The 57,290-nt window shown below is 69.6% G+C and carries 49 protein-coding genes (2 of these 49 only partly in view); 19 read left to right on the top strand and 30 right to left on the bottom strand.

The genetic code is table 11. The features are described from left to right. From ACWGE0_RS23290 to ACWGE0_RS23255, 8 genes are all read right to left on the bottom strand, one after another. Positions 1-297: the 5' portion of a sigma-70 family RNA polymerase sigma factor gene (locus ACWGE0_RS23290; RefSeq protein WP_452263004.1), read on the bottom strand. Its footprint begins 288 nt before the window's first position; only the first 297 of its 585 coding nucleotides appear in the window; its start codon is at positions 295-297; the stop codon falls past the left edge of the window. After that, the gene (locus ACWGE0_RS23285; RefSeq protein WP_452263003.1) at positions 236-1,009 is read right to left on the bottom strand and encodes an enoyl-CoA hydratase/isomerase family protein; all 774 of its coding nucleotides are present in this window, start codon (positions 1,007-1,009) and stop codon (positions 236-238) included. The genes ACWGE0_RS23290 and ACWGE0_RS23285 overlap by 62 nt, the downstream gene beginning before the upstream one ends. Positions 1,010-1,019: 10 nt before the next feature. Beyond that, positions 1,020-2,273 carry a hypothetical protein gene (locus ACWGE0_RS23280; RefSeq protein WP_452263002.1) on the bottom strand — a complete coding sequence of 418 codons (1,254 nt, stop codon included), beginning with the start codon at positions 2,271-2,273 and terminating at the stop codon, positions 1,020-1,022. Next, positions 2,270-3,814 carry an amino acid adenylation domain-containing protein gene (locus ACWGE0_RS23275; RefSeq protein ID WP_452263001.1) on the bottom strand — a complete coding sequence of 515 codons (1,545 nt, stop codon included), beginning with the start codon at positions 3,812-3,814 and terminating at the stop codon, positions 2,270-2,272. Before ACWGE0_RS23275 ends, ACWGE0_RS23280 begins: the two co-directional genes overlap by 4 nt. Before the next feature lie 226 nt (positions 3,815-4,040). Then, positions 4,041-6,620 (bottom strand): glycoside hydrolase family 9 protein, encoded by a 2,580-nt coding sequence (locus ACWGE0_RS23270; protein WP_452263000.1) that lies wholly within the window; start codon positions 6,618-6,620, stop codon positions 4,041-4,043. A gap of 155 nt (positions 6,621-6,775) precedes the next feature. After that, positions 6,776-8,248: an arabinofuranosidase catalytic domain-containing protein gene (locus tag ACWGE0_RS23265; RefSeq protein ID WP_452262999.1), complete on the bottom strand. Its 1,473-nt coding sequence runs from the start codon at positions 8,246-8,248 to the stop codon at positions 6,776-6,778. Further along, entirely contained in the window at positions 8,245-10,053 is a 1,809-nt protein-coding gene (locus tag ACWGE0_RS23260; protein ID WP_452262998.1) for an RICIN domain-containing protein, read from the bottom strand. The genes ACWGE0_RS23265 and ACWGE0_RS23260 overlap by 4 nt, the downstream gene beginning before the upstream one ends. Positions 10,054-10,366: 313 nt before the next feature. Continuing rightward, positions 10,367-11,380: a LacI family DNA-binding transcriptional regulator gene (locus ACWGE0_RS23255; RefSeq protein ID WP_452262997.1), complete on the bottom strand. Its 1,014-nt coding sequence runs from the start codon at positions 11,378-11,380 to the stop codon at positions 10,367-10,369. 160 nt (positions 11,381-11,540) lie between these two features. On the opposite strand from ACWGE0_RS23255, the gene ACWGE0_RS23250 reads away from it, so the two are divergent. The 5 genes from ACWGE0_RS23250 to ACWGE0_RS23230 are packed head-to-tail and all read left to right on the top strand — an operon-like array spanning position 11,541 to position 16,715. Continuing rightward, entirely contained in the window at positions 11,541-12,767 is a 1,227-nt protein-coding gene (locus ACWGE0_RS23250) for a sugar ABC transporter substrate-binding protein (RefSeq protein WP_452262996.1), read from the top strand. A gap of 6 nt (positions 12,768-12,773) precedes the next feature. Beyond that, positions 12,774-13,643: a carbohydrate ABC transporter permease gene (locus ACWGE0_RS23245; protein WP_452262995.1), complete on the top strand. Its 870-nt coding sequence runs from the start codon at positions 12,774-12,776 to the stop codon at positions 13,641-13,643. Next, positions 13,640-14,452, top strand: a complete 813-nt coding sequence (locus ACWGE0_RS23240) for a carbohydrate ABC transporter permease (RefSeq protein ID WP_452262994.1) — start codon at positions 13,640-13,642, stop codon at positions 14,450-14,452. The genes ACWGE0_RS23245 and ACWGE0_RS23240 overlap by 4 nt, the downstream gene beginning before the upstream one ends. A gap of 3 nt (positions 14,453-14,455) precedes the next feature. Further along, complete coding sequence (locus ACWGE0_RS23235; RefSeq protein ID WP_452262993.1) at positions 14,456-16,168, top strand: amylo-alpha-1,6-glucosidase; 1,713 nt, start codon at positions 14,456-14,458, stop codon at positions 16,166-16,168. Between the two features lie 13 nt (positions 16,169-16,181). After that, positions 16,182-16,715, top strand: a complete 534-nt coding sequence (locus ACWGE0_RS23230) for a hypothetical protein (protein WP_452262992.1) — start codon at positions 16,182-16,184, stop codon at positions 16,713-16,715. A 3-nt stretch (positions 16,716-16,718) separates the two neighbouring features. On the opposite strand, the gene ACWGE0_RS23225 is transcribed toward ACWGE0_RS23230, so the two are convergent. From ACWGE0_RS23225 to ACWGE0_RS23205, 5 genes are read right to left on the bottom strand one after another with little or no spacing between them, the layout of a single operon-like run. Next, positions 16,719-19,580: a glycosyl hydrolase family 95 catalytic domain-containing protein gene (locus ACWGE0_RS23225; protein WP_452262991.1), complete on the bottom strand. Its 2,862-nt coding sequence runs from the start codon at positions 19,578-19,580 to the stop codon at positions 16,719-16,721. Positions 19,581-19,588: 8 nt separating this feature from the next. Next, positions 19,589-20,593 (bottom strand): ABC transporter permease, encoded by a 1,005-nt coding sequence (locus tag ACWGE0_RS23220; protein ID WP_452262990.1) that lies wholly within the window; start codon positions 20,591-20,593, stop codon positions 19,589-19,591. Next, positions 20,586-22,091: a sugar ABC transporter ATP-binding protein gene (locus tag ACWGE0_RS23215; protein ID WP_452262989.1), complete on the bottom strand. Its 1,506-nt coding sequence runs from the start codon at positions 22,089-22,091 to the stop codon at positions 20,586-20,588. The genes ACWGE0_RS23220 and ACWGE0_RS23215 overlap by 8 nt, the downstream gene beginning before the upstream one ends. A 13-nt stretch (positions 22,092-22,104) precedes the next feature. Continuing rightward, positions 22,105-23,157, bottom strand: a complete 1,053-nt coding sequence (locus tag ACWGE0_RS23210; protein WP_452262988.1) for a sugar ABC transporter substrate-binding protein — start codon at positions 23,155-23,157, stop codon at positions 22,105-22,107. Between the two features lie 39 nt (positions 23,158-23,196). Further along, positions 23,197-24,504 (bottom strand): enolase C-terminal domain-like protein, encoded by a 1,308-nt coding sequence (locus ACWGE0_RS23205; protein WP_452262987.1) that lies wholly within the window; start codon positions 24,502-24,504, stop codon positions 23,197-23,199. Between the two features lie 167 nt (positions 24,505-24,671). Here ACWGE0_RS23205 and ACWGE0_RS23200 point away from each other — a divergent pair, with 167 nt between their 5' ends. After that, positions 24,672-25,361 (top strand): FadR/GntR family transcriptional regulator, encoded by a 690-nt coding sequence (locus tag ACWGE0_RS23200; RefSeq protein ID WP_452262986.1) that lies wholly within the window; start codon positions 24,672-24,674, stop codon positions 25,359-25,361. Between the two features lie 51 nt (positions 25,362-25,412). Here the strand turns inward: ACWGE0_RS23200 and ACWGE0_RS23195 are convergent, their stop codons facing one another. The 5 genes from ACWGE0_RS23195 to ACWGE0_RS23175 form a co-directional block, all read right to left on the bottom strand. Beyond that, a complete protein-coding gene (locus ACWGE0_RS23195) occupies positions 25,413-25,760 on the bottom strand; it encodes an L-rhamnose mutarotase (RefSeq protein WP_452262985.1) in 348 nt (115 codons plus the stop codon). A 206-nt stretch (positions 25,761-25,966) separates the two neighbouring features. Beyond that, entirely contained in the window at positions 25,967-27,142 is a 1,176-nt protein-coding gene (locus ACWGE0_RS23190) for a mandelate racemase/muconate lactonizing enzyme family protein (RefSeq protein WP_452262984.1), read from the bottom strand. A 1-nt stretch (position 27,143) separates the two neighbouring features. Beyond that, entirely contained in the window at positions 27,144-27,971 is an 828-nt protein-coding gene (locus tag ACWGE0_RS23185; protein ID WP_452262983.1) for a carbohydrate ABC transporter permease, read from the bottom strand. Next, positions 27,971-28,927 carry a carbohydrate ABC transporter permease gene (locus ACWGE0_RS23180; protein ID WP_452262982.1) on the bottom strand — a complete coding sequence of 319 codons (957 nt, stop codon included), beginning with the start codon at positions 28,925-28,927 and terminating at the stop codon, positions 27,971-27,973. The genes ACWGE0_RS23185 and ACWGE0_RS23180 overlap by 1 nt, the downstream gene beginning before the upstream one ends. A gap of 4 nt (positions 28,928-28,931) precedes the next feature. Beyond that, positions 28,932-30,203, bottom strand: coding sequence for an ABC transporter substrate-binding protein (locus ACWGE0_RS23175; protein WP_452262981.1), 1,272 nt, complete (start codon positions 30,201-30,203; stop codon positions 28,932-28,934). Between the two features lie 154 nt (positions 30,204-30,357). On the opposite strand from ACWGE0_RS23175, the gene ACWGE0_RS23170 reads away from it, so the two are divergent. The 10 genes from ACWGE0_RS23170 to larE all read left to right on the top strand — a co-directional run bounded on the left by ACWGE0_RS23170 (position 30,358) and on the right by larE (position 39,817). Next, positions 30,358-31,131, top strand: a complete 774-nt coding sequence (locus tag ACWGE0_RS23170; protein ID WP_452262980.1) for a FadR/GntR family transcriptional regulator — start codon at positions 30,358-30,360, stop codon at positions 31,129-31,131. An 86-nt stretch (positions 31,132-31,217) separates the two neighbouring features. Continuing rightward, positions 31,218-31,970, top strand: coding sequence for an SDR family NAD(P)-dependent oxidoreductase (locus ACWGE0_RS23165; RefSeq protein WP_452262979.1), 753 nt, complete (start codon positions 31,218-31,220; stop codon positions 31,968-31,970). Continuing rightward, entirely contained in the window at positions 31,963-32,925 is a 963-nt protein-coding gene (locus ACWGE0_RS23160) for an aldo/keto reductase (protein WP_452262978.1), read from the top strand. Before ACWGE0_RS23165 ends, ACWGE0_RS23160 begins: the two co-directional genes overlap by 8 nt. A 57-nt stretch (positions 32,926-32,982) precedes the next feature. Beyond that, positions 32,983-33,828 carry a fumarylacetoacetate hydrolase family protein gene (locus ACWGE0_RS23155; RefSeq protein ID WP_452262977.1) on the top strand — a complete coding sequence of 282 codons (846 nt, stop codon included), beginning with the start codon at positions 32,983-32,985 and terminating at the stop codon, positions 33,826-33,828. Further along, complete coding sequence (locus ACWGE0_RS23150) at positions 33,825-34,682, top strand: amidohydrolase family protein (protein ID WP_452262976.1); 858 nt, start codon at positions 33,825-33,827, stop codon at positions 34,680-34,682. The genes ACWGE0_RS23155 and ACWGE0_RS23150 overlap by 4 nt, the downstream gene beginning before the upstream one ends. Further along, positions 34,682-35,965 carry a nickel-dependent lactate racemase gene (gene larA, locus ACWGE0_RS23145; RefSeq protein ID WP_452262975.1) on the top strand — a complete coding sequence of 428 codons (1,284 nt, stop codon included), beginning with the start codon at positions 34,682-34,684 and terminating at the stop codon, positions 35,963-35,965. Before ACWGE0_RS23150 ends, larA begins: the two co-directional genes overlap by 1 nt. Continuing rightward, positions 35,962-37,077 (top strand): glycerate kinase, encoded by a 1,116-nt coding sequence (locus ACWGE0_RS23140; protein WP_452262974.1) that lies wholly within the window; start codon positions 35,962-35,964, stop codon positions 37,075-37,077. Before larA ends, ACWGE0_RS23140 begins: the two co-directional genes overlap by 4 nt. Further along, positions 37,074-37,829, top strand: coding sequence for a nickel pincer cofactor biosynthesis protein LarB (gene larB / locus ACWGE0_RS23135; RefSeq protein WP_452262973.1), 756 nt, complete (start codon positions 37,074-37,076; stop codon positions 37,827-37,829). Before ACWGE0_RS23140 ends, larB begins: the two co-directional genes overlap by 4 nt. A gap of 36 nt (positions 37,830-37,865) precedes the next feature. Further along, positions 37,866-39,014 carry a nickel pincer cofactor biosynthesis protein LarC gene (gene larC, locus ACWGE0_RS23130; RefSeq protein ID WP_452262972.1) on the top strand — a complete coding sequence of 383 codons (1,149 nt, stop codon included), beginning with the start codon at positions 37,866-37,868 and terminating at the stop codon, positions 39,012-39,014. After that, positions 39,011-39,817 (top strand): ATP-dependent sacrificial sulfur transferase LarE, encoded by an 807-nt coding sequence (larE, locus tag ACWGE0_RS23125; protein ID WP_452262971.1) that lies wholly within the window; start codon positions 39,011-39,013, stop codon positions 39,815-39,817. The genes larC and larE overlap by 4 nt, the downstream gene beginning before the upstream one ends. Here larE and ACWGE0_RS23120 read toward each other — a convergent pair. Then, positions 39,794-40,420, bottom strand: a complete 627-nt coding sequence (locus tag ACWGE0_RS23120; RefSeq protein ID WP_452262970.1) for a TetR/AcrR family transcriptional regulator — start codon at positions 40,418-40,420, stop codon at positions 39,794-39,796. The genes larE and ACWGE0_RS23120 overlap by 24 nt on opposite strands. A gap of 86 nt (positions 40,421-40,506) precedes the next feature. Here ACWGE0_RS23120 and ACWGE0_RS23115 point away from each other — a divergent pair, with 86 nt between their 5' ends. Then, positions 40,507-41,064, top strand: a complete 558-nt coding sequence (locus ACWGE0_RS23115; protein ID WP_452262969.1) for an NAD(P)H-dependent oxidoreductase — start codon at positions 40,507-40,509, stop codon at positions 41,062-41,064. A gap of 54 nt (positions 41,065-41,118) precedes the next feature. Here the strand turns inward: ACWGE0_RS23115 and ACWGE0_RS23110 are convergent, their stop codons facing one another. Both ACWGE0_RS23110 and ACWGE0_RS23105 read right to left on the bottom strand, forming a co-directional pair. Beyond that, complete coding sequence (locus ACWGE0_RS23110; protein ID WP_452262968.1) at positions 41,119-42,717, bottom strand: cellulase family glycosylhydrolase; 1,599 nt, start codon at positions 42,715-42,717, stop codon at positions 41,119-41,121. A gap of 23 nt (positions 42,718-42,740) precedes the next feature. Next, a complete protein-coding gene (locus tag ACWGE0_RS23105; RefSeq protein ID WP_452262967.1) occupies positions 42,741-44,762 on the bottom strand; it encodes a cellulose binding domain-containing protein in 2,022 nt (673 codons plus the stop codon). A 241-nt stretch (positions 44,763-45,003) separates the two neighbouring features. Between ACWGE0_RS23105 and ACWGE0_RS23100 the strand changes: the two genes are divergently transcribed. After that, a complete protein-coding gene (locus ACWGE0_RS23100; protein ID WP_452262966.1) occupies positions 45,004-47,103 on the top strand; it encodes a beta-galactosidase in 2,100 nt (699 codons plus the stop codon). On the opposite strand, the gene ACWGE0_RS23095 is transcribed toward ACWGE0_RS23100, so the two are convergent. After that, positions 47,104-47,415 (bottom strand): hypothetical protein, encoded by a 312-nt coding sequence (locus ACWGE0_RS23095; protein WP_452262965.1) that lies wholly within the window; start codon positions 47,413-47,415, stop codon positions 47,104-47,106. Between the two features lie 144 nt (positions 47,416-47,559). After that, complete coding sequence (locus ACWGE0_RS23090; RefSeq protein ID WP_452262964.1) at positions 47,560-47,928, bottom strand: VOC family protein; 369 nt, start codon at positions 47,926-47,928, stop codon at positions 47,560-47,562. A 63-nt stretch (positions 47,929-47,991) separates the two neighbouring features. Here ACWGE0_RS23090 and ACWGE0_RS23085 point away from each other — a divergent pair, with 63 nt between their 5' ends. Beyond that, positions 47,992-48,435 (top strand): MarR family winged helix-turn-helix transcriptional regulator, encoded by a 444-nt coding sequence (locus ACWGE0_RS23085; protein WP_452262963.1) that lies wholly within the window; start codon positions 47,992-47,994, stop codon positions 48,433-48,435. A 21-nt stretch (positions 48,436-48,456) separates the two neighbouring features. Here the strand turns inward: ACWGE0_RS23085 and ACWGE0_RS23080 are convergent, their stop codons facing one another. The 7 genes from ACWGE0_RS23080 to ACWGE0_RS23050 all read right to left on the bottom strand — a co-directional run. Continuing rightward, positions 48,457-49,476 carry a LacI family DNA-binding transcriptional regulator gene (locus tag ACWGE0_RS23080; protein WP_452262962.1) on the bottom strand — a complete coding sequence of 340 codons (1,020 nt, stop codon included), beginning with the start codon at positions 49,474-49,476 and terminating at the stop codon, positions 48,457-48,459. Beyond that, the gene (locus tag ACWGE0_RS23075; RefSeq protein ID WP_452262961.1) at positions 49,473-50,852 is read right to left on the bottom strand and encodes a GH1 family beta-glucosidase; all 1,380 of its coding nucleotides are present in this window, start codon (positions 50,850-50,852) and stop codon (positions 49,473-49,475) included. Before ACWGE0_RS23075 ends, ACWGE0_RS23080 begins: the two co-directional genes overlap by 4 nt. 2 nt (positions 50,853-50,854) lie before the next feature. Continuing rightward, the gene (locus ACWGE0_RS23070) at positions 50,855-51,673 is read right to left on the bottom strand and encodes a carbohydrate ABC transporter permease (RefSeq protein WP_452262960.1); all 819 of its coding nucleotides are present in this window, start codon (positions 51,671-51,673) and stop codon (positions 50,855-50,857) included. Then, complete coding sequence (locus ACWGE0_RS23065) at positions 51,670-52,629, bottom strand: carbohydrate ABC transporter permease (protein ID WP_452262959.1); 960 nt, start codon at positions 52,627-52,629, stop codon at positions 51,670-51,672. The genes ACWGE0_RS23070 and ACWGE0_RS23065 overlap by 4 nt, the downstream gene beginning before the upstream one ends. After that, entirely contained in the window at positions 52,626-53,906 is a 1,281-nt protein-coding gene (locus ACWGE0_RS23060; RefSeq protein ID WP_452262958.1) for an ABC transporter substrate-binding protein, read from the bottom strand. Before ACWGE0_RS23060 ends, ACWGE0_RS23065 begins: the two co-directional genes overlap by 4 nt. 235 nt (positions 53,907-54,141) lie before the next feature. Next, the gene (locus ACWGE0_RS23055; protein ID WP_452262957.1) at positions 54,142-55,164 is read right to left on the bottom strand and encodes a LacI family DNA-binding transcriptional regulator; all 1,023 of its coding nucleotides are present in this window, start codon (positions 55,162-55,164) and stop codon (positions 54,142-54,144) included. A gap of 182 nt (positions 55,165-55,346) precedes the next feature. Next, a protein-coding gene (locus tag ACWGE0_RS23050; RefSeq protein ID WP_452262956.1) for a glycoside hydrolase family 9 protein crosses the window boundary here: on the bottom strand, positions 55,347-57,290 show its 3' portion. The gene runs 699 nt beyond the window's last position; the window shows 1,944 of its 2,643 coding nt (coding positions 700-2,643); its start codon lies off the right edge, out of view; it ends in the stop codon at positions 55,347-55,349.

Below are 57,290 nucleotides of genomic sequence, written 5' to 3'. Positions count from 1 at the left end.
TTCGTCGATGGCGAAGTTGCGTGCCACGGCGTAGAGCCACGACTTCGACGCCGAGAAGCCCTGTTCCAGGATGTCCGGGTGCCGCCACGCGCGCAGAAGTGCTTCCTGGACAACGTCCTCGGCCAGCTGTTCGTCGCCGGTGAGACGGAGGGCGTAGCGCCAGAGCGCGGCGGCGTGGCCGTCGTGCAGGGCGCGTAACAGGGTGGTGTGGTGGTCGTTGATGGCGCACCTCGTTTCACGGGTGGAACACCGGCGTGCGCTTGGCCAGGAAGGCCGAGGTGCCCTCGCGCATGTCATCGGTGGTGAAGGTGTGCCGGAACGCGTCGAGCTCGACGCGCAGCCCCGCGCCGACAGCGAGCCCGTCGACGGCGTTGATCGTCGCCTTGCACGTCGCGACGGCGGTGGGCGAGTTGGCGGCGATGTCGGCGAGCACGAGCCGTGCGGCGGCGAACATCTCCTCTCGTGTGTCGAACACCTGGTTCACCAGACCGATGCGATGTGCCTCCGCCGCGTCGGCCCGGCGGCCTGAGTAGATCATCTCGCGGGCCCGCGCCACGCCGACGCGCCGGTACAGCCGGACGCACCCGCCGAAGCCGGGGATGAGGCCCAGCAGCACCTCGGGCTGACCGAAGACGGCTTTGCCGGTGGCGTAGACGAAATCGCACGCCAGCGCCATCTCGCAGCCTCCGCCGAGCGCGTACCCGTCGACACAGGCCACGACGGGGACGGGGAGCTCCTCGAGCAGCCGGGTCACCTGCTGTCCCAGAGCGCCGAACGCCTCACCCTCCTGCGGCGACATGGCCGCCATCTCCCGGATGTCGGCCCCGGCGATGAACGCGGGCCCTTCCGACCCGGTGAGCAGGACCGCGCGCGGACCGTCCAGGGTCGAGAGGAGGTGGCGCAGTTCGGTGAGCGTCGCGTGGGACAGGGCGTTGCGGGCCTGCGGCCGGTTGACGGTCACCGTCAGCACGCCGCCCTGCTCGTCCAGCAAGAGGTTCTGATAGTCCACAGTGGTCTCCTCACGAGTCCCAGATCGCGCCGTAGGCGGGAATTCCCCTGGCTTCCATCTCTTCGACGACGTGCCACGTGGTCGGCTTGTTGGAGATGCAGATGACGGCCTCCGCGTCGAACCGCAGGCAGGCGTCGTGCGCGAGCGCGACCAGGTCCGGCTTGCCCGCGGTGGCGGTGTCCCAGACGACCGCTTCCGGTTGCACGCGCAGGATCTCGTCGACCAGCTCGTCCCCGTAGGTGCGGCGCGGGTCGCGGGTCGACCACACCAGCCGCGCGGGGGCCGTGCCCGCGAGCAGATGCGGCAGGCACGGCCCGATCCCGCTGCCGGTGGCGACCCACACCACCCTGGTGAAGAGCTGGTCGATGTTGCCGACGCCCGCGGTCGGGATTCCCTTGACCCACACGTGACTCGGCTGGTCGGCGATGAACTTCGCCGTCCAGTCTCCCGCGCGGGAGATGGTGAGCCGGAAGCCGCTGCGTCCCGGTGCGGGCACGTTGGCGAAGGAATGCCACTCCAGCAACGGGTTGCGGCTCACCGCGGTCGAGGAGCCGGCGAACGGGGTGACGCCGTGGTCGAACGACACCAGGGCGACGTGCGGCGACGGGCTGACGATGTGCACAGGAACCCGCCGCAGCCGCAGCCACGGCAGCGCCACGCTGGCCACCACGAGGGCGAGCGGCCAGAGGAACACCGGGTTCGAGACCGCCGACTGCACGCCGAACAGCACCAGCACCGTCCAGCCGCCGAACCGGTGCGACCGCTCGAACAGGTCGTGGTGGCGGGCGCGCAACCGCGGCAGTGCCAGCACGATGATCGCGGCGAGCACAGCGAAGATCATCCACGTCAACGTCAACAAGAACGCCGGCGCGCCGTGCACGGTCGTGGTGACGGCGAGCACCAGGAACCACACGGTGGCGCAACTCGCCGCACCGACGTGCAACCCGCCGAAGTGGTAGACCTTGCCCAGCGTCCAGCGGACCCGCAACGGCCAGTGCACCGGCACGCTGGTGGCCAGCCGGAACAGCAGGTTGATCACGAGCTGCTGGCGGACGAGCACGGCCAGGGTGACGTTGGCGACCACCAGCGCGGTCACCACGTTCTCCTCGCCCCACCAGCCGCCGGACAAGGCGAAGCAGAGGTTCGCGAGCACGACGACCGCGGCGAGCCGGTTGTGGTGGGTGAACGGGCGGCGGCGCAGGACCGTCCGCAGCGAACGGTCGGCGGGCGGCAGCGGGCGAACGTGGACCGGGGTGCCCGTCATGCCACGGTTTCCTTCTGCGCCGGCTCCGGCTGGAGCCGGTCCAAACGCGACAGGAGCGCACGCCGGTCGACCTTGCCGCGGTCGGTGGTCGGCAGCGTGTCGACGGGAACGATCAACGCGGGTACGCAGTAGTACGGCAGCAGCTGCGCCACCGCGTGCCTGGCCTGTTCCGGCGCCGCGGTGGCAGGGCTGATGAAGCCGACGAGCTTTCCGTTGTGCACCACGGTCGTGGCGCGGCGGCAGTCCGGCGCCTGTTCCAGCGCCGAGGTCACGGAGTCCAGCTCCACCCGGAACCCGCGCACCTTGACCTGGTCGTCGGTGCGGCCGTGGTGGCGCAGCTGGCCGTCGGCCGTCCAGCTGCCGAGGTCGCGGGTGCGGAACATCAGGTGGTCGCCGCCGAGGAACGGATCGGGGAGATATCGCTGCTCTGTCAAGGCGTCGTCACCCAGGTAGCCCTCCGTGACGCACGCTCCGCCCGCCCACATCTCACCCACGTCGCCGATGCGGCACGGTCGCAGGTCGTCGTCGAGCACGTAGACGGTCGTGTTCGGCACGGGCGTTCCGATGGTGAGCTGCCGGGTGCCCGGCTCGTAGCGCTGCACGGTGTTGACGATGGTGACCTCGGTCGGACCGCACGCGTTGTGGAAGACGGCGTGGCGTGACCACAGGTCGGCCAGCACCTGCGGGCAACGCTCACCGGCGACCGCGACCGTGCGCACCCGGTGGCACGCTTGGGGATCCAGGGACGCGAGCACGCTGGGGGTGGCGATGACGACGTCCACCGTGCTCGCAGCCCGCTCGATGTCGTCGCCGCGGATCACCAGCGTGCCGCCGTGCGCGAGCGTGCCGAGAATCTCCCACACGGCCATGTCGAAGGCGATGTTGAGCAGCTGCGACACCCTGGTTCCCGTGGTGATGCCGAGGGATCCGGGTTCGGTGAGCAGGACGTTGCACAGGTTGGCGTGCGAGACCTGCACACCGTTGGGACGTCCGGTGGTGCCGGAGGTGAAGATGACGGCGGCGATGTCCGAGTCCGTGGTGATGCTGCGGCAGAACGTGGTGACGTCCGGCGCCGTGTCGATCGTGATGATCGTCGCCAGGTGGCCGGGCAACGCCGCCGCGTCCGCCGTCGTCGTGAGCACCACGTCGATGCGCGCGGTGCGGACGATGTGCCGCAGGTGCGCCTCCGGGGTGATGCGCACGTCCTGCGGCACGTAGGCCGCTCCTGCCTTGAGCACGGCGAGGATGCCGACGACCATAGAGATCGACCGGGTCAGGAACAGTCCTACCCGGTCGCCGGGGCGCACACCGGCGCGGGTGAGCAGTTCGGCCATCAGCTCGGCCTTCGCGTCGAGCTGCGCGTAGGTCAGCGACTCGCCGAGGTGTTCGACGGCCGTCACGTGCGGGCGCCGTGCCGCCTGTGTCTCGAAGGCGTGGTGGATGTGGTGGAACGGGGGAGTCCTGATCGGCCCGGCGCCGAACGCCTCGAACAGGTCGCGGTCGGCAGGGGGCAGATCGCGCAGGGCGGCTTCCTGGAACACGGCAGGTGCCCTTTCGTGAGCGATGCTCGGTCCACGTTGAAACGAGACAGCCCGCCGGGAAGTTCACATGGTGTCGAATAGCGTCGAATCGACGAAGCCCTTGCACTGCAAAGAATTTCCGTGCCCGCCGCTTGATCAGTCGCTGATGGACAGCTACACAGTTGACAGTGCACCGCCGCACCGGCCGGCGAACTCGCCAGGCCTGTGCGGCGGTGCCCTGTGTCGATCAGCCGGTCTTGCAGGTCTTGCCGTTGATGGTGAACGCGGTCGGATCAGCTCCGGTGCCGGACCCGTTGAATCCGATGTGGACGGACTTGCCCGGGTCGACCTGGCCGTTCCAGGACATGTTGGTCGCCGTCACGTCGCGGCCGGTCTGGCTCCAGGTCGCCGACCACCCGGAAGTGACCTTCTGGGTGCCGGGGAGTGCGAACGCGAGTTTCCACGCGGTCCACGGGGTCGTGCCGGTGTTCGTCAGCTTCACCTGCGCCGACAGGCCGTCGTACCACTTGCCGGCGCTGTAGGTGACCTCGCAGTCCGACACCGGGACGGGTGGCTTGCCCGCCTTCTCCGCCGCCCAGCCGGTCACCCAGGCGAGCGCGGAGTTCCAGTTGACCGCCACCTCGTTCACCGAGTAGGCGCCGATGTCGTCCACCCAGCACTTCTGCTGCGGGCAGCCGGGGAGCAGCCGCTGGACCACCGGGTCCTGCAGCCCGCTGTTCGGGCCGCCGGACAGCGAACCGGGTGGCGCGATCGGCAGTGTCGGGTCGTTCTGCCGCGCCCAGAACCGGTGGTGCACGTTCTGCACGGCCTGGTCGCCGTAGCCCGCCACGTACGAGGTGCTCAGCGGGTTGCGGCCGAGGAGGTAGTGCAGCGCCTCGAACACGCCGTCGCGGTACTTGGCGGCACCGGTGAAGTCGTGTGCCAGTGCCAGTACCTGGGCGTTGTTCAGCACGCCGGAGTTCGATCCCCACACGTACCCGTCGACGCTGTTGTCGTACGGCGTGGCGTAACCCATCCCCGCCATGGCGGACAGGTGCTGGTCCGCCACCGTCGCGAACGCCGACTTGATCGCGGTGACGTCCGCCGCGGGCAGACCGTTGGGTGCGAGGGCGAGCGTGATGTCACCCATCGGCGCCGTGCCGCCCCAGTAGAAGCCGGCCCTGGTCAGGCTGGCCGCCTTGTAGTGCGGTGAGGAGGTGACGTCGGTCCGGTAGGCGTTGTCGCCGGTGGTCGCGTACAGCTCCGCGGCGGCCCAGTAGAACTCGTCGCTCACGGTCTTGTCGTCGTACGCGCCGCCGCCGACGTTGTCGTTCGGGTCGGCGAGCTTGGCGGGGTTGGCCTTGGCCGCCGTGTACGCCTTGCGTGCTGCCGTGAGCAGCTTGGCGGAGTAGGTGGCGTCGATGCCGCGCCACAACCGGGATGCCTGTGCGGCGACCGCGGCCAGGTTCAGCGTCGCCGCGGTGCTGGTCGCGGAGAGCCTGCGCGCCTGGTCGTCCAGTTCGGGACGGGTGGGCAGCGCCGTCCAGGCCGCGTCGTGCATCTTGTGGTGCGCCATGCCGTCCGGTGCCTGCATCTTCAGCAGGAAGTCGACCTCCCAGCGCGCCTCGTCGAGCAGGTCCGGCACGCCGTTGGTCTTCTCCGGGATGGCCAGCGTGCCGTCGCGGAACGCCGAGGCGTCACCGATCCTGCTCGCCCGCTCGTAGGAGTTGAGCAGCTGCCAGGCCGCGATGCCGCCGTTGACCACGTACTTGCCGTGGTCACCCGCGTCGTACCAGCCACCGCGCACGTCGAGCGTGTAGCCACAGGCGAGATCCGCACGGCACGGAACGTTGTTGTCGCCCTGGTTGGGTGCGACGTTGACGTGCCCCGCCGGGCGCGCGTACTGGTTGCCGACGTACTGCGCGTCGATGGGAGTGCCGCTGCGCTGGTGGTAGAAGAACGCGAGCGAGTCGTAGCGCAGCCGCTTGATGCCGTCGGCGGAGATGTCGAACGGGAAACTGCTGTCCGCACCGACGACCAGCGTGTAGCCGGTGCCCGCCGTGTCGAACGACGAGAAGTCGATCAGGTGCACCGAGTCGCCGGACGTCGCGTCCGCACCCTTCGGCGTCGTCTGGCCAGTGGCCACCGCCGCACCCGCGGAGTTCTTGAGCGTCCACGGCAGAGGCGTGGTCGCGGTGGAGACGAGGGTGGCGCGCTTGGGCAGGCCCGGCACGTAACCGACCTGGTCGACGTTGATCTTCTTCGTCGGCGTGGGAGGGACGCCGCCGGGCGGCTTCACCCCGCCGATCAGCGAGACGTTGTCGACGCAGATCGTGTTGTCGGCCGCCTGACCGCCCAGCTGGAAGGCGACCTGGCCGTTGCCGGCATCCGGGAAGTCCAAAGTGGACGTGAAGGTGAAGGTGTAGTGCTGCTTGGCGGTGGTGAGCGCGAACTCCTGCCTCGCGATCCCGCGGTACGGGCTCACGCTCTCGCCCGCTGCGGCGGCGACGGTCTGCGCCGTGGTCGCGTGGGCGTCGAACGACAGGGTGTAGGACTGGTCGCTCTCGAACGGGACACCGTTCTGGCCGACCAGCGCGTCCCAGGGGTTGGTCGTTCCTCCGGTGACAGCCGCGCACAGTTCGCCGCCGGTCACCCTGTTCGTCACGCCCGCGCTGCTCCACCAGGGATCGGCGGAACCGCTGTTGAACGTTCCGTTGAGCACACGTTCGTACTCCGCCGCCTCGGCTGTGCTCGCCGCTGTGGACATGGCCGCGGTGAGTGCCGCCAGCAGGGCGGCGGCGAGCAGGCGTGGTGGTCGAGTTCTCATGTGGTGAGGTACTCCGTCCTCGTCGACGGGAAGTCTGGGAGCGCTCCCAGGTGACCGTAGGGCGCGCTGAACGACGCGGACAAGCGCCGTTCAGCCGCTACCCGACAGCACCGCTCGGACCTGACCTCACTGGTCCGTCTGCGGTAGCCACCACCTCATCCGAACGTCCACTGCTGGTTGTTCCCGCCGTGGCACGTCCACAGGATGACCTTGGCACCGTTGGCGGTGGCGGCGCCGTTGACGTCCAGGCAGATCCCGGACTGCGCGCCCGTGACGGTGCCGTTGGCGTTGAACTGCCACCGTTGCCCAGCTCCGCCGTCGCAGGGTTGGATCACCACCGCGGTGCCGGGCGCCGTCTGGTTGTTCTGGGCCGCCGCACACCTGACGGTGTCTCCACTATAGACAGTCAGCTGGCCGGACGCGGTGCGCGTCCAGGTCTGGTTCGTCCCGCTGTGACAGTCCCAGATCTGCAACGGGGTGCCCGCCGCGGTGCTGCCCGCGTTGACGTCCAGGCACCTGCCCGCACCCAGCCCGCGGACCGCTCCGGTCGAGCCGCCGCCACCGCCGGTGCCGTAGCCGGCCGCGATGATGTTGGCCTGCACGGCGTTCTCGGTCGCGTCGGACGGGTAGCCCGCCACCATGGCGCCCTCGTAGAAGGTGCCGGCGCTGAGATTCGCGCCACCGTCGGGCTTGCAGCAGTCACCGCCGCTGCCCAGGATGATCGCTCCCTGCTTCTTCATCGGGCTGTACCCGTTGGGCAGCGAGCCGTCGTACAACGTGGTCAGGTCGCCCGCCTGGGCGTTGCCGCCCTTGAGCGCGAACCGAGTGGTCCCGTTGTTCTTCAGGATCGCCGTGACGAACTTGTTCGTGAAGGCCCGCTGGTTGGGGTTCCACTGCTGGCTCCCGCCGGGGAACAGGCCCCACTCGAGATCCGCCTGGACCCACGGACCGGTGCCGGAACACCCGCCGAACCAGCACTGCTTGCTGAAGTTGATCGCGTCCATCGCTCCGGCCGCGTCGGCCTTGCGGGTCGTTTCGCTGTTGCCGTAGTCGAAGCAGCAACCGCCGTTGACGTGTGTACCGCTGGTCACCATGTACATGCCTTCCGGCGCGCTTCCGGTGGGAACGCCCGTCAGGTGACCGTCACGCCAATAGCTGTTGCCGGGGTTGATGTAGAGCGAGTAGGCCTTGCTTGCGCCGATCGTGAGCGACTCGGAGGTGGCGGTCGCAGGCCGGCTCTGCGGCGATCCGGGAACCTGGGTGGATCCCTGGTACCAAAGGTCGTTTCCGCGGCCGGACTGGTCGTAGACCACCGTGATCACGCAGGAAGTCCCGGCGCAGAACGAGTCCTGCGCCGCCGCGTCGGCCGTGCCACCGGCCGCCAGCACGGGGACGTTCCTGGTGGTGTTGTCCGACGAACGCCTTACCTGGTAGAGGTTTCCGCCGTACGTGCCGTAGAGCGCCCGTACCGTGCTGTGTGCGGCGATGCACGGCGTGCCACCGGATGCGTAGATGTCGCAGGGTCCGGTGCCGGCCGCTGCCGCGGGCGTGGTCGCCGTGGTCACCGCGGTCGTCATCGTGGTCGCCAGCAGCACGGCCAGCGCCATGCCCTGAAGTTTCAGTTTCATGATGCGCTCGACCCCCACAGTCGCCAGGTCTGGTTGAGCTGACTGTTCTGGTTCGCGGCCTTGCAGGTCCACTGGATGATCCGGGCACCGGCGGCGGTGGAGACCCCGTTGACGTCGACGCACTTGCCGCTGTGCCGTGCGACGAGCTGGTAGTCGTGCGGATCGTTGCCGCTGTAGGTGACCTTGCGCAGCGTGTACTGCTGGCTCGTCGAACCAGGGGAACAGGTCTGCTGCGCGACGGTGGCACCGTCCGCCGTCGAGGAACCACTGACGTCGAGGCACTTGCCCGACTGCTGGTTCACGACGGTGTAGGTGCCCGCGACGCCCTGCACCGGGGTGAAGTTCCACAGCTGCTGGTCGCCGCCCTCGCAGGGGAACTGCTGCTGCAGGTTGCCGTCGGCCGTGCTCAGGTTCGTGTTGTCCAGGCACTGCTGGGAGTGCTGAGCGGCGGCGACGCTCTGGAAGCCGGTGTCGGAGGGCGGCAGGAGCGTGATCGTGAACGTCTCGTCGACGTTGTTGTGCGGGACGTTCACCGTCGTTGCGTTGCCGGACAAGGAAACAACGGTGTTCTGCACGGTGACGGGACCCTGCACGGCACCGCCGTTGTTGTGCGGGATGCGCTGGACGAGCACCCGCACCTGGTTGTTCTGCACGATGCCGGTCGTGGTGTCGAGCCGTTGCAGGCCGACCGCGACGTTGCCGGTCGTGCTGCCGCCGCCGACGAGGATCTTCGCCACGCCGTTCGCCTTGGTGGCGAACGAGTCGTACGACTGACTTGGTGTGGTGGTGGCGATCTGGCCGGTCTGCGAGCCGTAGAAGCGGTAGACCCACCACTCGCCCTTCGGCTGGTGCTGCCCGGCCGAGTTGCGGACGAGCAGGTTGCCGAGATCGTTGTGCAGGTTCCCGGCACTCGCCCAGTTGGCACGCAGCCCGTCGGCGCCGGCCCGTTCCAGCCGCGCGATGTACCACGAGCCGTCGCCGGGGTTCTGCTCGTTGCCGGCGCCGTACTCGTTGATCTGGTACGGCCGCGGGTGCGGGATGCCGCGTGCGTCGAGCGTCGAGTTCGCCACCGCGACGTTGGACACCGGGTCGCCCGGCAGGGAGTGCCAGCTGATGATGTCGGGCACGACGTTGTTGGCGCGCACGAAGTCCAGGTACTGGGTCCACCACCCGCCGTTCGTCGGCACACCCGCGAAGCTCGGCCCGACGATGAGGTGGGTCGGGAACGCCGCGCGGACGCGTTGGTAGCTGCGCCGCCACAGCTCGAAGTACTGGGACTGCGGACGGTTCCAGAACAGCGTGATGTTGGGTTCGTTCCAGAGATCCCACTGCACGGGGGCACCCGTCGCCCGCACGTCGTCGATCAGGCGGGTGAGGAAGTTGTCGTAGTCGGTCCAGTTGCCGTTGTCGCCGGGGAAGCGGGAGATCGGATATCCGTCCGCACCCCACAGGTCGTGGGGCAGCAGGACGAACTCGCCGCCCAGTGAACGGGTCCGCAGCAACTGGGCTCTGGTCGAGTTCCAGCGGCGGTCGTACTTGCCGGACACCCAGCCGCCGGGACTGTCGAGCTGGGCGCCGCCGGCCCGCATGTACCGGAACTTGACGTCGCGGAAGAAGTGGTCGGCGGGACCCGTGCCGTTCTCCGTCATGCCGTAGATCCAGCCGGAGGCGCGGTAGGTGGGTGTGCCCTTGGTGACGGAGAAGTCGACGCCGATGGACTCGTTGGCGGCCTGTGCGGGTGCGGTGAAGGCGAGAGTGGACGCCATGATCGCCAGGAGGATGGTGCTGGTTCGTCGCTGAACCATGTGGGCTCCGTAAGGTCAGGGGTGACGGAGACTCGAACCGGTTCGATCGGAGAGTGAAAGTACGCGCGACAAACAGCCCTCAGCAAGGGGCTGGAGGGTCGAACCGGTTCGTCCCGCGCCCATCGCCTGACATCGACGGCGTCTGCAAGTACCACCAACTCAACATCAAGAGGCACTTCCCTACTACCAACAGCTCCCCGCGCCTGCGGTGCGGGTTCGCCACGCGGCGAACAGGTTGGGTGTGGTTGAGAGCGGTTCGATCAAGGGTTGGTGGTACTTGCAGACGCCCATGGCGCCAACGGGACAGCGGGGGTCAGCCCCGACGGCGGGAGCCGGTGCTGGAGCGCAGCGTGATGGGCGGTGCCAGCATCGCGTGCCGCGGGGTCGCGGCGGGGTTGTTGATCTGCTCCAGCAGCAGGTCGACGGCCAGTTGCGCCATCTGTCCCGCGGGCACGTCCGCGGCCGTGAGCGGCGGGTGGAAGTGCTCGGCCAGCCGGTCCGCGATCACGCCGGTGAGCGAGAAACCTCCTGGCACGGCGAGCCCGGCGGCGTGCAGCGCGCGCTGCACACCTGGCAGCGCGGCCTCGTTGATCGTCACGGCCGCCGTCACCTCCGGCCAGCGGGCACGGATCTCCTCGAAGCAGGCGAGACCGGCGGCGGGGTCGTCGGCGCAGCACACGTCGTGCGCCGTCATGCCGAACCCCTCCGCGGTCTCCAGGAACCCCGCCGTCGCGCGCATCGAGGGGCCGTAGCCCGACGCGACCAGCTCGTCCGACCGGTTGATCAACACGATGTGCTCGTGCCCGAGGTCGGCGAGGTGCCGCACACAACGGCTGATCAGGCCTCCGTAGTCGACGTCGACCCACCACGACGCCGCGGAGTCGACGACGTGGCCGATCGTGACGAACGGCAGCCCGCTGCTGGTGAGCCGTTCGACCCGCGGGTCGTGCAGGAGGATCTCCATGAGGATCACCCCGTCCACCCTGCGGCCGGTCACGACGCGGTCGAACGAGCGGTCGTGGTCGCCGCCGCTGGGCGACAGCAGCACGTCGTGGTCGTGCGCGGCGGCGGCCTCGACGACGCTCGCGACGAAGCTCAGCTGGACGTCCGTCAGCCGGGTGCTCGCCGGCGGGATCACCAGGCCGAGCGTCCTGGTGCGCCCCTCGGCGAGCGCGCGGGCGCTGGCGTTCGGCCGATAGCCCAGCTCGGCGATGACGTCGTTGATCCGCCGCACGGTCGCCGCCGACACCGGCCGTTTCCCGCTCAGGGCGTACGACACGGTGCTGCGGGACACCCCGGCCCGCCTGGCGATCTCTCCGATGTTCATGCGCGTTTCCCGTCTCCGGTCTGTCGAACGAACCGGTTCGACCTTCGACATCGTAAGCCACGCCCTCTTGCGAGGCTTCGGTTGAGACGGCTACTTTGGCGCGGCTGCTTGGAAGTCGAACCGGTTCGATGAACGTCGTCAACGAGGTCGGCAGGAGTCCATGATGCGACGCGCGGCTGTTTTCCGGATGCTGCTCACGGCCGGACTGGTCGTGTCCGCGACCGCCTGCTCCTCGCCTTCGGGTTCGGCACCGGACACGTTCTCCGTCTGGGATCCGTACCCGCAGTTCGTCGCCGACTCCGAGTGGGTGCGCACGATCGAGGCATGCGGGACGCAGGCCGGGGTGAAGATCCAGCGCCAGGCCTACGACACCACCGATCTCACCAACAAGGTGCTGCTCGCGGCGCAGCAGGGCACCGCGCCACACGTGCTGGTCGTCGACAACCCCGTGGTCTCCACGCTCGCCGAGGCGGGAGTGCTCAGGCCGAACTCCGAGGTCGGGCTGGACGCCTCGGCGTCGTCGCCGAACCTGGTGGCCGCCGGAACCCTCAACGGGCAGACCTACGGCACGCCGATCGGCGCGAACACCCTCGCCCTCTACTACAACAAGGCCGTGCTGACCGCCGCCGGTGTCGATCCCGCGTCCGTCAAGGACTGGGCGTCGCTGGACGCGGCCCTGGCCAAGGTGAAGGCGGCGGGCAAGAAGGGCATCACGTTCTCCGCGATCGGCACCGAGGAGGGCACCTTCCAGTTCCTGCCGTGGTTCTGGGGTGCGGGGGCGGCGCTCACCGACCTCGGCTCCGCACCGGCGGTCAGCGCGCTGACGCTGTGGAAGTCCTGGCTGGACCAGGGTTTCGCGCCGAACTCCGTCATCGGCAACACGCAGACCACGAGCTGGCAGGAGTTCGCCACCGGCGAGTACGCCTTCACCGAGAACGGCACCTGGCAGCTGCAGAACGCGAAGAAGGCCGGCTTCGAGTACGGCGTGATCGCGATCCCCGGCCGCACCGGCGGTACCGCGCCCGCGCCGACGGGAGGCGAGTTCGTCACCGTTCCCGTGCAGGACGACAAGGGCGCGGAGACCAAGGCCGGGCAGATCGCCACCTGTCTCACCAGTCCCGACCGCGTGCTCGCGACCGACACCGCGCTGACCTACGTCTCGGCGGTGCCTTCGGTGCAGCAGCAACAGGTGACCGCGCTGCCGGAGCTGAAGGTCTGGGTCGACGCGGTGCAGAACGCCAAGGGGCGCACCGGTGACAACCTCGGCACCCGCTACCCGCGGATCTCGCAGCCGCTGTGGGGTGCGGTGCAGGCCGCGCTGACCGGTGCGAAGACGCCGGAGGCAGCCCTGAAGGACGCCCAGGCCGCCGCGGCGTCCGCGAAGTAGCCGCCGGTGCGTGCGCGGCTCGCTGCCTGGGCGTTCGTGGCCCCGCTCGTGGCGTACCTGTTGGTGTGTTACGCGTATCCCTTGTACACCAACGTTGATCTGAGCCTGCGCGAGCACACCGTGCGGACGTTCGTGCGCGGCGGTGCGCCGTTCGCCGGATTCGCCAACTACGCCACCGTGTTCGCCGACCCGGCCTTCCGGACCGCGCTGCTGCACACGGTGGTGTTCACGGCCGTGTCGCTGGTCTTCCAGTACACCATCGGCCTGGCGCTGGCCGTGTTCTTCAACCGTGCGTTCCCGCTGTCCGCGACGTTGCGCGCGTTGTTCCTGGTGCCGTGGTTGTTGCCGCTCATCGTGTCCGCGTCCACCTGGGCGTGGCTGCTCAACAGCGAGTCCGGTCTGGTGAACGCGGCGCTGGGGATCGTGGGCGCCGGCCCGGTCAACTGGCTGACCTCGCCGTCGTGGTCCCTGGTGTCGGTGATCATCGCCAACATCTGGATCGGTGTCCCGTTCAACCTCGTCCTGCTGCACAGCGGACTGCGCAGCCTCCCGGCCGAGGTCACCGAGGCGTCCTCTTTGGACGGTGCGAGCGGCTGGCAGACGTTCCGGTACGTCACGTTCCCCCTGCTGCGCCCGGTCTCGGCGATCACCCTGCTGCTCGGCCTGGTCTACACGCTCAAGGTGTTCGACATCATCTGGATCATGACGAGGGGCGGGCCGAGCGGGTCGTCCTCCACCCTCGCCACCTGGTCCTACGAGCTCGGGTTCGGCAGCCCGCTGCCGAGGTTCGGGCCCAGTGCCGCGGTGGGCAACGTGCTGATCCTGATGGCGCTGGCGGCCGGTCTGGTCTACATCCGCGCGCAGGAGCGCACATGAGGACCCGTTACTGGCGCACGGGTGTGGGCGTGCTGCTGACCGCCGTGATGTTGTTCCCGGTCTACTGGATGACCGTCGTGTCGCTCACCCCCGCACGCGACATGCGGAAGTCGCCGCCGAGCCTGTTCCCCGCGGCGCCCACGCTGGAGGGCTACGACCGGGTGCTGCGCGAGCAACTGCCGTACTTCGGCACGAGCCTGCTGGTCGCGCTGGGCACCGTCGTGCTCACTCTCGCGCTGGCCGCGCCCGCCGCGTTCGCACTGGCGAAGCTGTGGCCGGCCGGACGGCGCGTGCTCGGGTTCGTGCTGCTGGTCGCGCAGATGATCCCCGGGATCATCATGGCGCTCGGGTTCTACGGCATCTACGTCCGCCTCGGCATCACGAACACGTGGTGGGGCCTGATCCTGGCCGACTCCACGGTCGCCGTGCCGTTCGCGGTGCTGGTCCTCACCTCGTTCATGGCGTCGGTGCCGGACGAGTTGCTGCAGGCCGCCCGGATCGACGGCGCCGGCCAGTGGCGCACGTTCGTCTCGATCGTGCTCCCGTCGAGCCGCAACGGTGTGATCACCGCGGCGCTCTTCTCGTTCCTGTGGGCGTGGTCGGACTTCCTCTTCGCCGCGACGCTCGACTCCGGTGGCGTGTTGCAGCCGCTGACGCTCGGCATCTACCGCTACATCGGCAACAACAACCAGGAGTGGAACTCGATCATGGCCACCGCCGTGGTCGCGTCGGTGCCGGCGTCCGTGCTGCTCGTGGTGGCCCAGCGTTTCGTCGCCGCGGGTCTCACTTCCGGTGCTGTGAAGGACTGAGCTGTGCAGGACCGAGAGGACGAGCCCGTGGTAACCGAGTTCTCCGTGCGCGAGATCCCCTTCAGCCGGTTCGGCGCCTGGTTCGCCCTGTCCCCGGTGGTCGGACTCGCCCAGTACGCCGATGACGTGCATCTCGTGTCGCACCGCAACGGCATGCACGCGGTGCTCTCCTTCGTCCCGCTGCTCGGCGGCGAGCGCGCGCAGGCCGAGGTCACCGCTGATCCGGCGACGCTCACCTGGCACGTCGGCGACCAGCGCGTCACCGCGGTGTTCTCGTCGCCGTCCACGCTGCGGATCTCCGGCGCCGGCCTGGGGATGGTGATCGCCGCCGCCGAGCCGACGCTGACCCCGTTCACCGGCACGTACTTCTTCGCCGACCCGTCCGGTGGTCTCGTCTTCACCTCCTACGAGACCGGTCACCGCCTCCGCCTCACCGTCCTTTCCGGACAGTGGCGCCAGACCGGCGACCAGGCGCTGGACGCGGCGGGGCGCGGGGTGTTCCTCAGCGAGGACGAGCCCTGGGAGCTGCTGGTCGAGGAGCTCGGCACGATGAAGCCGTTCTCACTCCCCAGCACCGGCTTCGACGACGACGTGGCGGCCGTGCGCGAGGAGTTCGCCCGGTTCGCCGACGCAGTGGCACCGTGGCGCGGCGACCGCACCCCGGCCGCCGAGCTCGCCTGCTACGTGCTGTGGTCCGCCACCGTGCACCCGGCCGGGTTCGTCGGCCGCCCCGCCGTGCTGATGTCCAAGCACTGGATGAACAAGGTGTGGAGCTGGGACCACTGCTTCACCGCCCTGGCCCTGGCCTCCGGCGCACCCGACCTGGCCTGGCAGCAGTTCCAGGTGGTGTTCGACCACCAGGACGCCGAGGGGGCGTTGCCGGACTCGATCACCCACTCCGAGGTGCTGCGCAACTTCGTCAAACCACCCGTGCACGGCTGGGCGCTTTCCCTGCTGCGCCAACGCCTCCCCGGCGGGCTGCCCGACCTTTCACTGGCGTACCGGCAACTCTCGGCCTGGACGTCGTTCTGGCTCGACCACCGCCGCGCACCGGGCAGCCGGCTCGCGCACTACGAGCACGGCAACGACAGCGGCTGGGACAACGCCACGGTGTTCCGCGAGGAACGCCTCGTCCGCTCTGCTGACCTCGCCGCCTTCCTGGTGCTGCAGCTGAAAGAACTCGCCGTGCTCGCCGTCGAAGTGGGGGACACGTCGGCGCGGTGGGCCGAGCAGGCGGACGAGCTGCTCGCCGCGTTGCTCGAGGAACTGTGGCAGGGCAACTGCTTCGTCAGCCAGGGAGTGGCCAGCGGCACCAAACGGCGCAGTGCGAGCCTGCTCGACCTGATGCCCGTCGTGCTGGGGGAGCACCTGCCCCAGGAGATCTTCGATGATCTCCGCGTGGGGGTCGCGGCGCACCTCACGTCCGTCGGGCTGGCCACCGAGCTGCCGGCCTCCCGGTGGTACGAGCCGGACGGCTACTGGCGGGGACCGGTGTGGGCCCCCGCCACCGTGCTGATCGAGGACGGTCTGCGCCGCGGTGGCGCGGTGGAGCTGGCCGACCAGGTGAGCGCGCGGTTCCGGGCGACGTGCGAGAAGTCCGGGTTCGCGGAGAACTTCGACGCCCTCACCGGGGAAGGGTTGCGCGACCGTGCCTACACGTGGACGGCCGGGGCTTATCTCCTTCTCGCCGGGGATGCCGAACGCCGTCCGGGTTGAGAGATGATGATGTGTGCCTGACACTTTCCACACCGAAGCGCTGCTCATCGCTGGACGATCCGGCGTGGGCAAGACCACCGTCGGCTGGGAGGTCTCCGCGCAGTTGCAGTCCGCCGGCATCTCGCACTGCCTCGTCGAAGGCGACAACCTCGACCAGGCGTTTCCGGCGCCACCGGACGATCCGTCCCGCACGAAGCTGACCGAAGCCAACCTCGCCGCGCTCTGGGGCAACTACGCCGCCCTCGGGTATCGCCGGCTCATCTACACCAACACCGTCTCGATCCTGGAGCCCGACCTCATCGCCAGGGCCATGGGCGGCACGCCCCGCATCATCCCGGTGCTCCTCACCGCCCAGGACGCCACCGCTCGCGATCGCCTGGGCGCGCGGGAGATCGATGGCCGGCTGGACGCGCATGTTCGTCGCAGTGACGCCATGGCCGTGCACCTGGAGAGCGCCGCGCCACCGGACGCCGTTCGGATACCGACCGACGGACGCCCGGTGGACGTGATCGCTCGCGACGTCATAGCGGCGTCGAACTGGCGCTGAACCTCACACCCACACGATCTGCCACTGCTGGTTCGCCTTGCCGTTGGCGGGCCACTGGATCACCTTGGCGCCATCAGCCTGCGAGCTACCGTCGACGTCCACGTACAAACCGGTGCGCACGCTGACGAGGTTGACGCTCCCGCCGCCCGCGTCGACGACCTTCCACCACTGGTTGTCGCCGCCGGTGTCCGACGCCTGGTCGAGCTGCTCGCCCTGACCGGTACCGGGGCTGCGCAGGAGTCGTCCGCTGTGCCGCGCGGTGAGGCGGAACGAGCCGTCCGCGTTGGGCAGCAGTTGCCACTGCTGGTTGGCGCTCCCGGTCGAGGTCCATTGGATGACCTTGGCGCCGTCGCCCGTGCCCGCGCCGTTGACGTCGAGGGCCTTGCCGCTGTTGCGGTTGACGAGCCGGCACCAGCCGCCCTGCAGGGACACCGTGATGTCCGTGCGCTGCCCGGCCGTCAGGGTGATCTGCCTGGCGTGCGGGCCGAGCGACGACGGGGCGACGGGCGCCGTGGTGGTCACCGACGCCATCCCGCGGCGGCTGATGAGCGTGACGGTCTGGTCGACGGCCGAGGTGACGGACATGGTGGTGGTGCGGGCGGAAAGGTCCCAGCTCAGGCTGTGCACGCGGATCCGGCCGCGGGCCCGCATGCCGGTGATCGTGCCCCTGGTGAGCTGTCCCGGCAGGGCGGGGAGGAGTTCCAGCACGCCGGGCCGCGAGTAGAGCAACGCCTCCGCCAGCACGCCGGGGATGGCGTTGGCGGCGTCGGCGTTGTAGATGTCCAGGTTCGGGTTGTGGGACGTCATCAGCGACCTGAAGACCATGTTGTTGCCGATGATCTTGCGCAGGTTGTCGTAGACCTTGCCGCCGTCCTTGAGCCGGGCGCCCGCCAGCGCGCGGTGCAGGCTGCCGTGGGCGGAGATGTTCTGGTCGCCGCGGACCTCCAGCGCCCGCAGTCCGGTGCGGACGAGGTCGGGGGTCTCCTCGGGGTTGATCTCGTGCAACGGCCAGGCGCCGTACAGCTGTTGCACGTGCCGGTGGTTGTACTGGTCGTTCAGGCCGGGCCACGACCACTCGGCGAGCGCGTTGTCGCTGTTGACGCGATAGGCGGGCATCTTGGCCAGCAACGCCCTCCAGCGCTGGACACCCTGGCCCGCGCCCTGTTCGACGCCGAGCGCGTTGGCGGCGAAGATCGCGACTTGCAGGGCGTGCTTGCCCGCCATGATCTCGCCGGTGGCGTTGATGGACAGCGCGACGTTGGTGTTGCTCGGCGCGTTCTCCATCGAGAACGCCGGTACGAAGACGACCTTGCCGCTGGAGTCGGTTCGGGTCAGGAAGTCCTCGTAGAACAGCGCGAGCTCCATCAGCGCGGGGCCGAGCTGGTCGCGCAGGAACGCCTGGTCGCCGGTGACCTCGTAGTACTCGAGCAGCGGGTAGAACAGCCAGTCGGCGCCGCCGGTCCAGGTCTGGCCCGGCCAGCCGCTGTCGAAGTGCAGCATGTGGCCGTACTCGCCGTCGGTGCGGGACGGGGCGAGGAAACCCCGTGCGCCGTACAGGTTCCGGGCGTTGGTGCGCCAGTGCGCGAGCTGGCCGAGGACCAGGTTGAAGTACCCCTGCATGGCCTCGGTGGTGTCGAGGATGTTGCCGCCCGCGACCTGGAGGTTGACGTTGGCGTCGGTGGTGAAGTCGTCGGCCCAGGCACCCGACCAGGTGCCGGTCCAGATACCGGTGAGCCGCGGTGGCAGGACACCGCTGGAGCTGATGAAGAGGTACCGGCCGCTGTCGTAGAGCCGTTCGAGCAACGCGAGGTCGATGACGTTCTTGTTGTTGTTCTGCCGGGTGATCAGCTCGCTGGTGGACAGCTTCCGGTCGGCGTCGGACACGGTGAGGTCCAGCCGCGAGCGGTCGTACATCTCGGTGTGGATCGTGGTGTGCCGGGAGCGCAGTGCGGCGTAGTCCAGGCCGATCGCTGCCAGAGCCGCGTGCAACGGTTTGGCGTTCCACCCGGCCGGCGACTCGTAACGGTCGAGCTTGGTGAGCAGCAGCAGTTTGCTCGCCCCTGCCACGACGATGGTGGCGCCGTTCGCCGTGACGGTGCCGCCGGTGGCCACGATCCTGGTGACGCCCTCGTAGCCGAACGCGCCCTGTCCCGGCGGGTAGGTGCCGCGCAGGTTCAGGTAACCGTTGCCGTTCGAGATGGTGGCGAGCGTGGTGTAGCTGACGCTCGACGGTGCTCCGTCCAGTGCTGTGCTGACGCTGAGCGTGGTGTCGATCGTCCGGCCGGGCGCGGGCACTAGCTCGTGGACGATCACCTTGTCGGCACGGGAGACGAACGCCCTGCGCGTCCACACCCCGGCGCTGTCGGTCCAGCTGGAGATGACCTCACCGGTGCGGAAGTCGGTGACCCGGCCGTAGTTGCCGACGGTCGTGCCGGGTGTGGAGATCCGCAGCTCGTACGCCGGGTGGTAGGTCTGCGTCCAGCGCAGCGACCAGCCGGCCGCGAAGTCCCTGTTCGCACCGGCGTAGTCACCGGCGAGTGCCTTGTCCCGCACGGCGTTCAGGCGCCCGGCGATCACCGGCGGGGTGACCGAACGGGTGCCGTTGGGCAGCACGAGCCGGTGGTAGTTGAAGATCACCTTCTCCGCGGCGGGATCGCCGTGCAGCACGGCGCCGTACTCGCCGTTGCCGGTGAGAAAACCGTCCGTCCAGGACGCTGCCGGGCTGGTGTCGTAGATGCCGCGTTCGGGCAACGTGATCTGCGGGGGTACTGCTGCCTCCGCGATGCTGGAGAGGGCGCCGCCGGGTACTGCCGTCAGCGCGGTGACGGTGAGGAAACGCCTGCGGTTGAGGGGGTTGTCCGACACACAGACTCCTAGTCCTGGGCTTTTCCGCCGGTGACACGTGACAGGGCCAGCGCGATGAGGATGATCGTGCCGTTGAGCGCGCCGATCCACTGGGCGGGAACGCCGGCGAGCGTGAGCACGTTCTGGATCATGAACAACAGCAGGATGCCGGTGAAGGCGCCGAACATCGTGCCCTTGCCGCCGTTGAGGCTGATCCCGCCGATCACGGCGGCGGCGAACACGGTGAAGATGTAGCCGTTGCCCTGCGCGGAGGCGACCGAGGCGAGGCGCCCGGACAACAGCAGGCCGCTGAGCGCCGCGAGCAGGCTCGCCGTGACGATCACGATCCAGAGCACCCTGCCGGTGCGGATGCCCGCCGCCCGCGCCGCGTCGACGTTGCCGCCGATGGCGTAGAGGGACCGGCCGAAGCTGGTGAAGCCGAGCACCACGATGCCCGCCGCGAACAGGATCAGGCACAGCCACACCGACACGGGCATGCCCAGCCACTGCTCGGTGCCCAGGTAGAGCATGGACGCGGGCAGCCGGAAGAACGTCTGGCCGCCGGAGATGCCGGTCAGGATGCCGCGCAGCACGATCAGCATGCCGAGCGTCACGATGAAACCGTTGAGCCCGAACCGGATGATGAACAACGCGTTGATCACGCCGACGAGTACGCCGACCGCCAGCGTCACCGGCACGGACCAGCCGCCCGGCAGCAGCCCGAGGCCGTGGCCCGCGCCGACCGGAACGGTGAGCCAGGCGGCGACACCGGGCGCCAGCCCGACCGTGGACTCCAGCGACAGGTCCATCTTCTTGACGATCAGCACGAGCGTCTGCGCCAGGACCAGGATCGCGATCTCGGACATGGTCTGCAGCACGTTGATCAGGTTGTCGCCGCGCAGGAACACCGGGCTGACCAGCTGTCCGACGATCGCGATCGCGATGATCGCGGGTATCAGCGCCAGGTCGCGCAGCCGGGCGAAGGCGATCCGCCTGCCGGTCGCGGTCGTGACCGCGGCTGTCGTGTCAGCCATCGAGGTCGACTCCTTCCATCGCGGCCACGAGCTGGTGGTCGTGCCAGCCGCGGGGCATCTCGGCGACCACACGGCCCTGGAACACCACCAGGACCCGGTCGCACCGGCGCAGGTCGTCGAGCTCGTCGGACGCGATGAGCACACCCGCGCCGGACTCGGCGATCTCCCCGACCTTGCCGAGCAGGAACTCCTTGGAGCGCACGTCGACCCCGGCGGTCGGGTTGATGAGCACCAGCAGCTTCGGGTCGTTCGCCAGCGCACGGGCCATCACGACCTTCTGCTGGTTGCCACCGGACAGCCCGGACACCGGTAGCTCCGGTCCCGGTGTCTTGATCGCCAGGTTGCCGATCATGGCCCGGGCCAGGCCGTCGCGGCGGCGGCCGTCGATGAAACCCGCGCGGCCCAGCCGGTCCGGGATGGTCAGGGTTCCGTTGTCCGCCACGGACATCTGCGCCACATAACCCTGGTGGTGCCGGTCCTGCGGGACGAACCCGACACCCGCCCGCAACGCCGCCGGCACGCTGCCGGGCTGTGGCCGCGAGCCCGCGATCTCGACCACGCCGCCCGTGGCCGCCCGCAGTCCCGCGACCGTCTCCGCGATCGCGATGCGGCCGCTGCTCGCCGCGCCGGCGAGACCGACGATCTCGCCCGCGCGGACCCGCAACGACACGTCCTCGTACGCACCGGCCAGGGACACTCCCGTCATCTCCAGCACCGGAGCGGCCTCCGCGTCCGGAACACGCCGTGCACCACCGGTTTCGGCCGCCGCCTCGCCGGTCATGGCCGCCACCAGCTCCGTCCGCGGCAGCGCGCCGACCGCGGTGGTCAGGACGTGCCTGGCGTCGCGGAACACGGTGACCACGTCGCAGATCTCGTAGATCTCCTCCAGGTGGTGGCTGATGAACAGGAACGTCACGCCCTGCTGCTGCAGATCGCGGATCCGGCCGAACAGCCGCGTGATGGCGGCGGCGTCGAGCTGGGCGGTCGGCTCGTCCAGGACGATGAACCGCGCCCCGAACGAGAGCGCTCTGGCGATCTCCACGAACTGGCGCTGCTCGACGTCCAGGTCACCGGCGGGCAGCCGCACGTCCACGTCGACCGACCACGTGTCCAGCAGCTCGCGTGCCTTGCGGCGCACGGTCTTCCAGCTGATCAACCCGCTGCGGCCGTGGTCGTGCCGGTTGAGGAACAGGTTCTCGGCGACCGTCAGCTCGGGGATGATCGTGGACTTCTGGTAGACGCACGCCACCCGCTGCCGCCACGCGTCGCGGTCGGTCAGCCGGGGAGCGGGCTCACCGGCGAACGTGACGGTGCCCTCGTCCGGTGCCTGCAGTCCGGTGAGGACGTTCACCAGCGTCGACTTGCCCGCCCCGTTGCGCCCCACCAGCGCGTGGGTCTGTCCCTGGTCGATGCTGATCGCGGCCTCGTGCAGGGCCACGGTGGACCCGTACCGCTTCGTCACTCCCGTCGCCTCGACGACGGGCGGAGTTGCGACCATTGTCGTCCCCTGCTCAGCTGAGTTTGTTGCCCCACAGGGACTTGTCGTCGTGCTTCAGGCTGGCCACGCCGTCGAAGGTGCCGCCGTCCGCGGTCACCAGGGGAGCGGAGAGCTGGTCCTCCAGCAGACCGTCGCGCACCTGGACGATCGTGCTGTCGTGGTCGGTCTTGCCGGGGCTGAACGTCTTGCCGTCGATCGCGGCCTTCAGGTACTGCAGGGCGTACTTGGCGTAGAGGTCGGCCGGCTGCGAGACGGTGGCGTCGATGTGGCCGTCCGCGATGTTCTTGAGCTCCTCGGGAATCCCGTCGTTGGAGACGATGAACACGTGCTTGGGATCTGTCGGCGGGACCAGCAGGTCCTTCTGCTTGAGCACCTGCAGCGTCCCGGACAGCGCGAAGCTGGACTGCATGTAGACGCCCTTGACGTCCGGGTTGGCGGTGAGGTCGGTCTGCAGCTTCTGCGCCGCGACCGCGCCGTCCCAGTTCGTGGCCTCGCCGAGCACGGTGATGCCGGGGTAGTTGGTCTTCATGCAGTCGTTGAACGCCTCGGTGCGGTCACGGCCGTTGATCGACGCCAGATCTCCCTGCAGCATCACGACCTTGCCCTTGCCAGCGAGCTTGGCGCCGAGGAACCGGCACGCCTTCTCACCGTAGGCCCGGTTGTCGGCCCGGACGACCATGAACACGTTGCCGCTGTCGGGCCGGGTGTCGACCGTGACGACCGGGATCTTCTTGGCCGCCAGCTGTTCCAGCGTGGGCGCGATGGCCGCGGTGTCCTGCGGGGCCATCGCGACCCCCTTGACGCCCTGGCTGATGAACGTCTGGACGTTGGCGGTGAGCTTGGCGACGTCGTTCTGCGAGTTCGTGGTCTTGAGCTCCAGCCCCAGTTCCTTCGCGGACTCGGGCGTGTACTTGATGTACGAGTTCCAGAAGTCGGTGTCGGACCGTGGATAGTCGACGCCGACCACCGTCGCGCCACCCGCCCCGGAGTCCGGGGAACCGCACGCGCCGAGGGCGGCGGTGAGGAGCGCGACGAGACCGAGACAGGTGCGAGATCTGGTGTTCACGGCGGATCTCCTAACGGGTGGCGAGATCTGTTGCGAGGCTCAGCTGGTGACCTGCGTGCTCCAGACCGGCCCGTCCGGGAAGCGGTGGGCGGCGACCGACGCGGGGTGCAGCTCGGCGCTGATGCCGGGGGCCGTCGGGGCGAGGTAGTGGCCGTCGTGGACGTGCACCGGGTCGGTGAAGTGCTCGTGCAGGTGGTCGACGTACTCGATGACGCGGTCCTCGGTGGTACCGCTGACGGCCACGAAGTCGAACATCGCCAGGTGCTGGACCATCTCGCACAGCCCGACACCGCCGGCGTGCGGGCAGACCGGCACACCGAACTTCGCGGCCAGCAACAGGATCGCGACGTTCTCGGTCACCCCGGCGGTACGGCTGGCGTCGAGCTGCAGGACGTCGATCGCCTCCAGCTGGAGCAGCTGCTTGAACATCACCTGGTTGTGCACGTGCTCCCCGGTGGCGACCTTCACCGGCGCGACGGCCCGCCGGATGGCGGCGTGGCCCAGCAGGTCGTCGGGTGAGGTTGGCTCCTCGATCCAGTACGGGTCGTACGGCGCGAGCGCGGCCATCCACTCGACCGCCTGCCGCACACTCCACGCCTGGTTGGCGTCGACGGCGATCTTGATGTCGGGACCGACCGCCTCGCGCGCCAGTCGCATGCGGCGCATGTCGTCGACGGCGTCGGCGCCGACCTTCAACTTGATCAGGGTGAACCCGTCGGCGACGGCCTGCCGCGACAGCCGCACGAGCTTCTCGTCGTCGTAGCCGAGCCAGCCGGGCGTGGTCGTGTAGGCGGGATATCCCTGGCGCACCAGATGAGCGGCGCGTGCGGCGCGACCGGGTTCGGCGCGCTGGAGGATGCCGAGGGCCTCGTCGCGGGTGAGCGCGTCCTCGAGGTAGCGGAAGTCGACGAGGTCGACCAGCTGCTCGGGCGTCATCTCGGAAAGCAGCTGCCACACGGGTTTCTGCTCCCGGCGCCCGTAGAGGTCCCAGACCGCGTTGACGATCGCGGCGGCGGCCATGTGGATGACGCCCTTCTCCGGGCCGAGCCAGCGCAGCTGGCTGTCGCCGGTCAGCCGCCGGGAGAAGGCGCCGAGATCGCCGAGCACGTCGTCCACGGACAGCCCGGTCACCAACGGCGCCAGCGCGCGCACTGCGGCGACCTCGACCTCGTTGCCGCGTCCCACCGTGAACGCGAGCCCGTAGCCCTCCGCGCCCTCGCTCGTGCGGATGACCACGTAGGCGGCCGAGTAGTCGGGCTCGGGGTTCATCGCGTCGGAACCGTCGAGCTCGCGTGAGGTGGGGAACCGCACGTCGACTGCCTCGACCTCGGTAATCAGCTCGGACATGGGATGGATTTATAGGGTGACGCGGTGTCCGCTGTCTATGGTCGACGGGCTGTTCGACACGAATTCGACGATATATCCTGCTGAAGGACCGTTCTTCGGCCGATGGGTTGCTGAAGATGACATCCCATCTCTCCGGCAGAGATGGGATGTGTTGCTACTCTGCGCGGATGTCACTGACCGACAAGGCCATCGAGCGCATCAGGGACCTGATCGGGTCGGGTGAGCTGCCGCCGGGCTCGAAGCTCCCTCCCGAGCAGCAGCTGGCGGCCGAGCTGGGCCTGTCCCGCAACCTGATGCGGGAGGCGGTCAAGGCGCTCGTGGTCGCGCGGGTGCTGGAGATCCGGCGCGGTGACGGCACCTACGTGACGAGCCTGGCCCCTGAGGTGCTGCTCAGCGGCATCTCCTCCGCGGTGGAACTGCTGCGCGGCGACACCCAGCTCGAGCTCACCGAGGTGCGCAGGCTGTTCGAACCGGTCGCGACGGGACTCGCCGCCACCCGCATCTCCGACCGCGAGCTCTTCGAGGTCGAACAGCACCTCAACGCGATGCGCGCGGCACGGGACGACGTCGAGCTGCTCAACGAACACGACGCCGCGTTCCACCGCGCGGTCGTCGCCGCCACCGGCAACGCCACGCTGACGACGTTGCTGGAGGGCATCTCCAGCCGCACGGTCCGGGCCAGGGTCTGGCGCGGACTGGTCGACGACAACGCCGCCAGCCGCACCCTGGCCGAGCACGAGGCGATCTTCCGTGCGCTGGCCGACCGGGACGCCGCGCTCGCGCAGGCCGCCGCTCTCGTGCACGTCAACACGACCGAGCGGTGGCTGCGCGAGCACGTGGGTCACGAGCCGCGCTGAGCCGTCGTCACAGGGACGGAGCGGCTCGTCCACCGCGGGCCGGTGCCGTCGTCAGGACGCCTTGGGGTCGTCCAGGTGCCAGACCTCTTGCATCGGCGACCACCAGCTGCCGGAGCCGCGCTCGGCCAGGGACTCCTGGCACGGGTCGGTGAGGGTCCACCAGCGTTGCGTCTCGGGGTCGGCGGCGATGCGGACCTGGTCGGCGTCGTGGTCGTCACCGATGTACTCGTAGTAACCGAAGAGCAGGTCGCCGTGCAGGAAGATGGTGAAGTTGCGCATGTTGGCGTCGAGCATCGTCTGTTCGACGGCGGGCCAGACCGCGGCGTGCAGCCGCAGGTACTCCTCGCGTCGCTCCGGGCGCAGCCGGACCACCATGCCGTAGCGCCGTGGACTGTCCATTGTGGTCTCCTCTGAAGTGCCGGCAGGGCGTCTGCAAGTACCACCAACCCTTGATCGAATCGCCCTCAACTACACCCAACCTGTTCGCTGTCCGCCGAACCAGGCGCGTCGAGAGCTGTTGGTAGTGGAAAAGTGCTTGTTGATGTTGAGTTGGTGGTACTTGCAGGCGCCATCAGGGGGCAGGCGTGGGTCGGTTGGCAGCCCGTTCAGGCGGTGACAGCGGTGCTTTCGGCGTCCACCTCGACCGCGTGCAGGCGGTGCCCTGCCCGTTCCGGCCGGATGTGCGAACCGCCGGACGTCGGGTGCGGGAGGAGGTGGGCCGACCCGGAGATCGCCTCCTCGTCGACGCGCACGCCCAGACCGGGGCTGTCGCCGAGCACGTAGGCCCCGTCCTCGACGTGCAGGTCGAGGGAGACGCCCACCGGCGGCCGGAGGTCCTGCAGTTCGCTGACCAGGTGGTTGGGCACCGACGTGGCGGCGTGCAGCAGACCGACCGGCGTGGTGCCGATGGGGCTGACGGGCAGGTCGTGGGCGTGCGCGAGGACCGCGACCCGCAGGAAGTGGGTGATGCCCCAGACCGCGGCGGTCTGGACGATGTCGACCGCGCCGGCGGCGATGAGCGGGCGGTGCTGCTCGAGCCCGGTGAGGTTCTCGCCGGTGGCGACCGAGGCGCGGATGCCGCGGCCCACCGTCGCGTGACCTTCCACGTCCCAGCGCCGGACCGGCTCCTCGATCCACGTCAGGTCGAGGGTGCGTTCCAGTTCGCCGACGTGACGAACGGCTTGCTTGCGCGTCCAGGTCTCGTTGACGTCGAGCATCAGGCCCGGCCGCGCCCCGTGGCCCGCCTCGGTGAGCACGTCGCGGACCAGGCAGAGGCGGTGCCGGTCCCGTTCGACGTCGAGACCTCCCTTGATCTTCGCCGCACGCAGCCCGTGGTCGGCGTAGTTCTGGTACACCGCGACGAACTCGTCGTCGTCCAGCGCGATGTCCAGACCCGAGGCGTAGGCGGGCACCGTGCGGTCGCGGCCGCCGAGCATCCGCCACAGCGGTTCTCCCGCCGCCTGCGCCTTGATGTCCCACAGCGCGGTGTCGAGGGCGCCGATGGTGCCGAACACCGCACCGGCGTGGCCCGCCTTGAACATCCGGCGCAGCATCCGGTCGTAGAGGGCGGTGACGCTCCTCGGGTCCTCGCCGTCGATGGCGGCGAAGACGCTCTCGATCTCCACGTGCGGTCCGAGACCGACACCGGTGATGCCGGCGTCGGTCTCGACGAGGACTATCGGGACCCGGACGAGGCCGTCGGGGTAGACGCCGTTGGCGTCGCCGACCGGACGGCCCCAGTCCTGGACCGTGGTGAGGGTCCGCAGACCAGTGATGCGCATGTCAGCCCTTCGTGGACCCGGCGGTGACCCCGTCGGCGATCTGGCGTTGCAGGAACAGGTAGACGACGAGGACGGGGATCGCGGCGATCAGCACGCCGGAGGCGAACGTGGGGATGTCGTCGGAGTACTGCCCGCGCAACGACGTCACGCCGACCATGAGCGTGCGGTGTTCGGCCGACGGCATCATCAGCAGCGAGATGAGCACGTCGTTCCAGCAGAACAGGGCGTTGAGCACGCCGACCGACAGCAGCGCGGGCGCGCCGATCGGCAGCATGATCCGCCAGTAGACCCCGTACACCGAGTTCCCGTCGATCCGCGCGGCCTCGATGATGTCCGGCGGCACGGTCGAGTAGTAGCTGGTCAACAGGAAGATCGTGAACGGCAGGAACTGCGCGACGTACGCGAGAACCAGCCCCGGATAGGTGTCGACGAGACCGCTGTCCGCCATGATCCGCGCCAGCGGAACCATGATCACCTGGAACGGGATGAACAACGCGGCGAGAATGCCGAGGAAGAGCGCGGAGGAGCCGCGGAAGCGCAGCCTGGCGAGCGCGAAGCCCGCCATCGACCCGAACAGCAACAGCAGCGCGACCGAGCAGGCCACGACGATCACCGAGTTCACGAAGTACCGCGACATCCCGACGCTCGTCCACGCCTTGACGACGTTGTCGAAGCTGAACGAGTCCGCCAGGGAGAACCGGTCGAGGACGTACTCGCGGCGGGTCTTCATGGCGACGTTCGTGGTGAACACCAGGGGGTAGATCGTGGCCAGCGCGAGCGCGGCCATCGGGATCGCGACGACCCACCTGGTCAGCCGGGTGCCGGACATCAGTCCTCCTTGCCCGCGCGCCGCAGGATGCCGATCTGGGCCAGTCCCACCACGAGCATGATCAGGAACAGCATCGTGGACGCCGCGGAGGCGAGCGCCGGTTGGTTCATCTGTCCCTGCTGGATCCAGACGTAGTACTCGGGCAGGTACGTCGACCCTTCCGGGCCACCGCTGGTCATCACGTACACCAGGCCGAACATCGACGTCAGCATGCCGATCATCGTGGTCACGAAGACGAACTGGATGGTCCGCGTCAGGCTGGGGATGACGACGTGCCAGATGGTCTGCGGCAGCGACGCACCGTCCACTTTGGCCGCGTCTAGGAGCGAGGAGTCGAGGGTGGCGAACCCGGCCAGGAAGACGACCAGCGCCATGCCGAACGTCGCCCAGACGTGCACGCCGACGACCGCGAAGATCGCCACGTCCGGATCGCCGAGCCAGTCGACCGGCCCGATGCCCAGACCGCCGAGCAGTGCGTTGAGCGGACCGTCGAACGCCAGCAACAGGTTGAAGATCGCGCCGACGATGACCGGTGACAGCACGGCGGGGAAGAAGTACACGCCGCGGTAGAGCCGGTGCCCCGGCACCTTCAGGAAGATGAACGTCGCGATCAGGCCGGGGATGGCCACCGCCACCGGGAGCAGCAGCACGAGCAGGCCGACGTTGCGCAACGCCGAGAGGAAGAGCGGATCGCCGAACAACGTCAGGTAGTTGGCGAGGCCGACCATCAGACCGTTGCTGGCACCGTCACCGGTGAAGGAGAAGTTGATCCCGAGCACCAGCGGCCACAGCCGCAGGCCCGCGATGATCAGGACGGCCGGTGCCAGGAAGACCAGTGGAGCCAGGCGTTCCGCCCGTGAGCCCTTCCGGTTGCGCCGCGCTCGCGCGATGCTGGCGGACCCCTCAGCGGACCCGGCGGCGGCCGAGTCCACTGAGGACAGCGAGGGTGCGGACACGCGGTCAGCCCGTCTTGTCGGAGGCGGCCAGTTGCTGCAGCACCTCGTCCACCGTGATCGAGCCGCTGAGCAACTGCTGGGAGAGACGTCCCATGAGGTCGATCGTCTTGGACGACAGCGCGACGTGCAGCGCGGGCTTGCCGTTCTTGACCTCGGAGACGATGGTCTTGACGGCCGGGCCGCCCGCGGCGGTGTCGATCGTGGTGTCGGACGCGATCGCGCCACCGTTCTCGTAGAACGCCTTGAGCGCGTCGGTCGAGGTCAGTGACCGCACCAGGTCCGAAGCCACCTTCGGGTCCTTGGTCCACTTCGCGACCGCGTAGCCGATGCCGCCGTCGAACGGCAGGCTCGGCTTCGCCGCGGAGTTGACCGCCGGTGCCACCATCACGCCGACCTTCTCCGGGGTGAGGAACTCGGCGAAGTCCTTCCAGTGCCCGACATCGGACATGAGGCCGATGACGTTGGCCGCCTTGCCCGAGTTGAAAGCCGCGAACGCGTCGTTGAACATCGCGGTGGAGTTGGCGCCGTCGGTGTTCAGCCCGCTGTCACCGGCCTGCTTCCACAGTTCGAAGATCTTCTTGACGCCGGGGGAGGACCAGTTCCGCTTGCCGGCGATCCAGTCGTCGTACTCCTGCGGGGTCAGCACCGCCGATCCCAGCGAGGACAACCAGAACTGGATGCCGATGCCCTCCTTGTTGCCCAGCGAGAAGCACTTCGTCCCGGTCTTCTGGGAGATGACGCCGCAGTCCCTGACGAAGTCGTCCCAGGTCTTGGCCGGAGCGTCGGGGTTGAGGCCGGCCTTCTGGTAGATGTCCTTGTTGTAGTAGATCGGGTGTCCCTGCAGGGTCACCGGTTCCGCGTAGACCTTGCCCGCCTTGGTGAACGCGTCCCAGCCGGCCAGTCGCTTCCGGTCGTCCGCGACGTAGTCGTCCAGCGGCGCGAGCGCGTCGGCCCGGTCGCGGATCTGCCCGCCACCGTTGAAGAGGATGACGTCGGGGCCCTTGCCGGACTGGATGGCCGCGCCCAGCAGCGTGTAGTACTGGTCGAACGGCTGGGCCACGAACTCGACCTTCACGCCGGGATGCTTCTTGGCGAAGTCGGCCTTGGCCTTCTCCACGTACGCGGCCGCTTTCGCGTCACCGGACTTCCAGTCCCAGACCACGAGCTTGTCCGTGGAACCGCCGGACGAGGTGCCCGGCCCGGCCGCGCTCCCGCAACCCGCTGTCAGCGTCAGTCCCACCACCAGGGCGGCAGACCAGAGTGTGCGCTGCTTCATTGCTGGCTCACTTCTTCAGACGGTGGCCGGGCGGCGAGCGGCCCGACGAAGTGTGCTGAACGTAATTCGTATGACGTATTACGTCAACGGCCGTTTGTCAGTACACTCGGCCGCACGCTCCGCCGCGCCGGCGTGGAGTCCAACCGGAGGAACGATGACGGCATCAGGCCAGCGACCGGGCGCGACTGCGCTCACCGCCCTGAACTGGGCGCGCCGGCCGGCGAACCTGGCCAGGGCGATCACCACCGAGCTCGTGGAACGGATCGTGCGCGGTGATCACCCTTCCGGCACGTCACTGCCGCCGGAGCCGGTGCTGTGCGAGACCTTCTCGGTGAGCAGGACCGTCATCCGCGAGGCGATGAAGGTCTTGCAGGAGAAGGGTTTGGTGCAGGTGCGTCAGGGCGCGGGCACCCTGGTGACCCCGCCGTCGATGTGGAACGTGCTCGACGAGCTCGTCCTCGGGGCGGTCGTCGCGGAGGACGAGACGCTGGGTGTCCTCGACGACCTGGTGGTCACCCGCCGGTTGCTCGAGTCGGACATGGCCCTGGTCGCCGCTCGTACCGCGGACCAGGACACCGTCGACTCGCTGCGCGCTGTCGTGGACCTCATGGACCAGCTGGTGGACGACCCCATCGCTTATCGCGAGCAGGACCGGGTCTTCCACGACACGATCATGCGGACGTCCGGCAACCGGATCGCCAGGGGTGTCGTGCGCGCACTGGAGAGTCAGGTCGTCAACACCGCCAGCTACATGGGCAGGACGGATCGCGAGCTGTGCGTGGCCTCGAACCGGGGACACCGCCGCATCTGCGAGCGGATCGCGGCGCAGGACCCCGACGGTGCCGCCGAGGCCATGTTCGCCCACATCACCGAGGCCTGGCTCGTGCGTCGCAGCGACGCGGGAGACCCGCACCGCCTGGAGCGGTAGCGCGCAAGCAATCGACCCCGGCGAGCAATCGATCTCGGCAAGCAATCGATCTCTGCACGGCACATCGACGAACGGAGCGGTCGGTCATGGGTGACTTCGACGGGCTGGTGGCTCTCGTCACCGGTGGTGGCTCCGGCATCGGCCGGAGCACGGCCGAGCTGTTGTTCAGCCTCGGCGCGCGGGTCGCCGTGCTCGACCTGGCGGCGGACGGCCTGCCGGAGGACATGTTGTTCGTGCGCGCGGACGTCACGGACGACCGGAGCGTCCGCGACGCCGTGGAGACGGCGGTCGAACACTTCGGCGGCCTTGACATCGTGGTGAACAACGCGGGGATCGGTGCGCAAGGCGACGTGGCCGCCGCGACCGACGACGAGTGGCTCAAAGTGTTGGACGTCAACGTGATCGGGATGGCCAGGGTGGCCCGCGCCTGCCTGCCGCACCTGCGGAAGTCCGGTGCGGCCGCCATCGTGAACACCGGCTCGATCGCGGGCACCGCTGGTCTGCCGCAGCGGGCGGTCTACTCGGCGAGCAAGGGCGCTGTGCACGCGTTCACGCGAGCGCTCGCCGCCGACCACATCCGGGAGGGCATCCGGGTGAACGCGGTCGCACCCGGCACCGCCGACACCCCGTGGGTGCGCAGGCTGCTCGACTCCGCGCCGGATCCGGTCGCCGAACGCGCCGCACTGGAGGCGAGGCAACCGCACGGCCGGTTGGTGAGCGCCGAGGAGATCGCCGGAGCGATCGCATATCTCGCCGGCCCGCTGTCGGGGTCGACCACCGGAACCGTGCTCGCCGTCGACGGCGGCATGGACGCGCTGCGGTTGCGTCCCCGTGGCTGACACCGTGAGCCGGCTGGGACTGGGCACCTCCCCGCTGGGCAACCTGTTCACCGAGGTGACCGACGACGAGGCGCGCGCCGTGGTCGACGCGGCGTGGGAGGCCGGTGTCCGGATCTTCGACACCGCCCCGCACTACGGGCTGGGACTGGCGGAACGCCGTCTCGGTGCGGCGTTGAAGGACCGGCCGCGCGACGAGTTCGTGTTGTCCACCAAGGTGGGGCGGCTGCTGGTGTCCGATCCGGACGGGGCTGGGCGGCTCGACGACGACGGCTTCGCGGTGCCGGCGACCTTCCGCCGGGTGTGGGACTTCAGCGCGGACGGGGTTCGGCGCAGCCTGGAGTCCTCGCTCGGCCGTCTCGGGCTCGACCGGGTCGACGTGGTCTACCTGCACGACCCGGACGACCACTGGGACCAGGCGGTCGGCGAGGCGATGCCCGCGCTCGTGGAGCTGCGCGAGCAGGGCGTGATCGGCGCGATCGGCGCCGGGATGAACCAGTGGCAGATGCTCGCTCGGTTCGTGCGAGAGTCCGATGTGGACAGTGTGCTGCTCGCCGGGCGCTACACCCTGCTGGAGCAGCCCGCGCTGGCGGAGTTCCTGCCGCTGTGCGCCGAGCGCGGGGTGGAGGTGCTCGCTGCCGGAGTGTTCAACTCGGGTCTGCTGGCCCGGCAGGACGTGCCGGACGACGTCACCTACGACTACCGGACCGCACCCGCGGACGTGCTCGGCCGCGCCCGGCGGATCGCCGCGGTCTGTGCGCGGCACGGCACGACGTTGCCGGCCGCCGCGCTGTGGTTCCCCTTCGGGCATCCGGCGGTGACGGGTGTGGTCATCGGTGCCCGCGCCGAGGCCGAGGTCCATGCGAACGTCGCAGCGCTCTCGGCACCCCTTCCGCCCGAGCTGTGGGCGGAGCTGCGGGACGAGGGACTGCTCGACGCCGGCGTACCAACCCCTTGACCCAGCACGGCTTTCGGTTCAGCACGGTTTCGGTTCAGAACGGAGTGAGGAACGGCAATGCGACTGCTGCGAGTGGGCGATCCCGGCACCGAGGTTCCCGCGGTGCTGGACGAGGCCGGTCAAGCGCGCGACCTGCGTCCCTTGACGAGTCAGATCGACGGCGACTTCCTGGCCGACGGCGGCGTGGCGCGGGTGCGCGACGCTCTGGCGGGTCTGCCGGAACTGGACGTCACCGGGCTGCGGATCGGGTCGCCTGTCGCCCGTCCCGGTGCCCTGGTGTGCATCGGGCTCAACTACTCCGACCACGCGGCCGAGACCTCCGCGGAACCGCCCAGCGAGCCCGTGGTGTTCATGAAGAACACCAACACGGTCGTCGGCCCGAACGACACCGTGCTGGTGCCCAGGAAGAGCGTGAAGACCGACTACGAGGTGGAGCTGGCCGTCGTGCTGGGTGCCACCGCTCGCTACCTGGAGAGCCCGGACGACGCGGCGGCGGTGATCGCCGGCTACGCGATCTCCAACGACGTCAGCGAGCGCGAGTTCCAGATCGAGCGCGGCGGCCAGTGGACCAAGGGCAAGTCGTGCGAGACGTTCAGCCCGTTGGGGCCGTGGCTGGTCACCACCGACGAGGTCGGCGACCCGCAGGCACTCGGCCTGAGGCTGAGCGTCAACGGTGAGGTCCGGCAGGACGGCAACACCAAGAACATGCTCTTCGGTGTTCACCACGTCATCTGGTACCTCAGCCAGTTCATGGTCCTCGAACCCGGTGACGTGGTGAACACGGGCACGCCGGCTGGTGTGGCGCTCGGCGTCAACGACTTCGAATACCTGCGTGAGGGTGACACCGTGGAGCTCGCCATCGACCGGCTGGGCGTCCAGCGGCAGCGGATCGGGCAGGCATGACCGCGCAGCGCCGGATCGACGCGCACCACCACCTGTGGGACCTCTCCGCCCGGCCGCAGGAGTGGCTGGACGAGCCGGACGCGAAGCCGATCCGGCGCGACTTCGGGCCCGCGGACCTGCGTGCGGTGACCGGACCGGCAGGCGTGGACGCCACGGTGCTGGTCCAGGTGCTCAACGACATCGACGAGACCGCGGACTTCCTCGCCCTGGCAGGGGAGTCCGACCTGATCGCGGGGGTCGTCGGCTGGGTCGACCTCACCGCGCCCGACGTCGCCGAGCAGCTGGACCGGTTGCGTGAGGGGCCCGGCGGCGACCGGCTGGTGGCCATCCGCCACCTGGTGCAGTCCGAGCCGGACGCGGACTGGCTGATGCGTCCGGACGTGGTGGCCGGGCTGCGCGCGGTGCGGGACGCCGGACTCGCCTACGACGTGCTGACCCGGCCGCACCAGCTGCCGGCGGCGGTGATGGCGGTGCGTGCGGTGCCGGACATGGTGTTCGTGCTGGACCATCTGTCCAAACCGGACATCGCCGCTGGGCGGCTCGAGCCGTGGGCGACCCATCTGGCGGCGTTGGCCGCGGAACCGAACGTGGTCGCCAAGATATCGGGCCTGGTGACCGAAGTCGGTCCGCAGTGGACGGTCGAGCGGCTGCGGTCGTACGTCGGCATCGCGCTGGAGGTGTTCGGCCCGCGCCGGCTGATGGCTGGCTCCGACTGGCCCGTATGCCTGCTCGCGGCCTCCTACGACGAGGTCTTCGACGCCACCGCGCAGCTGTGCGAGGGACTCTCCGCCGCCGAGCGCGACCAGGTCTTCGGTGACACGGCCGCCCGCGTCTACCGGTTGGGGGCGCGGTGATGGACACGGTTCGGCTGGCCTACGGCGAGACGGGCCTGGACCTGCGCGTCGATCCGGCCGTGACCACGGTCGTGACTCCGAGGCACCACAAGGTTTCCGAGCCGCCGCGGGACGTGCTGCGCAGGGCGTTGCGCGTCCCGGTCGCGGGTCCGCCGCTGCGGGAGCGCGTGCGCCGCGGCCAGACCGTGGCCATCTCGGCCTGCGACGGCACGCGTCCGCAGCCGCGGCACCTGATGATCCCGGCGATCCTGGAGGAGCTCGACGGATTGGTCGACCTCGCGGACGTCGTGGTGCTGGTCGCGACCGGCACGCACCGCGGCAACACCGAGGCCGAGCTCCGCGAGATGTTCGGCGACGAGGTGGTCGACACGGTGCGGATCGTCAACCACGACGCCCGTGACCGCGTCAGCCTGACCTGGCTCGGCGAGTTCGGCGCGGGCGTGCCGGTGTGGCTGAACAGCGAGTGGGTCGCCGCGGACGTGCGCATCACCACCGGTTTCGTCGAACCGCACTTCTTCGCAGGGTTCTCCGGCGGCCCGAAGCTGGTCGCGCCCGGCCTCGCCGCGCTGGAAACGGTGCTGGTGCTGCACGACGCGCACCGGATCGGGCACCCGCGGGCGACGTGGGGCAACATCGAGGGCAACCCGGTGCACGACGACGTGCGCGCCATCGCGGCCGCAACCGGTGTGACGTACGGGTTCGACGTGGTGCTGAACCAGAACAAGGAGGTCGTCGCCGCGTTCGGCGGTGACCTGCTCGCGATGCACGCGGAGGCCGTGCACACCGCCCGTGAGGTCGCGATGCAGCCGGTGCCCCAGCTGTTCGACGTGGTGGTGACCACCAACTCCGGCCATCCGCTGGACCAGAACCTCTACCAGTCGGTGAAGGGCATGTCCGCCGCCTACCAGGTGGTGAAGCCGGGCGGCACGATCGTCTGCGCGGCCGAGTGCCGCGACGGTTTCCCCGACCACGGTTCGTACCGCTCGGTGCTGGCCTCCGCGGACTCGCCCGCCGCGTTGTTCGCGGACATCTCGGCGCGCACGGTCACCGTGCCGGACCAGTGGCAGGTGCAGATCCAGGCCCGCATCCAGGCGGCTTGCCGGGTGGTCATGCACACCTCTTACCTCAGCGACGCCGAACTGGCCACGGCACACCTGGAACAGACTTCGGACATCTCTCGGACAGTGGCGGACGCGCTGGCCGCAGCCGGACCCGGCGCTCGCCTGTGCGTGCTGCCCGAGGGCCCGCAGACGATCCCGTACGTGACCGGAGCACGGCGGTGAACGTGCTGGTGTGCCTGGACAAGTTCCGGGGCTCGCTCACCGCCGCACAAGCCTGCGCCGCGGTCGCCACCGGAGTGGTCGCCGCCGGCGGCAGCGCCGTCTCGATCCCGGTCGCCGATGGCGGCGAGGGCACCCTGGCCGCCCTGCCCGGCTACCGCGAAGTCGAGGTCGGCGTCACCGGTCCCACCGGACGCCCGGTGCGCGCCACGTTCGCCGTGCGCGGCACCCGCGCGGTGATCGAGATGGCCCAGGCGAGCGGCCTGGACCTGATGCCAGGCCGGCTGGCGCCACTCGTGGCCGACAGCCACGGCACCGGTGAACTGATCCGCGCCGCCCTGGACCACGGCTGCCTGGACATCTTCCTGGCGGTGGGCGGCAGCGCTACCACCGACGGCGGTGCGGGCCTGCTGCGAGCCCTGGGCGCCCGCATCACCGACGCCCGCGGCACCCCGGTAGGCCCAGGCGGCGCCGCCCTGACCACCGCCACCCGCATCGATCTGTCCTCTTTGGACTTCCGATTGCGGATGGCTCGGATGACCTTGGTGTCCGATGTGGACAACCCACTGACCGGACCCTCCGGCGCCGCCACGATGTTCGGCCCGCAAAAGGGCGCCTCACCGCGCGACGTGGAGGTCCTGGAACGCGGCCTGCGCCAGTTCGCCGCGATCGTGGCCGACGAGACGGGCCACGACCTCCGCGACTCCGCAGGCGCCGGCGCGGCAGGCGGCGCCGGCTTCGCGGCACTGTCCGCCCTCGGCGCCCGACGCGTGTCGGGCGCGGAGTTCGTCCTCGGCGAGGCTGGCCTCGAGGAGGCCCTCCGCGACGCCTCGCTGGTAGTGGTCGGCGAAGGCTGCTTCGACGAACAGAGCCTGCGCGGCAAGGCCCCCGTAGGCGTGGCCGCAGCCGCCCGGCGCCACGGCGTCCCGGTCGCCTTGGTGGCCGGCGACGTCCGCCTCCCCACAGACCGCCTGCGCGACCTCGGCGTGGTGGCCACCTGGTCACTGCTGTCCCGCGCCGGCGGCCTGGACGCCGCGATGGCCCGCGCCTCCACGCTCTTGACGGAGATCGGCCGCGAACTGGCCGGCGCAGTCACGCGAGGAGGCGTGTCATGACCGACGCGGTCGACCTCGGCTTCGCCCGCGTGGACGTCGCCCGCGAATCCCGCCAGGGACTGCCCGAGGTCATCTACGGCCCCGGCAAAACGGCGGCCGAGATCGCCTCGATCGCCCGCACGTTGTTGCGGCACAACGACGGTCCGGTGCTGGCCACCCGCGTGGACCCCGCCACGGCCGCCGCCGTCCTGTCCGCGGTGGAGGACCGCCCAGCTGCCGACCTAACCGCCGTTCCGCACGGCACTCACAGCGCCCGTGACGCCTCCGGCACTCATGGCGTCCGCGGCACCTACGACTCCCCGGCCAGGTTGCTCGTCTGGCGCCCCGCCGCGCCGATCGGCTTCACCGTGGTCGTCGCCGCCGCAGGCACCGCCGACCAACCCGTGGCCCGCGAGGCAGCCGCCATCGCCACCGCGGTGGGCCTCACCGTCACCACCGTCACCGACGTGGGCGTAGCAGGCCTGCACCGCCTCCTAGCCGAACAGGAACGCCTGCGCGCCGCCGACACCGTCATCGTCGTGGCCGGGATGGAAGGCGCCCTCGCCAGTGCCGTCGGCGGCCTCGTCGCCTGTCCGGTGGTCGCCGTGCCCACCTCCACCGGGTACGGCGCCGGCCTGGAGGGCATCACCGCCCTGCTGGCCATGCACGCCTCGTGCGCCGCCGGGATCACCGTGGTCAACATCGACTCCGGGTTCGGCGCGGCCATGGCGGCGTTTCGCCTCTCCCGCGTCACCCGCAGGAGCACCGCATGACCCGCCGGAGCACCGCATGAGCCCCCGGAGCGCGCGATGAGCCGTGTCTGCGTCATCTCGCCGTTCACCGGCCTCGCCGGCGACATGCTGCTGGCCGCCCTCGTCGACGCGGGCGCACCGCTGGAAGCCGTCCGCGTCGCTGTCACCGACACCGGCCTGACCGGCTGGGACCTCGCCGTCACGCGGGTCGTCACCCACGGCCTCACCGCCGGCCGGGCCGAGGTCTCGGTGTCCGACGACGCCACGAGCCGCAAGGCGGGCGAGCTGATCGAGATGGCCGGCCGCGTCAGAGACCGTGCGGTGGCGGACGTCGCGATCAGGGCGTTGCGGGCCATCGCGGAGGTCGAAGGCCGGTTGCACGGCGAGGATCCCGACGAGGTGCACCTGCACGAGCTCGGCGGCCACGACACCCTCGTGGACGTGGTCGGGGTCGCGGCTGCCGTGCACGCCCTCGGCATCCGCACTGTCCACTGTGAACCGTTGCCGCTCGGCAGCGGCACCGTTCGCACGGCCCACGGCACGCTGCCCTGCCCGGCGCCGGCGACCGCAAAGCTGTTGAACGGCGCGATGGTCACCGGGACGTCGTTGCGCGGCGAGACCGTCACGCCGACGGCCGCCGCGCTGCTGCGTGCGCTGGACGCCGACTACCGCCTGCCGCCGCTGATGCGGTTGTGTGCCACCGGGTACGGCGCGGGTACGCGGATGCTGTCCGATCGGCCCAACGTCGCGGTCGTGCGGATCGGCGAGGTGGAGACCTCGAACACGAGAGACCTCGTCGTGCTGGAGACCAACCTCGACGACGTCACCGGCGAGGTCCTCGGGTACGTCGTCGCGCACCTGCTCGACCGCGGCGCCCTCGACAGCTGGATCACCCCCGCCGTGATGAAGAAGGGGCGGCCGGCGCACGTCCTGCACGCCCTGGTGGCTCCCGAGGTCGCCGACGAGATCGAGCGGTTGATCCTCGCCGAGACCGGATCCCTTGGCGTGCGGCGGACCACCGTGAGGCGCACCGCGGCGGACCGCACCACGGATGTTGTGCACGTCCACGGCATGCCGGTGCGCCGCAAACACGGTCCGCACCACGGCAAGCCCGAGTACGACGACGCGATCGCGGTGGCGCGGCAGACGGGGTTGCCGTTGAGGACCGTGCTGGCGATGGCGGCGGAACCGGAGGAGGAACGTTGACGCACATCATCGCCGCACGGCTGGTGGCACGGCTGGCCGCGATCGGGCCGCTCGCCGTCGCGTTCTCCGGCGGCGCGGACTCCGCCCTCGTGCTCGCCGCCGCCGTGCGAGCCTCCGGACCCGGTGCGGTCCTCGCGGTCACCGCGAACTCGGCCAGTCTCGCGGCCGCCGAACTGGCGCACGCCACGGCCTTCGCGCAGAGCCTCGGCGTGCGGCACCTCGCGCCCGCGACCTCCGAACTGGACAACCCCCAGTACGCCGCGAACGGCCGGGACCGTTGCTACTTCTGCAAGTCCACGGTCCTGGACGCCATCACGGCGGTCGCGCGGGAACACGGCCTGCAGTCGGTGGCGACCGGCACGAACGCCGACGACGCGCGGGACCCGTTCCGCCCCGGCATCCGGGCGGGCGACGAGATCGGCGTGCACACCCCGTTGCGGGACCTCGGGATGAGCAAGGCCGACGTCCGCGCGGTGAGCCGCCTCTGGGATCTGTCCACCTGGGACAAACCGGCGATGCCGTGCCTGGCGAGCCGGGTGCGGTACGGCCTCGCGATCACCCCGGCGCGGCTGGCCAGGGTGGAGCGCGCGGAGGTGGCGGTCCGCGCGTGGCTCGCGGACGCCGGCATCACGAGCCGGGACCTGCGGGTCCGCGACCTCGGCGAGGTCGGACGGGTCGAGCTCGACCCGAAACTGGCCGACCGGCCGGAGATCCGGGCCGGGCTGGCCGAGGTGGTGCGCCGGGCGGGGTTCGGCGGCGCCGAGCTGACCGGGTTCCGCTCAGGGGCGCTCAACCACGAGTGAACGCCCAACCACAAGCCGGTCGACCAGGTCGTACCAGCCCGCTTCGATCCGCTCCAGCGACATGCCGTGGACGCGCATGAGGTGGTCCACGAGCACGACGTCCACGGACGACAGCAGCGTGTGGGCCAGCAGTTCCGCGTCGGCGTCCGGGAGGGCCGCCCGCACCAGCGCCGCGACGTGGGTGTGGCGCAGCCGCTTGGGCGGAACCTCGAACCGCCGGCCGGGACCGGGCTCCGCGGCCAGGTAGAGGTCGAGGCTGGCGTGTTCGTGCCGCAGCAGGGCCGGTCCGAACTCCCTCAGCCGCGTCACCGGCCCGGCATCGGGACCCAGCGGCGGCGGGCCGCTGATGAACGCCTCCTGGAACCGCTGCTCCACGTGGTCCAGCAGGGCCTGGAGCAGTCCGTTGCGGTCGCCGAAACGCCGGGACACCGTGCCTTTGCCGACCCCGGCAGCGGCGGCCACGGTCTCCATCGTGATGGCGGCGGCGCCGTGCTCGGCCGCCAGCCGGGCCGCCGCCTCCAGCAGCCGGGCCCGATTGCGCACCGCGTCCGCACGCAGGTGTGTTTCGGTGCCGGCGAGGGGCAGGTGTGTGCCGTCGATCACCTTCGCAGCCTAACCCGGAAGATAAACGGGCCGCGTCCCGTTTAAGTGGAGGACCGTTTCACCGCAGCCTTCACCGGGAGTACGCAATGGCCGTCCGCATCCTCACCCTCGTCGGCAGCCTCCGTGCCGGATCGCACAACCGCAGGCTCGCCGAAGCCGCGGTCCAGATCGCGCCGGACCACGTCGAGGTCGGCGTGTTCGACGGACTGGACACCGTGCCGTTCTACAACGAGGACATCGACGCCGAGGGCAGCGTTCCCGCCGCCGCGGCCAGGCTGCGCGAGGCCGCTGTCGACGCCGACGCCCTGTTGCTGGTCTCGCCCGAGTACAACGGCACCATTCCCGCGGTGCTGAAGAACGCCATCGACTGGCTGTCGCGTCCCTACGGCGCGGGTGCCCTGTCCGGCAAGCCGGTCGCCGTCGTCGGCACCGCGTTCGGCCAGTACGGCGGCGTGTGGGCCCAGGACGAGGCCCGCAAGGCCGTCGGCATCGCCGGTGGCGCGGTCGCCGAGGACCTGACGCTGTCGATCCCCGCCTCGGTGGTGCGCTTCGCCGACCTCCACCCGGTCGACGACCCCGAGGTCACCGAGAAGCTGACCGTGGTCATCGAGGGCCTGGCCGCCCGCACCACCGCCACCGTCTGACACCAGGGAGAACACCCCGGCCGCGGTGCCCGCACAGCACCGCGGCCGAGGCTGTCAGGTGGTGCAGGCCGCCTTGTTGAGCGTGACGGCCGAGGGAGCGCTTGCCGTGCCGTTGGCGGTGAAACCGAGCGACACCGCCGCTCCCGCACCCAGAGACGGGCTGTGGGACGGCGCCGTCACGGTGACCGTGGCACCGGTCTGACTGAAGGTGCCGTTCCAGCCGTTGGAGATGGTGACCCCGCTCGGCAGCGTGAAGACGACGGACCACGGATTGGCGGCGCTCGTCCCGGTGTTGGTGACGGTCAGCGCGCCCTGGAAGCCGCCCTGCCACGAGTTGTCCAGCTTCCAGGCCGACTTGCACCCGCCCGTGCCGCCGCCACCCGTGGTGGTGGTGGTCGTCGTCGGGCCGGGACCTCCGCCGGCGGGCGGGATGAGGTAGGGCTGCAGGATGTTCTGCTTCGCCTGGTTGACCGTGGTCCAGTCGTCGCCGACGATGCCGCCGGTGTCACCGGAGTTGGGGTTCCACGACCAGTAGGTGAACGAGATGCCGTTGACGCCGGTCCCGGTGTAGGCCATCAGGTTCTCCAGCCACACCTTGTCGACCGGGTTGGCCAGCGTGGTGCCGAACTCGCCCATCATCAGCGGCGCGATGTTCTGCTTGTACAGGTAACCCCAGTACTTGTCCCAGATCGCCGGCATGTTCGCCGGATAGTTGGGAGCGCTGAACCACGGCTGGTTGTAGACCGACGTGGCGTACTCGTGCGGGGAGTAGACCAGCCGGTTGGCGACGGACAGGCGCACCGGGAACTGGCCCGCCTTCGACAGGTTCCCGCCCCACCAGCCGCAGTCCTCGTCGTTGGACGGGTCGCCGTCCCACACGTTCGACAGCCCGCCGCTCGGGCAGCTCACGCCCTCCACGAAGATCAGCCAGTTCGGCTGCACACCCAGGATCGCGTTGCCCGCGCGTTCGGCGGCCAGCCGCCAGTCGCGGGCGGTGTCGCCGCAACCCCAGCACGAACCGGTCGCGGCCGGGTTGGTGCCCTCGGCGTGCGGCTCGTTGTGCAGGTCGGCGCCGATCACCGTGGTGTTGCCCGCGTAGCGCTGGGCGAGCATCTTCCAGTCGTTGATCCAGGTGCTCTCCGGGACACCCGCCGTGTACCAGAGGGCGCTCTGACCCGCGCTGGTCGGCCGGTGCCGGTCGAGGATGACGCGCATCCCCTTCTGGCCCACGTAGTCGATCACCTTGTCCAGGATCTGCAACGGGGACAGCCCCACCAGGTCGGGATTGGTGTAGTCGTTGATGCCGGTGGCCCTGGCGTCGGGCTTCAGCGAGTCGTTGGAGAACGGGACGCGCAGGGTGTTGTAGCCCAGCTGCGCCATGTGGTCGAGCTGCTGGCGCCACGTCACGCTGGCCCACAGACCGTGGAAGGTCTTGTTGTCGGTCTCCATCCCGAACCAATTGATGCCGGTCAGCCGGACCGTCGCGCCGGTGCTGTCCAGGATCTTGTTCCCGCTGGTGTGCAGGTACCCGGTGCCCGTGCCGCCCGCCGCCGCCACTGCCGCGACCTGGCCGGTCGTGCCGATGGCGACCACTGCGCTCGCGGCTGTCATAGCCGCGAGCAGCGCGCCAAGAACCTTGTTCCGCCGCTTCATCCGCTCTCCTTTGAGCAAGAGGTTCATGCCGCCGTGCGACAGAGCGTTCCGTTCAGCCTGAATGCCGCGGGCGGGATGTTCGGGCCGGTGTAGTTGCCGACGTACCCGACGCCGACGGTCGCGCCCGGTTCGATGCGGGCCGAGCCGGTGACGGTGACCGTGCTCCCGGTCTGGGTCCACGTCGCACTCCAGCCCGATCCCACCTGCTGGCGTCCTGTGGGCCAGTCGAACGTCAGCGTCCAGTCGGAAATCGGGTGGGTGCCGGTGTTCGTGATGTCGATGCCACCGACGTAGCCGCTGCTCCAATCGGTCACTGTGGACAGTCGCACCGCGCACGTGCTCTGGGCGGGACTGCCGGTCGTGATGGTGAGCGGGGGAGAGGCCCAGGACACCGCACCCGTGGCGGTGCGCGCCAGCACGTTGACCGTGTACCTGGTGCCGGGGTTGAGGTTGCCGGCGGTGAACGAGGTGCCGGACGTCTCGCCCCACTGCTCACTGGTCGTGCCGAGCTGACGGTGGACCTCGTACTTCACGACGCCGGGAACGGGCGGCCAGCTGATCGTCGCGGTCCGGTCGGTGACCTGGCCCGAGGCCGGTTGTCCCGGCGCGGCGGGAAGCTGGGCCGGGGCGGACGGGTGCAGGACGAGCGTCGTGAGCGAGAACGGCGGCAGCGTCCGGCTGAACGCGTCACCGTCGGTCGAGCTCGAGATCTCGGTCGCACCGTTGGTGAACGTGTGGACCGTCGGCGCGGCAGCAGAAGGCGTGTAGCCGGCGTAGTCGATGGCGACCGTGCGTGCGTTGTCCGGGTCGGAGTTGAGCAACAACACCGAGAGATCACCGTTCGGCCGGCGTGCCGCGTGCGCCCGGACCGACGGGTCACCAGAACCCGCGCGGACGAGCTGATCACCGGGACGGGTGAAGAGGCTGAGCATCTTCAGCGCGTGGTACGGCGCGAACGGCGTGTTCAACGGCGGCTCGCACGCGCCGTCCTCCGTGCAGGTTCCGCTGGAGAGCAGGCCGAAGTCGTCGTAGTCCGGCTGACCGGCCACAGTGGACGCTTTGCCGGGACCGTTGTGGGTGTTCCACCAGTCGACGGTGAACACCCCGTTCTCCAGCAACGAGGTGTAGGCCTCCGCGGCGAACAGCGCGCCCGGCTGGGTGTTGCGGCCGTACGTGGTGTTCAGCTCGGTCATGGCGATCCCGATGCGGTCCGCGTCCGGCCCGGCGTACTGGGTGATCTGCCGGCGCAGCAGGTACGTCATGTCGGTGACCTGGTCCGCGCTCGCCATCGTCGCCGCCGCCGTGGATCCGCTGGGATACCAGTGCACGACGACGAAGTCCACGTACGGGCCCGCGATCGAGAGCACCGTCTGGTTCCAGCTCGCGGCGTCACCGGCGGCCACGATCGCGTCCGGCCAGTTCGCCGGCGTGGTGAGCACGGCGCCGATCTTGATGGTCGGGTCGACCGCCTTCATCGCCTGGGCGTAGGCCACGGTTTCCCTGGCATAGCCGGCGGGACTCTTGTCCGGGTGGTCGTCCGCCTCCCACGCCGAGCCGTAGTGGCCGTTGCCGTAGAGCTCGTTGCCGATCTCCCAGTACTTGGCGCCGTACCCCTTGGTGATGTTGGCGTAGCGCACCCAGTCGGCGGCTTCCTGCGGCGTGCCGGTGCCGTAGTTCGCGATGATGATCGGCTGCGCGTCCGCCCTGCGCACACCGGCCATGAACGTGTCGAAGTCCGTGTTCGGCGCCACGTACCCGCCGGGTGCCGTGTGGTCCTTCCAGTGGTAGATGTCGCCGTACGAACCGCCGGGGTAGCGCATCATCCGCACGCCCGCGTCGCCGAGCAGGTCGGCCACCGCGTTCGTGCCGAGCTGGCTGTCCCAGATCGCGTGGTTCACGCCGAGCGCGGTGTCCGGCACGGTGGCCAGCCCCGCCCTCGCGTTGACCACGACGGTGGCATCGGGTGCGCTGGACGCGGTGGTAGCCACGGCCGGTAGTCCGGCCGCGACGAGCGCGGCCACCAGGAGAAGCCGGCGCCTTGCCATGCGCATCACGTCCTCGTCGACGATTCTGGGAGCGCTCCCAGACTGCTGTCCCGGTCGACGGGGGTCAAGACGGCGTTCGGAGTCTTCGGCCGGGCCACCGCCGTCCACATTCGACAGTCGAATCGAGTCGAACGCATTGGGGGAGTGCGCGAGCCAGGAGATTTCTCTTTCGGCACACGACAAACCTGCGACGGCCGTGGTTAGCATGCGAAGGTCGACTCGGCTCCACGGAGGTCTCCTGATGGCGGTCCTGCCCGCGCGGGTGTTGTTCGGCGCTGCCTACTACCACGAGTACCAGCCGTACGACCGGCTCGAGACCGACCTGGACCTGATGGCCGAGGCCGGTTTCACCGTCATCCGGGTGGGCGAGTCGGTGTGGTCGACGTGGGAGCCGGAGAACGGGCGGTTCGACCTGGACTGGCTGCAGCCGGTGCTCGACGGCGCGCACGCACGCGGGATCTCGGTCGTCCTCGGCACACCGACGTACGCGGTGCCGCCGTGGCTGGCCCGGCAGTACCCGGAGATCGCCGGCGAGCGGGCCGACGGCAGGCGCGTCGGCTGGGGTGCCAGGCAGGAGGTCGACTTCACCCACCCCGCGTTCCGCTTCCACGCCGAACGGATCACGCGCAAGATCGCCGGCAGGTACGCGGACCACCCCTCGGTCATCGGTTTCCAGGTGGACAACGAACCGGGCGTACACCTGCTGCACAACCACGGCGTCTTCCAGCGCTTCGTCGACCACCTGCGCACGACGTACGGCGACGTCGAGAACCTCAACCGCGCGTGGGGGCTGGTGTACTGGTCTCACCGGCTTTCCACGTGGGCCGATCTGTGGACGCCGGAGGGGAACGCGCAGCCGCAGTACGACATCGCCTGGCGGGCGTTCCAGGCGCGGCAGACCACCGAGTTCGTGGCGTGGCAGGTGGACGTCGTCCGCGAGTACGCGCGGCCGGACCAGTTCGTCACCACCTGCCTGCACTACCCGCACGTCGCGCTCGACGACGACGAGCTGACCGACCACGTGGACGTCACCGCGGGCAACCCGTACTACGACATGCAGGACGCGCTCACGCTGCCCGACCCCACGCCCGACGACCACGAGCAGGGGTGGAAGACCCGCGGGGTGTGGGCGTTCTACCGCGGCGCGGACTGGATCTTCTCCTCCCGCCAGGAACCGTTCCTGGTCACCGAGACCAACGCCGGCAACATCGGTGCGCCGTGGGACAACCGTCCCGCCTACGACGGTCAGTGGCGGCAGGCGGCGTGGGCGTTCGTCGCGCGCGGTGCCCGGATGATCGAGTACTGGCACTGGCACACGCTGCACTTCGGTGCCGAGACCTACTGGGGCGGGGTGCTTCCGCACAGCGGCAGGCCCGGTCGCGTGTACGCCGAACTGGCACGGCTCGGCGCGGAGTTCGCCACCGCCGGCGCGACGGTCGCGGGCGTCGAACCGGACGCCGACATCGCGATCGTCTACTCGGCGCCCAGCAAGTGGCTCATGCAGAAGTACCCGCCACTGTCCACTCCGGACGGTGGCCCGGACGGCGGTGCGTACCAGCGGATCTCCGACGCGTTCTACCGCGGCGCCTTCGAGGCGGGGCGTCAGGTGCGCCTGATCCACGCCCGCCAGTTGCCCGCAACGCCGCCGGACGAGGCCGCGCGCCGGCACCCCGTGCTGGTCGTGCCGGCGCTCTACCTCGCCGCGGACGACGTGGTCGACTGGCTCGCCGCCTACGCGCACGCGGGCGGTCACCTGGTCATCGGTCCCCGGACCGCGTACGCCGATCACGAGGGCAGGGCCCGCCACGAGCCTGCTCCCGGACGGCTCGTCGAGGCGGCGGGCGTCCACTACGACGAGTTCAGCAACCTCTCCCACGACCTGCCGGTGCGCGCCCCGGCGGAGTCTCCGCTCGACCTGCCCACCGGCGCCGTCGCCACCCGGTGGGTCGAGGGGTACACGGTCGTGGACGCGGATGTGCTCGTCGAGTACGACCACCACCACTTCGGCCGTTGGGCCGCGGTCACCACCCGGCGCCACGGCGACGGCCGCGTCACGTGCGTCGGCACCGTTCCCGGCCGTGCCCTCGCGGCCGCGCTCGCCACGTGGCTGGCGCCTGCGCCTCAGTCGGGCTGGATCGACCTTCCCGCCTCGGTCACCGTGACGACGGGTACCTCGCCGGACGGGAGTCGCGTGCACGTGGTGCACAACTGGAGCGGGGACCGCGCCGAGGTCACGGCTCCGGCCGAGCTCACCGACCTGCTCGCCGGTGGCGATGTCGCGGCGGGCGGGTCCGTCGTGCTGGCGAAGCGCGACGTGCGGGTGTTCACCAGCCGCCGGTAGTCAGCGCCTCGTGACGGCGCGCCATTCCTCGGCGTCGTCGTGCGTACCGGTGCCTGGGCGGTTCTCCCGGTACCAGTCCACGATCCGCTGCCTGCCCGCGTCCGTGATGTGAAAGCCGAGGTGCTCGCCCACCGGCGGCGAGATCAGCTGCGTCTCCATCGCGCGCTCGATCGCGTCCTGGCGGCACAGGCTCTGCAACAGCCACGGCCACACCATGCCCTGCGCGGTCATCCACAACACCCGGAGAACCGCTGTTTCCGGCAGAGCCGAAGCGTCGTCCGGTGAATTGTCGAGAAATCGTCCTGCCTGCATCCGTTACCCCCTTTCCTGCCTCCGTTTCGTAGTACGGCCTGGTCCTGGCCTCGGTTCAGGTCAACGAACAACTACTTTCGAGTCGAATGCGTCTGCGTCGATTCGATCTCGGACGCGTTCGATCTCTTTTGGGGAGAAAAGCGCTCAGCCGCGGTCGTGGAGAGTGACGTGGTAGCCGTCGGGGTCGGCGAAGGTGAACGTCCGGCCGAACGGGCCGTCGATCGGCGCGGCGACGATGGTGTGACCGCCGGCGGCGAGAGCGTCGTGGATGGCCTGGACGTCTGTTGCGTGCAGCCAGATCGCGGCACCGATGCCGGGCTGGGCGATGGAGGCGAGATCGGTGCCGGGCACGACGTCGCGGAGTGCGAACGCGATCGGCTTCGTCTCGAAGACGACGGCGTGCGGAGGTCCGGCCGGCGAGCGGACGAGACCGAGGTACTGCTCGTAGAACGCCCGCGAGGCGTCGAGGTCGCGCGCCTGGAGTGAGATGAAGTCGGGACCGGTGACGGCCATGGTGCTGCTCCTTCTGGTCGTGTCAGCTTTCTGACACGCACCACGCTATGTCAGAATGCTGACATGGGTCAAGACGGGGTCGAGCTCGAGACGTCACTGGGCTACCTGCTGAAAGAGGCGTCGAGCGTGCTCCGCGCGGCCATGGAGGAGGTGCTGCGGCCGCTCGGGATGAGCGTGACGCACTACGCCTGCCTCGAATTGCTGGCGCAACGACCGGGCCTGTCGAACTCCGAGCTCGCCCGGGGCGCGTTCGTGACCCGGCAGTCGATGAACGTGCTGCTGCAGGCCCTGGAACGGGACGGCTACGTGATCAGGCCCGCGGAGGCACCCGTCGGCAAGGTGCTCCCCACCCGGCTCACACCTCGCGGACGGCGGAGCCTCGAGAAGGCGAGCGCGGCGGTCCGGTCCGTCGAGGACAGAATGCTGGGCGGCATGACCGAGACCGAGCGGTCGGACGCGTCGCGGATCCTGCGGAGCATGATCCGTTCCCTGCGCGACGGCGCATAGCTCGTTGCCGGGAAACACCGATCAGGCGCTGGACCGGTGCACCAGCGAGGTCGGCAGCAGAAGCGACATCGGCAGGTTCTCGTCGCCGGCCAGCTCGGCCAGCAACCGCCACGTCAGGGTGCGGCCGAACAGCTCCACGTCCTGCCGCACGGTGGTGAGCGACGGCACCGCGGTCGACGCCAGCACGGAGTCGTCGAAACCGACCACCGCCACGTCGGCGGGAATCCGGTAGCCGCGCGCCTGGAGCACCCGCATCGCGCCCAGCGCCATGATGTCCGCCGCCACGAACACCGCGTCGAGGCCGGGTGCCCTGCGCAGCAGTTCCTCCATCGCGAGCGCGCCGCTCTCGGGCGTGAAGTCGCTGTGCACCACGAGTTCCACGCTCATGCCGTGTTCCGCGAGCCCGCACCGCCACCCGCTCAGCCGGTCCATGCCGACGGCCATGTCACGCGGGCCGGCGATCGTGGCGATCCTCCTGCGGTCGAGCGAGACGAGGTGGCGCACCGCCTCCAGCGCGCCGGTGAAGTTGTCCGAGTCGACGAACGGGACGGAGCCGCCCGCGAGCGGACGGCCGCCCACCACGATGGGCAGCCCCGCCTCGTGCAGCTTCCTCGGCAACGGGTCCTCGCCGTGCAGGCTCACCACGAGCGCGCCGTCGACGTGACCGCCGGTGAGGTAGGCGACCTGGTCCTCACCGTCGGCCGGTTGGTTCATCATCAGCAGGAGCTGGATGTGCCGCCCGGCCAGTTCGGCGTGGACACCGCGCAGGACACCGGAGAAGAACGGGTCGGCGAGCACGCGGCTGCCCTGCTCGGAGATCACGAGTGCGATCGCGTCGGCCCTGCTGCCCGCCAGCGTCCGCGCGGCGTGGTTCGGGCTGTACCCGAGCAGCCCGATCGCCCGGTGCACCGCCTGGCGGGACCGTTCGCTCACGTACTTCTCGCCGTTGATCACCCGGGAAACCGTCGACTTCGACACCCCGGCCATGCGCGCGACCTCCTCGATGCGCGGGCCGGGGCGCCGACTCCTGCCTTCCGTCACGAGACCGCGACCAACGCGTTGTCGCGGGCCACTCGGGCGAACCACCTCGCACTCATCTTCGGCGTGCGGGCCTGAGTGGCGTAGTCGACGTGCACGATGCCGAACCGCTTCGCGTACCCCTCTGCCCACTCGAAGTTGTCCAGCAGCGACCAGCAGAAGTACCCGCGGAGATCGACCCCCGCCCTGATCGCCGTGTGGGCGGCGCGCAGGTGTGAGGCGATGTAACCGGTGCGGTCCACGTCGTCGATCGCACCGTTGCCGGAGAAGTCGTCGCGGAACGCGGCGCCGTTCTCGGTGATGTAGAGGGGAAGCCGCGGGTAGTCGTGGTGCAGCCGCAGCAACACGGCGGTGAGCCCGTCCGGCCGGACCTCCCAGTCCATGTCGGTGCGCGGAGCGTCGCGCCGGGGGAACGACGCGTGCCGCACGCCGACCCACGGGGACGGGCCTTCGTCGCTGCCGTTGGGGGAGGAGCTGACGTAGTGCTCGGTGTAGTAGTTCACGCCGAGCATGTCCATGGGCGCCGATATCACGCCGAGGTCGCCGTCCAGCACTCGATCGCCGAACCCGAACGACTCGAGGTCCGCCATGATGTCCGCGGGGTATTCGCCGCGCAGCAACGGGTCGAGGAAGATCCGCTGCTGCAGCCCGTCGAGCCGGCGCGCGACGTCGAGGTCCGCCGGGTTGCCCAGGTCGACCGGGATGATCGGGTACATGTTGAGGGTGATGCCCACCTTGGCGTCCGGTGAGGCCGAGCGGATGGCGTCGGTCGCGAGCCCGTGCCCGAGCAGCAGGTGGTGCACCGCGGCGACGGCGTCGCTCGGATCCGTGCGGCCCGGCGCGTGGATTCCGGCCGCGTAGCCGAGGAAGGCCGAGCACCACGGCTCGTTCAACGTCGTCCACGTGGTGACGCGGTCACCGAGCGCCTCGACGGTGGCCGTCGCGTAGTCGGCGAACCGGAACGCGGTGTCGCGCGAGGCCCAGCCGCCGGTCTCCTCGAGCTTCTGCGGGAGGTCCCAGTGGTAGAGCGTCGGCCACGGCACGATGTCGTGCTTCAGCAACGTGTCGATCAACCGCCGGTAGAAGTCGAGCCCGGCCTGGTTCACCTCGCCGCCGTCCGGTCGCACCCGCGGCCAGGCGATCGAGAACCGGTAGGCCTTGAGGCCCAGGTCCGCCATCATCGCGACGTCCTGCTCGAAGCGCCGGTAGTGGTCGGCAGCCGGTTCACCGCAGTCGCCGCCGACGACCTTGCCGGGCATCCGGCAGAAGACGTCCCAGATGGAGTCGGTGCGGCCGTCCACGCCGGTCGCACCCTCCACCTGGAACGCCGCGGTCGCGGCACCCCACAGAAAACCCTGCGGGAAAACAATGTTCTCCATTTTCACCCCTTGACGGCGCCCTGCATCACACCGGCGACGATCTGCCGCCCGAGCACGATGAACACGATGAGAACCGGGACGGTCGCGAGCGTCGTCCCGGCGAGCACGAGCGAGTAGTCGACGTAGTAACCGCTTTGCAGCTTCTCCAGTGCGACCTGCATCGTCGGGTTGTCGGCGTTGAGCACGACGAGTGGCCACAGGAAGTCGTTCCAGGACTGCATGAAGGTGAACACGCCCAGCATCGCGGCGGCCGGGCGTGCGGCCGGCAGTGCGACGTGCCAGAACGTTCGCCAGAGACTGCAGCCGTCCATCCGGGCCGCCTCGACGAGTTCGTCGGGGATGGCGTCGACGAGGTACTGCCGCATCCAGAACACGCCGAACGCCGTGACGAGGTTCGGCACGATCACGGCCTCGAGTTCGCCTGCCCAGCCGAACTCGGCCATCGCCATGTACAGCGGGATGATCCCGAGCTGCGTCGGCACCGCGAGCGTCGCCACCACGAACAAGAACAGCACGCCCCGGCCGCGGAAGCGCAGCTTGGCGAAGGCGAACCCGGCGAGGGTCGACAGCAGCACCACCGAGAACGTCACGGTCCCGGAGACGATGAAGCTGTTGCCCAATGCCTTCCAGAACGGGATGGTGTCGATCACCCGTGCGGCGTTGGAGAAGAAGTTCCCGCCAGGGATCAGCGTGAAGTCACCTGTCAGCACGGAGTTGTCGCGGCTCGCGACGAGGTACGACCAGTAGAACGGGAACGCCGAGCCGAGCACGAACGCGCCGAGAAGCCCGTACACCAGGAAAGAAGGTCTGCGGCCGGTCATCGCACCGCCCTCCTGGTGACGAGGAAGTTGAGTCCCGCGACCGCGATCACGATCAGGAACAGCACCCACGCGATCGCGGAGGCGTAGCCGAGGTCCAGGCTCTGGAACGCGGACTGGTAGAGGTAGAGCACGACGGTCTGGTACTGGTGCTCCGCGCCGCCGCCGCTGCCGCCGGAGGGCTCGAACAGCTTCGGCTCGGTGAAGATCTGCAGACCGCCGATCGTCGAGGTGACGACGACGAAGATCAGCGTGGGCTTCAGCATGGGCAACGTGATGCTGAAGAACCGGCGCAGCGGTCCCGCGCCGTCGACGAGTGCGGCCTCGTGCACCTCGCGGGGGATCGCCTGCATGGCCGCGAGCACGATCAGCGCGTTGTACCCGGTCCACCGCCAGTTCACCATCGACGCGATGGCGACGTGGCTGCCGAACGTGTCGGCCTGCCAGTCGATCGGGCTGATGCCCACCGCCGAGAGGATGTTGTTCACCAGTCCGTACTGCGGCCCGAACAGGTTGCCGAAGATGATCGTCAGCGCGACGAGGCTGGCGACGTAGGGGAGCAGCACGCCCATCCGCCAGCCGGTGCGAGCCCGCAGGTTCTCGTTGAGCAGCGCCGCGATCGCCACCGCGATGACGATCTGCGGGGCGCTGGAGAGCACGAAGATGCTGAACGTGTTGAACAGGGCGTTCCAGAACTGCCCGTCCTCGAACAGGGTCCGGTAGTTGTCCAGTCCGATGAACGCCGGTTCGTCGGCGCCCACCTCCCAGTCGAAGAGCGAGACGTAAGCCGTGTACAGCAACGGGAACAGCCCGATCGTGCCGAACAACACGAAGAACGGCGCGACGAACAGGTACGGCGAGACCTTGGCGTCCAAGCGGTTCAGCCGGTGCTGCCGCGGCGGCCGCGGGGGAGCCTCCTCGGCTCGCCCGCGGCCGTCCTTGGTGAGAACGGCGGTCACTTGGCCGCCTTCTGTGCGCCCTCTACGGCGGCGTGCCACGCCTCCTCGGCGTTCTTGCCCTGCTCGACCGACTGCAGCGCCGGGCTGAACACGGTCTCCTGGATCTGGCCGTCGGCAGGACCCTTGTACTGCGCGGCCTTGACCTTCTTGGCCTGGGTGGCGAACAGCGCACCGGCCTTGACGTCACCGAAGTAGGCGTTGGTCTGCTCCAGCAGTTCCGGCGCGTCCAGTGCCTTGACCTGGCTGGGGAAGGTGCCCTTGGCCTTGAACGCCTTGATCTGCTGCTCCGGCGCGGTCAGCCAGGCGGCGAGCTCGGCGGCCTTCTTGGCGTTCTTGCTCTGCTTCGGCACGGTCAGGTAGGAGCCGCCCCAGTTGCCACCGCCGTTGGGGAACGCGTCGGCGACGGCCCACTTGCCCTTGTTCTCCGGACCGGCCTGGGACTCGACGACGCCGAGCATCCACGACGGGCAGGTCTTGGTGGCGAACTTGCCGAGCTTGAACCCGGTGTTCCACTCGTTGCTGAACGCCGCGAGCCTCGCCGACTGTCCCTTCGCGACGGCCGCGGTCACCGCGGTCCAGTCCGACTTGATGTCGGTGTTGGTGTCCACGACCAGCTTGTCGGACTTGTCGTAGTAGCCGGTCTCGTGCTGGTTGTGCATGGCGTTGAACACCTGTGCGGCGCTGTCGAACCAGGCGACGCCGGGGACCTTGGCGATGAACTGGTCACCCGCGGCGAAGTAGCTGTCCCACGTGGAGAACAGCGCCTTGACGCCCTCCGGGTCCGACGGCAGCCCGGCCTGCGTGAACAGGTCCTTGCGGTAGCACATGGCGAGCGGGCCGATGTCGGTGCCGTAGCCGATGAGCTTGCCGTCCTTGGTGGTCATGGCTTCTGTCTTCCACTTCAGCCAGCGGCCGTCCTCGATCTTCGGGCCGATCTCCCCGAGGTCGTTGAACTGCCCGGCCTTCGACATCACCTGGCTGAGGTAGCCCTCCTCGACGCCTTCGACGTCCGCGAGACCGGACCCGGCGCCGAGCTTGGTGAACAGGTTCTGGTGGTGCGGCTGACCCTGGCCTGTCTTGCGCTGTGTGATCTTGACGTCCGGGTGCGCGGCTTCGTACTCCTTGAGCAGATCCTCGTACCCGAACTCGTTGAACGTCGCGATCGTCAGCTCGGTCTTGCCGTCAGCGGACTGACTGGCCCCGCCCGATCCGCATGCGGTAGTGGCGGCGGCGGACACGGCGGCGCAGATCAGCACGCTGACCCAACGGTGTCGCACGGGAGAACTCCTCTGGTCTCGGCGGGCGGTTTCTGGGAGCGCTCCCAGGTGCCGTGGAGTGTCGCGCCGGTGTCCAGAGTGTGTCAAGACTCACGCTGGGCGATACCAGGCGGTTTCGCGCACGCCGAACCAGGTGACCTCGCTGTTCTCGCGAGAGTCACGGTTAGGAAACCTGGGAGCGTTCCCGGAACGATGACGTGCCGGTTACGCCATCAGCCGGAGGCGACGTGACGACTCAGGCGCTGGCGCGGCGCACCAGGGAGGTCGGCAGCAGCAGTGACGGCGGCAGCCCGTCCTCGCCGGCGAGCTCACCCAGCAGCCGCCAGGTCATCGTGCGGCCCAGTTGCTCCACGTCCTGGCGGACCGTGGTGAGCGCCGGGGTCGCGGTCGAGGCCAGCAGGGAGTCGTCGAACCCGACGACCGCCACGTCCTGCGGGATGCGCTTGCCGCTGGCGTGCAGCACCTGCAGCACGCCCAGGGCGATGATGTCGGCCGCGGCGAACACGGCGTCGAGATCGGGTGCGCGGGTGAGCAGTTCGGTCATCGCGCGGGCACCGCTCTCCGGCGTGAAGTCCGCTTCCGCCACCAGGTCCGCGGCCAGCTTCGCCTCGCCGAGGCCGCGCCGCCACCCGCTGAGCCGGTCGAGCCCAGCGGCCATGTCGCGCGGACCGGCCACCGTCGCGATCCGGCCGCGTCCCAGCGACACCAGGTGGCGCGCCGCCTCCAGGCCGCCGGTGAAGTTGTCAGAGTCCACGAACGGGACCGAGGCCGCGCCGAGCGGGCGGCCGCCGACGACGACCGGGATGCCGATCTCGTGCAGCCGCTGGGGCAGCGGGTCGTCACCGTGCAGGCTCACCAGCAGTGCTCCGTCGACGTGGCCGCCGCCCAGGTAGTCGACGAGGTCGTCGTGGTCCTCCGGGCGGCTCAGCATGAGCAGCAGCTGGGTGTGCCGCCCGGCCAGCTCGGCGTGCACCCCGCGCAGGATCCCGGCGAAGAACGGGTCACCGAGCACCCTGCTGCCCGCTTCGGAGATGATCAGCGCGATGGCGTTCGCCTTGCTGCCCGCGAGCGATCGGGCGGCCTGGTTCGGGCTGTACCGGAGCCGGGCGATCGCTTCGTGCACGGCGTCGCGGGCCTTGACGCTCACGTACGGCTCGCCGTTGATCACCCTGGAGACCGTCGACTTGGACACCCCGGCCAGCCGGGCGACCTCTTCGATCCGCGGGCCGGACCGTCGTTGCCGGTCAATCTCCGTCATGTCGCTCATCGTAGGAGTCAGCGGCCGTCAGTTCGAACACGGGCGAACCCTGCCGCGTGTCGCCGTGAGAGCGCGACCCCGGCACAGCGTTGTGCCGGGGTCGCGGTCGTGGCCGGCCATCGGCCGGTGCTGGGATCGGCGCGGACCGCCCGGGCTCGCAGAACGTTCCGCGCCGAGGTCTGTCAGGGTTCGGCACCCCACGTGAGAACACCGCCGGAGTAGGCGGTGACCCGGTCGAAGTCGCTGAGCGCTGCGCTGACCCGGTAGCTGTGGTCGTCGGCCTGGTCGAAGGAGGACCAGTCGGACTTCGCCACCCGGACCTGGATCTCGCCCGTGCTCGCGCCCGCCGCCAGGCTGCCGGAGGCGAAGGACACCTCGAGGTAGGCGTCCGCGCCCGGACGGGCCGTGGCGAGCTTGACCACTCTTGCCTGGACGTTTGCACAACCGATCTGGGCCCAGTCACACCACACCTGGTAGGTGGCGGCGGGTGCGTCGCCGGTGAACCAGTACCTCGCGGTCGTGGTGGCGAGGCTGACCGGGGTGGTGCCGCGGTTGGTCAGCTGCAGCGTGGCACCGACCTGGTTCGAGACGGCCGCGCCGGTGCCCTTGTGCTGCACCGCGAGCGTGCTTCTGGAACCGGGGAGGGTGCGCGTGCTGACCGGCGTCCCGGCGGCGGAGACGTTGCCGGCCGCGTCCTTCGCGCGCACCGAGAACGAGTATGGCGTGTCCGGCGTGAGACCGGTGACCAGCAGGCTGGTGTTCGCCGACGAGCCGGCGACGGTGGTGCCGCTGAGGACCTCGTACCCGGTGACGCCGACGTTGTCGGTCGCGGCGGTCCAGCTCAGGGTGACGCTGGTGCTGCCGACGTTCGACGCGGTGAGTCCGCTGGGGACGGTCGGCGGCTCGGCGTCGTCGACGACACCGCCGGGTTCCTTGCCCCACAGGGTCTTCCCGTCCTGGCGCAACACGATCCGGTCGGTCTGGGCGACCGTGTTGCCGCTGCCCAGGCCCACGTAGGACCAGTCGTTGGCCGGATCCCACGTGCCGGTGCTGGTGATGCGGAACTGCACTTCCTTGCGGTACGCGGACTGCCCGGCGGGAGCGATGCCCGAACACGGGATCTCCACGTAGTACACCGAGCCGCGGTACTGCGCGGGCGCGCCGGCCGTGCCGCACTGGTTGTAGTTCGTGGAAACGCTGATCTGGCTGGGAGTGGTGGCGCCGTCGAGGGTGAAGAAGTAGCGCAGGGTGCCGTTGAACGTGCGTGCCGGCCAAGCGCTCTTGTTGAGCACGAACGCCTTGATCTCGGTGAACTGGGCGGCGCTCTGGTTCACCGACGCCTGGACGGTCAGCTCGGGACCGTCCGGCGTCTCCGCCACCGGGAAGCTCGCGAGCGGGGTGCCGCCGAACTCCCCGTACAGCCGGGCGAGAGCGCCGGTGAAGCCCGCGTTGTAGTCGAGCGCGACCTCGTTCATCACGTAGTCGCTGCGGCTGTCGGTGTAGGCGTCGTTGTTGGTGCTGGGGCCGCCGACCAGCGCACCGTAGAGCACGTGCCGGCTGGTGACGGGTTCCTGCATGCTGTCGGCCCACGAGCCGTGCGCGGTGCGGTGGTGCGGGTTGCGTGGCGGGTTGGCGCCGAATCCGACCAGGTAGCTGGAGTTGCGCGGGTTGTCGCCGAGGGCGTAGTTGATCTGCCGCACCCCGAAGTCGTGGTACGTCCTGGCACGTGCGCTGTCGCGTGTGGACAGCCAGTCCGAGTAAACCAGTGCGGCGAAAGCGGTGTTGGCGGCGTAGCGCAGTGAGCCCCAGCTGTCGAGCACCGCCTGACCGCCGGGGGAGTACCGCATCCGGTTGCCGTTGTACCCGGTGGTCCAGAAGTCCAGCCAGCGGTTGGCATCGGTGATGTAGGCCTGCTCGCCGGTCAGCTTCGCCATCAGGACGTAGGCGCCGTAGGACTTGTCGTCCCACGCGATGGTCCACTTGTAGGAGCGTTCCGTGCTCTGCGGCTCGGTGCCGAGCTTCTGGTACTCCGCCTTCGCCTTGGTCAGGTAGCTCGCGTCACCGGTCGCGCGGTGCAGCCAGATCGCACCCCACACCAGCTCGTCCTGGTAGCCGCTCCACGAGTT

The sequence above is a fragment of the Lentzea sp. NPDC054927 genome, assembly GCF_053610285.1.
Note: the sequence above shows the minus strand (reverse complement) of the source record. Positions and strands in the feature narration are given on the sequence as shown.

What these genes read in the sequence shown, in the direction of transcription:
- ACWGE0_RS23070 (WP_452262960.1), bottom strand. Translation starts at nt 51,673, where the DNA reads ATGACCGGCCGCAGACCTTCTTTCCTGGTGTACGGGCTTCTCGGCGCG.
- ACWGE0_RS23200 (WP_452262986.1), top strand. Translation starts at nt 24,672, where the DNA reads ATGTCACTGACCGACAAGGCCATCGAGCGCATCAGGGACCTGATCGGG.
- ACWGE0_RS23150 (WP_452262976.1), top strand. Translation starts at nt 33,825, where the DNA reads ATGACCGCGCAGCGCCGGATCGACGCGCACCACCACCTGTGGGACCTC.
- ACWGE0_RS23105 (WP_452262967.1), bottom strand. Translation starts at nt 44,762, where the DNA reads ATGGCAAGGCGCCGGCTTCTCCTGGTGGCCGCGCTCGTCGCGGCCGGA.
- ACWGE0_RS23250 (WP_452262996.1), top strand. Translation starts at nt 11,541, where the DNA reads ATGATGCGACGCGCGGCTGTTTTCCGGATGCTGCTCACGGCCGGACTG.
- ACWGE0_RS23255 (WP_452262997.1), bottom strand. Translation starts at nt 11,380, where the DNA reads ATGAACATCGGAGAGATCGCCAGGCGGGCCGGGGTGTCCCGCAGCACC.
- ACWGE0_RS23165 (WP_452262979.1), top strand. Translation starts at nt 31,218, where the DNA reads ATGGGTGACTTCGACGGGCTGGTGGCTCTCGTCACCGGTGGTGGCTCC.
- ACWGE0_RS23100 (WP_452262966.1), top strand. Translation starts at nt 45,004, where the DNA reads ATGGCGGTCCTGCCCGCGCGGGTGTTGTTCGGCGCTGCCTACTACCAC.
- ACWGE0_RS23055 (WP_452262957.1), bottom strand. Translation starts at nt 55,164, where the DNA reads ATGACGGAGATTGACCGGCAACGACGGTCCGGCCCGCGGATCGAAGAG.
- ACWGE0_RS23280 (WP_452263002.1), bottom strand. Translation starts at nt 2,273, where the DNA reads ATGACGGGCACCCCGGTCCACGTTCGCCCGCTGCCGCCCGCCGACCGT.
- ACWGE0_RS23115 (WP_452262969.1), top strand. Translation starts at nt 40,507, where the DNA reads ATGGCCGTCCGCATCCTCACCCTCGTCGGCAGCCTCCGTGCCGGATCG.
- ACWGE0_RS23205 (WP_452262987.1), bottom strand. Translation starts at nt 24,504, where the DNA reads ATGTCCGAGCTGATTACCGAGGTCGAGGCAGTCGACGTGCGGTTCCCC.
- ACWGE0_RS23260 (WP_452262998.1), bottom strand. Translation starts at nt 10,053, where the DNA reads ATGGTTCAGCGACGAACCAGCACCATCCTCCTGGCGATCATGGCGTCC.
- ACWGE0_RS23190 (WP_452262984.1), bottom strand. Translation starts at nt 27,142, where the DNA reads ATGCGCATCACTGGTCTGCGGACCCTCACCACGGTCCAGGACTGGGGC.
- ACWGE0_RS23095 (WP_452262965.1), bottom strand. Translation starts at nt 47,415, where the DNA reads ATGCAGGCAGGACGATTTCTCGACAATTCACCGGACGACGCTTCGGCT.
- ACWGE0_RS23265 (WP_452262999.1), bottom strand. Translation starts at nt 8,248, where the DNA reads ATGAAACTGAAACTTCAGGGCATGGCGCTGGCCGTGCTGCTGGCGACC.
- ACWGE0_RS23155 (WP_452262977.1), top strand. Translation starts at nt 32,983, where the DNA reads ATGCGACTGCTGCGAGTGGGCGATCCCGGCACCGAGGTTCCCGCGGTG.
- ACWGE0_RS23185 (WP_452262983.1), bottom strand. Translation starts at nt 27,971, where the DNA reads ATGTCCGGCACCCGGCTGACCAGGTGGGTCGTCGCGATCCCGATGGCC.
- ACWGE0_RS23220 (WP_452262990.1), bottom strand. Translation starts at nt 20,593, where the DNA reads ATGGCTGACACGACAGCCGCGGTCACGACCGCGACCGGCAGGCGGATC.
- ACWGE0_RS23240 (WP_452262994.1), top strand. Translation starts at nt 13,640, where the DNA reads ATGAGGACCCGTTACTGGCGCACGGGTGTGGGCGTGCTGCTGACCGCC.
- ACWGE0_RS23195 (WP_452262985.1), bottom strand. Translation starts at nt 25,760, where the DNA reads ATGGACAGTCCACGGCGCTACGGCATGGTGGTCCGGCTGCGCCCGGAG.
- larC (WP_452262972.1), top strand. Translation starts at nt 37,866, where the DNA reads ATGAGCCGTGTCTGCGTCATCTCGCCGTTCACCGGCCTCGCCGGCGAC.
- larA (WP_452262975.1), top strand. Translation starts at nt 34,682, where the DNA reads ATGGACACGGTTCGGCTGGCCTACGGCGAGACGGGCCTGGACCTGCGC.
- ACWGE0_RS23110 (WP_452262968.1), bottom strand. Translation starts at nt 42,717, where the DNA reads ATGAAGCGGCGGAACAAGGTTCTTGGCGCGCTGCTCGCGGCTATGACA.
- ACWGE0_RS23270 (WP_452263000.1), bottom strand. Translation starts at nt 6,620, where the DNA reads ATGAGAACTCGACCACCACGCCTGCTCGCCGCCGCCCTGCTGGCGGCA.
- ACWGE0_RS23085 (WP_452262963.1), top strand. Translation starts at nt 47,992, where the DNA reads ATGGGTCAAGACGGGGTCGAGCTCGAGACGTCACTGGGCTACCTGCTG.
- ACWGE0_RS23170 (WP_452262980.1), top strand. Translation starts at nt 30,358, where the DNA reads ATGACGGCATCAGGCCAGCGACCGGGCGCGACTGCGCTCACCGCCCTG.
- ACWGE0_RS23175 (WP_452262981.1), bottom strand. Translation starts at nt 30,203, where the DNA reads ATGAAGCAGCGCACACTCTGGTCTGCCGCCCTGGTGGTGGGACTGACG.
- ACWGE0_RS23075 (WP_452262961.1), bottom strand. Translation starts at nt 50,852, where the DNA reads ATGGAGAACATTGTTTTCCCGCAGGGTTTTCTGTGGGGTGCCGCGACC.
- larB (WP_452262973.1), top strand. Translation starts at nt 37,074, where the DNA reads ATGACCGACGCGGTCGACCTCGGCTTCGCCCGCGTGGACGTCGCCCGC.
- ACWGE0_RS23090 (WP_452262964.1), bottom strand. Translation starts at nt 47,928, where the DNA reads ATGGCCGTCACCGGTCCCGACTTCATCTCACTCCAGGCGCGCGACCTC.
- ACWGE0_RS23215 (WP_452262989.1), bottom strand. Translation starts at nt 22,091, where the DNA reads ATGGTCGCAACTCCGCCCGTCGTCGAGGCGACGGGAGTGACGAAGCGG.